The following is a 57,671-nucleotide window of genomic DNA, read 5'->3' as shown; positions in this document are numbered from 1 at the left end:
ATCTAATAGTTTTAAAATATCTTTTTGCATATGTATCATCTTCACCCCGATATAAACAAAAATATTTTTTTAATTTCACTAGAGTATAACATAACCATACTTACCTGTGACATTCTAATAAAACTACTAAAAAATAGAAGAATGGCTTGTTTGCATACTCTAGTTCTTTTTATGTACAATGAAGGAAAGAAGTACCTTCATATAAGGGAGAGGACAAACTTTGTTCAACCAACAATTAGTTAATTTACGCATTGATTTTGCATTTAAACAATTGTTTGGTACGAATGGTAGCGAAGATATTCTAATTGCATTTTTAAATGCTATGTTACAAGAGTCTTTAGAGTCGCCCATTGCTTCTCTACAACTAGAAGATCCACATTTACACAGGGAATATGAAGAGGATAAGTTATCTATTTTAGACATTTCAGCAACATTAGACACAGGAACAAAAGTCAATGTAGAAATACAACTCAATAATAATCACGATATGGTTAAACGCAGTTTATATTATTGGGGAAGACTATACACATCTCAACTACAAAAAGGGATGCCCTACAGTGCACTTCACAAAACCATCACCATAAACTTACTAAACTTCGTAATGTTTTCGGAACACCCAGCCTTCTATACAACAAGCATATTATGGAATACACAACAACAAAAACTCCTGAGTGACGACATTGAAATCCACATTATAGAAATTCCAAAGTTAACTGAACAATGGCATGAAGAAAAAGTAAATCCGTGGAAAGATCCATTTGTTCGTTGGCTTTTATTGCTTTCGGCAAATGAGGATGAGCACTTAACTAAACTATTGGAGGATATTGCTATGAACGAAGATCCTATTTTACAAAAAGCGATAAATAAATGGGAACGTATGAGTCAAGATTCTTCTTTCCGGCAAGCCTATGACGCAAGGGAGAAAGTTTTAATGGATGAAGCAGCAAAATTCGCCCATGCAGAGACAGAAGGAATAAAAAGAGGAATGGAACAAGGAATTAAAAAAGGGCTTGAAAAAGGCATTGAAAAAGGCATTGAACAAGGTCGAAAAGAAGGAGTTCAACAGGGGAAAATTCAAATGATTAAAAATATGTATGATCTTGGTATACCACTTGAAACGATTGCTAAGGCAAGTAAATTAAGTTTGCATGAGATTGAGCATATTTTAGGACATAAATAGTCATAAAAAAAGAGCTTGAATAGTTTCAAGCTCTTTTTTTATCAACTCTCCTCAATATCATCCAATTGAGTCTTATAACACTCATCACACTCTGGCCTCGTAGGAAGAATCCCTCTTTCATCAGGTAATAAAACCCTCAAAACTTCTCGATCCATCTCTGCGAAAGACTTCATAATAATGGGATATCTTTCTCTAAAAAGGTTAACATCCATACAGTTTTTCCTTTATCGTTCATCAGCAGCACTTTATGGTTTAACTTCCAAGCCACTTCACTAACATGATCAAACATCTTTATTAATACGCCTTAATCAATTTCAAGCCAACCCATTCCCATAGAAAGAAATAACAACAGTCCGATTACAAAAAAGAGACCCCCAGTTAAAAAATAGAACGGCACTCCATGCAATGGATCACTAAATAACTCTATCAAATTTCCAGCTACTACTTTCCATTTCTCTTTCTTTGAATTTTTTTCTTTTAATTCTTTTATAAATCGATAATTACTTATACTAATCAAAATAATTCCTATTAATAGGCATCCTACTATGATTAAAATCTCCAAATATAACACTCCATGTGTACATTTATATTTATTTTCGTTTACATACTATTGTTATTCATAATCCATTTTAGCTAATAAACAAACGAAAGAGAACTAGGTGGATTAATGTTTACTTAAAAATAAAAAGGAGCTGAATTTCCTCTTCTAATTTTCGTATCACATTTTGGACAATATACATATCGTTCCTCTACCTTTTGTCGTTCTATCATGTGTAAGGATACTATTTTCATACTGCACATAATTCCAATTAAGATAAGGCTAAAAATGAGTAGCACAACGCTCTTCCTTCCTTAACTACTTACCTATATTTTACCATTAAATAAAGATAATTTTATACTTATAATCCTATCTTGTCCTTCATACTGGAAGAAACTTTCTTTACTTCTATTTACTCATCAGTGTGATTCTTTTTTGTCTATATAAATAAAGAATACCTGTAACTATAAAAACAATCACGCCAAAATACACGCCATATTCTATCGCGATCGCTACAATACTTTCAATATGTTGTCCAAATAAAGCACCGAGCACAAAATAAACGAGTGTCCAAACAAATCCTGTCGTATAAGAATACAATGCATACGTCTTAAATGACATGTTATTCATTCCAACTAAATACGGCACGATATGTCTTACAACTGGTATGAAATAGCTTGTCACTAACGCGTACTGTCCGTATTTATCAACCATTTCTTGTGATTTTATCAAATACTTCGCTTTTTTCTTTTTCATTAATTTATGGAGTATCTTCGTGCCAAATACCTTCCCTAATATATATCCTAAAGAAAGCCCTGATACAACACCTAAATATGTTAATACAAATGAAGGAACAACACTTAATATACCTACTGAAGATACGAAACCACCACTCATAACAATCATTTCATCTGGAATTGGCATACCGATAATACCTAACCATAAACAGAAAAATAATGCCCAATAACCGTATTGCTCGATATAGGATAATAATTCATGTAATTCCATTATGCATACGCTCTCCTTAGTTCTTTTTTGCAACTAAAGACGTAGGCTGGCGGGAAATTGAGCCATACTTTTTCTAGTGTAATTTCAGGGAAGAAGTGCTGTATAAATCCTTTTTTCACAAGTGAATATTGAAATGTAATGAACTCACCATTCTCATGTATCGCTTCCATCGCATTATTTAAAATGCGCTTTGAAACTTCTTCTGGTAAAGAGGTAAAAGGTAATCCCGATAAAACGTAATCCACGCATTCTATATTGAGCTCCTCCATATACTTCTTTATATTTTCAGCTGAACCGTGTACAACAATGACATTCTGCTCATCTTTAAACTTTTTTTTTAATTCTTTGAAAAATACTTCATTAATTTCAATAAGAAGAAATATTGTTTCCTTCTTTTTTCTCTTCATAATCTCTTTCGTAAAAACCCCTGTGCCAGGCCCTAACTCTACAATACATTTCGCTTTATTAAAATCAATTACATCGACCATTTTCTTTGCTAATATTTTTGAACTTGGCGCAATTGCACCAGTATGTTTTGGATGCTTTATAAATTCATGTAAAAATGTAATGAGCTGCATGTAAACCTCTCCTCATTCGTTCGATAGTTTTTAACTTGTGTCTAAGTATAACTATCGTTTCTTAATAAAAATTGAGGAAGTTTCTTAAGATTTTATGAAGAATAAAAAAACAGCTATCGCGTGTAGCGATAGCTGCCCCTTATTACTTCGCACTCACGATCTTATAATAAGAACGAACTGTTAAGAAGTAATATCCAATATAGATGACACCGTATACTCCAATACTAATGAGAAGCGGAATCATAATTTCAAATGGTAATATATTTGATAAACCTTTTAGTGCAAATAAACTGTGTAAAATACCGATTACTAACGGAATAGCGAAGATAAAGCTTACTTGTTTTGCGATAGCTTTCTTCATTTCTTGCTTCGTTACACCAACTTTATGAAGGACAATGTAACGATCACGGTCAGCACTTGCTTCTGTTAATTGTTTAAAGTAAATGATTGAGCCTGTTGCTAATAGGAATACTAATCCTAAGAATAACCCAATAAACATCATTAAGCCTGTCGTTTCAAGCCCCATTTGGAACCCTGTATAGAAATCGTTAAATGGTTTTAAAACTTCTGATTCTCCAGCTGGCATAATGCTTGCTAATTTTGCTGTTAACTCTTTACTATTTCGCTCACCTTTTACATCAATATTTTTTACAGTACGCGTTTCGTTTACTTGTTTCACTTGCTCATATGTTTTATCAGGAACGATTACAAATAGTTCATTTAAATTTGTAAGGCTTCTATTATTTACACCTTTAATTTTTAATTCTTTTGACTCATTTCCAACAGGGAATACAGCTGTATTTCCTGTATAAAGAGGACCAAAATCAAGTTTCTCAATATATAAGCTATCATATACGAAAGCTTCATTCGCACTTAAATTTACAGGTTCTACATCTAAATGTTTCACATGTTTATTAAAGCTTGATTGAGAAATAAGCTGGTACTGATTCGTAACATTATAGTGTGTGTTCAGAACTTGATCAGCTCTTTCACCTTTAAATGTTCCTTTCACAGGAATCATTTCAACTTCTGATTCATATGTGACTGGGTGATTATTCTTCTCTCCAGCAAGTATTTCATTTACTTTTTTATCTAATGCTGCATCTTTTTTCTCATAGGAATAACTATACGGCGCAGCAACTTTTGATTGCGTAAATGTGTTGTAATACATCGTAACTGACGTACCAACCGCTGTTAATGTAACTGCACTTAAAATAGCGATTGTCGCCAATGATTTCGCATTTCCTTTAATACGATATAGTAACTGCGATGTCGTTACCATATTCATACCATTATAAAATGCTGACTTATTATTTCTTGCACGTTTCAATACAAATACTGTGAAGAACATGAACAGTAAATAAGTCCCTGCTACTGTCGCTAATAAAATATATAATGCAACGACCATAAAGTCTGCATACATAACTGCTTTCATGTACATTAGCGCTAAAAAATAACCTGAACCGATTAAGAAAACTGAAATTAATGCCATGATGACAGATCCTTTTGGCATTGCTTCTCCTTCACGTTCTGCACGGAAAAGTTCAATTAACTTAAAGCGATAAATTAAACGATATCCTTGAAGTGATGTATATAAAATAATCACAAAGAAAATAATTGCTGTATCAATAATGGCAGCCATCGGTACTTCGAAATGAACGTTTAAATTTAATCCCATCATATTTACTAATAACTCAAGGAATAATTTCGAAAGGACACTACCGATCGCAATCCCGATTACTAATGACATTAATCCCATTAACATATTTTCATAAAAGAGCATTTTACCAATTTGTCTTTTACGAATACCTAATAACGAATATAAGCCAACTTCTTTTTTACGTTTACGTGTAAAGAATCCGTTCGAATATATAATGAACACTGCTACGAAAATGATAAGCATCACACTTGAAACTTGGAATGCTCCGCTAATTTTTTTTGAAGCTTCTGCTGCTTTTTCCATTTGTGAATTATATTGCAGTGCTTTAAATGTAAAATAAATAACGATACTAAAAATCATAGATGCGAAATATACAAAGTAGTCTTTAAAGTTCCGCTGTATGTTGCGGAGGGCAATGCTAGATAAGGTCATCAGCCATACCTCCAGAAATAGAAGACATTACGTCAACGACTTTTTGGAAGAACTGTTTACGCGTTGATTCACCACGGTGCAATTCTTTATATAGTTCACCATCTTTAATGAAAATAACTCGTTTACAATAACTTGCTGCAAATGCATCATGCGTTACCATTAAAATTGTTGAGTTATCATATTCATTTAATGACTTCATACTTTCAAGTAAATCTGTTGCAGATTTAGAATCAAGCGCTCCAGTTGGCTCGTCTCCGAAAATCATACTTGGATTCGTAACGATTGCACGTGATGCTGCGCAGCGCTGCTTCTGTCCACCTGACACTTGATATGGGAACTGACTTAAAATATGATCAATACCAAATTTCTTTGAGATTTCAAGAACGCGGCGATCAATCTCACTCGCTTTCACCTTTGATAGCGCAAGTGGTAAAGCAATATTCTCTTTCACTGTTAACGTATCTAATAAGTTATAATCTTGGAAAATGAAACCTAAATGATCGCGGCGGAATAATGCTAACTTATCATCATTCATTTTCACAATATCTTTTCCATCAATTAAAATTTCACCGTTCGTCGCATTATCAATTGTAGAAAGAACATTTAGTAAAGTCGTCTTACCAGAACCAGAAGGTCCCATAATTCCAACGAACTCACCTTCTTTTACTTGTAAGTTAATACCTTTTAACGCTGCAAATTTATTACCACCCGTGTCATATACTTTTTCAATATTTTTTGCTTCTAATACTGTTTTCATCTCGACATCCCTCATTTCTTCTATTCTCTATTTTCAACTATATACACTCTCTACTCTTGCCACTATCGATGTTTCTTACACAAACATGACAGTTATGTAAGGCACATAAGTAAAGAAATCAAAAAGTTATCATAATGAATTAAAGTACTTTGTTACTATAACATTGGGATATCATACCATCCATTCATTCTCCTTACAGGAACATTACAATTTTGTAAGGTGAAAAAGTTACCTACAAAGTTGTGCACGAAATGTCGGATGGGGCCATTTCGTTCCTGCTATTCTATGTACAGAGGAGGTCATAATATGGATTCACTTAAAAATATGAATGCTGCAATGCGCTATATTGAAGATAAACTTACGAATGAAATTGATTTTAAAGAAGTTGCAAAAATATCTTACTGCTCCGAATATCATTTCAAGAGAATGTTTTCTTTTTTAGCTGGCATATCACTATCAGAATATATTCGCTGTAGACGTCTTACTCTCGCTGCCTTTGAACTAAAAAACAACAATGTAAAAGTCATTGATATCGCTATAAAATATGGATATAACTCACCAGATTCATTCGCTCGTGCATTTCAAAACTTGCACGGTATAACACCTTCAGAGGCCCGAAATAGTAGCCATTCTTTGAAGGCTTATTCACCAATGACCTTCCAATTATCCATTCAAGGAGGAAATGAAATGAACTATCGAATTGAAGAAAAAGAGCCCTTTCGAATTATAGGTATTACAAAACGAGTACCAATCGTTTTTAACGGTGTAAATGAAGAAATTGCTTTTATGTGGAAAAGTTTAAACCCAGAGTCTATTCAAACATTAAAGTCCCTTTCAAACATTGAACCTACTGGAATTATTAGTGCTTCTACTAATTTTTCTGAAGGAAGAATGGAGGAAAAAGGAGAACTCGATCATTATATTGGAGTAGCCACAACAAAGGATTGTCCAGAGCAGTTTAAACAACTCGCAGTCGCAGCTTCAACATGGGCTATATTCGAAGCTGTCGGCCCATTTCCTGATGCACTACAAAATGTATGGGGACGTATTTATTCTGAATGGTTCCCTTCTTCGAACTATGAACTAGCGGAAGGACCGGAGATATTGTGGAATGAACAGAAAGATATATCTTCTCCAAACTTTAAAAGTGAAATTTGGATACCGGTTTTGAAGAAGTGATAAAAAAACAAAGCTGCTCTTCCCTAAAAGGAAAAGCAGCTTTATTTACATTTTCAACTCTTCTTTATAAATACTATATGACTTTATTGTTGATACGATAATACATATTAATATGATTCCAATTCCCATAAAAATATTAAATGGATCTGGAAGCAAAGCCCCAGCATATATACAAAGTGAACCTATTACAAATACCCTCGAAGCAAATCGGTGTGTTTTTCTCCAAACTACAGGATTTTCTAATGTCCAGTCCATTCGAATGCCAACTAACCCGTTCGGCTTCGTTTGTTGCATGTAATTACCTAGTACAAGAAACAATGTTCCAAGTCCAAAATTAAATGCAATTGAGCCCGATGCAATATAATTAGACGCTGCTAATAGTGCAAATATGTTACATCCAAATCCGATAAAGAGAATGGCATAATTAATCGCTGAAAGAACTTTGGATTGCTGTGTAGACTTATCTTTTATGAATCCAAAAACTAGCCATATCATATAGAGCACTACCATACTACCTATCGAGAATGAACTTGCTTCTATTTTAGAAAAATATCCATCTACTACTCCCGCTGCATTATAATGACGTGGAATTTGTTCTGGTAAATGTGGCCATACAATATACCATCCAATTGCAATGCCAATAATTAAACTCCATGGTAATACGTGTCTTTTCATCCTCTCTCCCCCATAATTTTTTATTAGGCCCCTATTTCTTTTTTATAAGCAACATAAGAATATACCATCGTACCAACAACCAGTGCGACTACAACACTTAATAAGCAAATCATTTTCCACATTCCCGGAAGAAACGCGGAAAATATGATTACAATACCGCCAATCATCATAATCTTTGCCCCTAACCTATGTGTTTTTCTCCATACTTCTTCACTGCTTAACGTCCACGGTGTTTTTATACCTATAAAGAAATTTGGTTTACATTGCTGCATATAATTGCCGAGTATTACAAAAAGGACACCGACCATTATGTTCACAACAATTCCAATTGGAATGTTATATCCTAAAGCATTTGCTAGTGTCATCATATTAATAGTAAATAAGAAAAATAAAATTGCTCCATTAATCCTTCCAAGTGCTTTAGGAAATTTTTTATAGTTCTCGTACCTTGGATCTATCTTAGGCAATACAGTTACTAATACATATATAAAAACCATAATTGCTACATCAAAAATCAACATTCCCATTTTTGACATATGCCCATTTACTTCACCATCAATGTTCCAATGACTCGGAACCTCTCCCGGTAAATAAGGCCATGCAGCACACCATGCAATAATCGTTAAAGCAATTAATAATAACGGAAATATATGCTTCCTCATTTCCCCTCTTCCCCCTTATTCGTAAATGTAAACACCCAAGTTAATAAATCTTGAAAGACAGTTGTGTTTAAAGAGTACACAACAAATTGCCCTTTCTTTTCATCTTGAATAAGTTCAGCATTTTTAAGTGCGCTTAAGTGGTGTGAAATACTTGGTTTTGTCATATTGAAATGTTCAGCGATTTCACCAGCGGTTAAATCACCTTCTTTTAATAAGTCTAAAATTTTTCGCCTTGTTGGATCTGCTAATGCTTTGAATGCTTGATTCAATGTCTTTCTTCCTTTCGATAATTAGACATTTAGATATTTATCTAAATGTTAAACCGATTACCGTTATTTGTCAATTTCATCCAGCGCCCTTTTTACTTTTCTCACTTTTAACCTATACTGTTTACTAGCTTATCTTTCAACATAATGAAAAGACTTGAAACACATGATACACTATAGCTACAATTGTTTTTTTGAGGAGGAATATACATATGTATAAAATTTTAATCGTTGAAGACGATCCAAATATTTCATCATTACTGCAATCTCACATTCAAAAGTACGGTTATGAGGCTGTGGTAGCGGAGAATTTCGATGATATTATGGAATCGTTTAACGCTGTGAAACCACATCTTGTTTTACTTGATGTAAACTTACCGAAATTCGATGGTTTCTACTGGTGCCGTCAAATTCGTCATGAATCTACTTGTCCAATTATTTTCATTTCAGCTCGTGCTGGTGAGATGGAACAAATTATGGCAATTGAAAGCGGTGCGGATGATTACATTACAAAACCGTTCCACTACGATGTTGTAATGGCGAAAATTAAAGGACAATTACGTCGTATTTACGGTGATTATGCACCAAATATTTCTGAACGTATCGTTGAAGTAGAAGGTTTAAAACTATTCCCAGAACGTCCTGAAATTCACTTCGGATCTGAACAAGTTCTTTTAACGAAGAAAGAAGCTATTTTAGCTGAAATGTTATTATCTAAATTCCCTCGTACAGCGAGCCGTGAAGATTTATTAGCTGCGCTTTGGGATGACGAGAGCTTCGTTGAAGAAAATACATTAAACGTAAACATTACGCGTCTTCGTAAAAAGTTTAATGAGCTTGGCATTGAGAACTCTATTGAAACAGTACGTGGACTTGGATATCGCTTTAACGCAACTTGGAGTGAATAAGCATGAAGCTATTTTTACGTGATCATTTTGCATTTTTCCTACTGTACGTTTTAAACTTCGGTATCATTTTCGTTCTTTATGATGCAGTAGATGGATTTCAAAACAATAAATTTTACTTCGTCGTTTTAAGTTTATATTTATTTATTTGTTTCCTCGCTTACCGTTACGTTCGCAATCGTAGAATGTACCATAGATTAAGTGAGCAACCAGAAAAAATGGAAGATGCGTTTATTGAAAGAGCGACTGCTCCGATGCCTCACGGTGTCAATGAACTCGTGCGTACGCAGTACCGCCTCTTCCAAAAAGAACTACAATCGTATGAAGTAAAACAACAAGAACATCAACTATTCATTAACCATTGGGTACATCAAATGAAGACACCTGTTTCTGTTATGCAGCTTATGGTGCTAGAAATGGAAGACGAGCATTTAATTCCAAAGTTTAAAAAAGAATTAGAGCGTCTAAACCAAGGGCTTGATATGGCTTTATACATGGCTAGGTTAAATAACTTCCATGAAGATTTCCATGTCGAGACGATTTCATTAAAAGATACGGTAACAAAAAATATTAATGGATTAAAAGAACTATTCATTCGTAATGGTGTCTTCCCTGTTTTAGAAGTCCATTCTGATTTAAAAGTTGCTTCTGATGCGAAATGGCTAAAATTTATCATCTATCAATTAATGACAAACGCTGTTCGTTACTCCGGTGAGCGCGGAAAGAAAGTTTTCTTATCTGCTTACCGAAACGGAAAAGATATTATTTTAGAAGTTCGTGATGAAGGTGTTGGTATTCCACAAGAAGATATTCGAAGAGTATTTGAACCGTTTTACACTGGGAAAAACGGTCGCGCCTTCGGAGAATCTACTGGTATGGGACTTTATATTGTAAGTAAAATTTGTGATTATTTAGGTCACTCTGTCAAACTAGATTCTGAAGTTGGTAAAGGAACGACCATTAAAATCATCTTCCACAATGCTGCAAATAATCAAGCAGAACATACGGAGAAGGTGACCGAAGTATGATCGTAACATATGCAAGCAAAATGTATGAGAACTCACTCTCATACATTTTTTGCAATACAACTACTTCTATATCTTCTAGCCGGAGGTATAATCTATGACATTTTGGCAATTTGCATTTAAAAACGTCACGCGCAACTCGAGAGCTTATTTTGCTTACTTTGTAAGTAGTTCCTTTTCCATTGCTGTGTTCTTTTCGTTTGCTGTTTACTTATTCCATCCGAAATTACAAAACTTTGACATGACCTCTGAAATTTCAGCATTAATGATATTTTCAGAAGTAGTAATTGTATTTTTCTCTTTCTTCTTTTTACTATATTCCATTGGTACTTTTTTAAAAGTTAGAAAAAAACAATTTGGTATTTTGACCATTTTAGGAATATCGAGAAAACAATTACATCGTCTTATTTTTATGGAGAATATGTTAATCGGGATTTTATCTATCTTTTTCGGCATGCAGTTTGGAGTTGTTTTTTCTCAATTTTTCTTATTAGTAACAGCCAAACTTACGCATGTTCCAGGAATATATTTATACGGGCCTACTAACGCGTTTATTTTAACAACCATTGTTTTCCTTAGTCTTTTTATCATTGTATCTGCATTCACACCAATGCTTATTCGTACAAAAAAAGCAGTACACCTTTTAAAAACAAATGGTGGAAAACAAAAAGAAAGAAAACCATCCATACTTGTTTCATTATTTGGTGCGATTTGTTTATTTGGTGGTTATGCGTTAGCTGGAAATCCTAAATATTTCGTATCAGTAAGCCCACAAATCGGTGTTATATATATGGTTTCAAGTATTTTCGTTATCCCAACGCTTGTTACAATTGGAACATATTTCTTCTTTTCACAAATTAGTTTCTTACTTATTTATATTTTAAAGAAAAGAAGGAAGTTTTATATGAAACGGATTAATATGCTTTGGATTTCGGATTTAGCGAGCCGTATTCGAACGAATATTAATATGCTGTTTATTGTAGCGATGCTATCTACAATTGCTTTCACAATGATTACGTTCCTATATGGATTTGGGAAATTTATTAAGCTAGAGGTGAATAGAACTTCTCCTTTTCCAATTTCTTATTTTTCTTATGATGCGAACCCTTTTGTTACAGAGCATTTAAATTGGCTTGAGCAACAATTACAAAAAGAGCATTTCCCCTATCAAAAAATAAAAGCTGATATATATGAAACACCACTAAAAGAAGATAAAGATATAGCTATTTATAATGACGTATACGCAATTAAGCAAAGTGACTATAACAAACTTGCAGATTCTTTACGAATGAAACAACTATTTATGGATGATAACGAAGCATATGTGCTAACAGGGACATCTTATATCACCATATTCAACGAATTTGAGCAAAGCTACAAAAGAGATTACATTACACTCTCTAGTACAAATACGAAATTACGAGTGAAAGGCTATGAGCATGTGAATGCAATTCCATCTGGCTTTTCATATCAAACGATAGTTTTGCCTGATGTTATCGTAAATAACTTACCTAGCACCGTAAAGCATATATCAGCATACAATTACAAAATTCAAAACTGGGAACAGACATATGAAATTGCTGATAATTTTATAGAAAAAGTGCAAAAAGATCGAAATAAATCCCAGTATGAAGGACCTCTTATTCGTTCCTTTGAATCAGCAGGATCGTTATACAAAATAACATCAGGCAGTGCTGCATTTTTCCTAATTGGGACATTTTTAGGAGTTATTTTCTTCATTGGAGCTGGTAGCGTTCTTTACTTTAGAATGTATACGGATTTGACGAACGAACAAGAGAAATATATAACGATTTCTAAAATCGGTGTAACAGATACAGAGATGAAACGATCTGCAACCATTCAACTTAGTATTTTATTTTTCATTCCGTACATTATGGCATCCATTCATACAATGTTCGCAACAAAAATGCTACAAGATGTAATTGGTTTATCTCTGTTCAAAGAGGTTTCAGCCGTTCTTATTATTTTTGGATTCGTTGAAATCGTATTTTTCATATTCATTCGTTCACTTTATATGCAAAAATTATCACAATACACGAGTGGACAAAATATTTAAAACAAACTTGATGAAAAGAGTATTTCTTATGCTCTTCTCATCTTCACCCTATCAGGAGGTTCAGGTGAATGACATTTTGGCAGTTTGCATTTAAAAACGTGACGCGGAACGCCAGAGCTTATTTCGCCTATTTTGTAAGCAGTGCGTTCTCCATCGCAATCTTTTTCTCATTTGCAGTTTATTTATTTCATCCTAAATTGCATATGACAGACGTGAATTATTCTCTGAACATATTAATGACAATTTCAGAAGTTGTCATTGTGTTCTTTTCATTTTTCTTTTTACTGTATTCAATCGGGACCTTTTTAAAAGTACGAAAAAAACAGTTCGGGATTTTAACAGTACTTGGCATATCTCAAAAACAATTAAAGCGACTCATATTTATAGAAAATATGTTAATTGGTGCTCTTTCTATATTTTTTGGCATTCAACTTGGAGTTGTCTTTTCACAGTTCTTTTTATTAGTTACCGCCAAAATTACACACGTACCTGGTTTATATTTATATCCGCCTACAAGTGCTATCGTTTTAACTATCATCATCTTTCTTGGGCTCTTCATTCTCGTATCATCTTTTACACCGATGCTCATTCGTACGAGAAAAGCCGTACGTCTTTTAAAAGAAGGTACACAACAAAAAGAAAGAAAAGCATCCGTGCTCATCTCTCTATTTGGTGCGACGTGTTTAATATGTGGATATGCGTTAGCCGCAAATCCGTTGTATTTTATGTCGCTAGGTGACATCATTGGGCTTTTATATGCCGTCTCTAGTATATTTGTCATCCCATCGCTTATTGCAGCTGGAACATACTTTTTCTTTTCACAAATTAGTTTTTTACTTATTCGTATTTTAAAAACGCGAAGAACGTTTTATATGAAACGAATTAATATGCTTTGGATTTCGGATTTAGCAGCGCGCATTCGGACAAACATTAACATGCTCTTTATTGTAGCGATGCTATCAACACTCGCTTTTACAATGATTACATTCTTATACGGTTTTGGGAAATTTACAAAGTTTGATGCAATTAGACAGAACCCTTTCCCGTTTACGTATTTATCGCATACTGAAAATACATTAGCTGATGAACATTTAAACTGGTTAGAGCAGAAATTTAATGAAGAGCACTTTACTTATACAAAATTTAAAACAGATATATATGAGGTATCTTCAGCTGAAGATAACACGCAGCTCTATTACGCAATTAAACAAAGTGACTATAATGTACTTGCTAAAGCATTAAATTGGGAAAAACTCACGGTAAATAAGAATGAATCTTATATTCTTATGAAAGACTTAGATGATCAAGTTATTGGAACACTTCACAATGAAGAAAAGAAAAATACTCTTACACTTACTCAAAACAATTTACAACTACAAGTGAAAGAATATAAAAGTTATAGCCCATTCCCAAACAGCTTAATATACCAATTACTCATACTATCTGATGAAAATGTAGAATCCTTATCCACAGTTTCCAAACAAATGAGTGTATATAACTTCAAAGTTACAGATTGGGAAAAAGCACATAATATCGGTTCATCGTTTATAACAAAAATTGATAACGATAATGCAGCAATTCAAGCAGAGCATCCACCTTTCCATGCAAGTGAAGCGAGCGATTCCCTATATAAGACAAAACTAAATGTCGCTTCGTTCTTCTTAATTGGTACTTTCTTAGGTGTTATCTTCTTTATCGGTGCTGGTAGTGTTCTTTACTTCCGAATGTATACAGATTTAACAAATGAGCAAGAAAAATATATAACGATTACGAAAATTGGCTTAACTGAAACTGAAATGAAACGTTCAGCGACAATTCAGCTTGCGATTCTTTTCTTCGTGCCTTACATCATGGCGTCAATCCATACGATGTTTGCGACAAAGATGCTACAAGAAGTTTTACATCTCTCGTTCTTCGCTGAGATTACAGTCGTACTGTTGATTTTTGGAACAGTTGAAATTTTATTTTTCCTTTTAATTCGTTCCTTTTATATGCAAAAATTATCACAACATATTAAGTTTTAAAAGTAGAAAGGTGATTACTATGGAAGAAGTATTACACATAAAAAACGTCTCAAAAGTATATGAGGGAAAAGTCCCTCATACTGCTTTAAAAAATATAAATTTACACGTAGATAAAGGGGAATTCGTTGCCATTATGGGTCCATCTGGTAGCGGGAAATCTACATTTTTAAACGTTATTTCTACAATTGATTCTCCTACTTCTGGTGACGTCGTTATTAACGGAAAAAAACCACACACATTTCGTAGAGAGAAGTTAGCTATTTTCCGCCGCCAAGAGTTAGGATTTGTTTTCCAAAACTTTAACCTACTAGATACACTAACAATCGGTGAAAATATCGTACTACCTTTAACATTAGATAATGTTCCATTAAAAGAAATGGATGAAAAGCTTGATAACATTTCAAAAAAGCTTGGAATTGATCATATTTTGGACAAACGTATTTTTGAAGTTTCTGGAGGACAAGCACAGCGTACTGCAGTAGCACGTGCTGTTATTCATCACCCTTCTCTCTTACTAGCCGATGAACCGACAGGGAACCTGGATTCAAAAGCCGCTATTGATGTAATGGAGTTATTTACGAAATTAAACAAAGAAGAAGATGCAACGATTTTAATGGTTACGCACGATCCGTTTGCAGCAAGTTATTGTAACCGTGTTATTTTCATTAAAGATGGAGAGCTTTACAATGAACTGCACCGCGGATTATATCACGAGAAGTTTTATCAAGAAATATTAGATGTTCTAGCCTTATTAGGAGGAAGACGTGGATGACGTTTTGGCAATTCGCATTTAAAAATGTCTCACGTAATTCAAAAGCATATTTCGCCTACTTTGTAAGTAGTGCGTTTTCTATCATGGTTTTCTTTTCATTTACTGTATACGCGTATCATCCACGCTTACAGAGTGTACAAAGCTTTCAAGAACGTGATCCTCTAATGAATTTAGCTAGTACAGCACAGCTTGTGATTGTTATGTTCTCGTTCTTCTTTCTCTTATATTCAATTGGAACATTTTTAAATGTACGGAAGCAGCAATTCGGGATACTCACTATTCTTGGTATCTCACAGAGACAATTAAAAAGATTGTTATTTACCGAAAACATGATAATTGGGATATTATCCATCTTTATCGGCATTCAAGGTGGACTTGTATTTTCTAACTTTTTCTTATTAGTCACTTCGAAATTAACAAACGCGAAAGGTCTCTATTTATATTGGCCAACAGAAGCGATTATCGTTACAACCGTAACGTTTATCATTTTATTTTTAATCGTTTCTACATTTACACCAATGTTTATTCGTACTCGAAAAACAACGAAGCTTATTAAGGGTGTTAACAAAGAGAAGAGCGAAAAAAAACCATCTATACTCATTTCACTATTTGCTTTAACTTGTTTAGGACTATGTTATTATATTGCCGGTTATCCGCAAGGCTACATAACGGAAAAAAATGCACAAAATGGATCTGTATTCTTAATTATGCTATCTATTTTACCGCTTGTAGTGATTGGGACGTATTTATTTTTTTCACAAACATTTCTTCTCTTTATCTATATTTTAAAGAAACGAAGAAAGTTTTACTTAAAACAAATAAATATGTTATGGATTTCAGATTTAGTTTCTCGTACACGCAGTAATATTAATGTACTCTTTATTGTTTCTATGCTATCTGCACTTGCATTTACAATTATTATCGGGTTATTTGCTGCAAACAATAATACGAAAGCACCCATACTAGAACGATATCCAATACCATTCACCTATACATCAGAAGGTGTTAATGCATTTGAACAAAAGCATATTACTACGATTGAAACTGAACTTACAAATGCTAATTTTCAATATGACAAATATAAGTTTACCGTTTTAAAAGATACAGCTTCAAAAGAGTCAATTGCCATTATGAAAATGAGTGATTATAACGCAATAGCACAGCAATTAAACAGACCAGAAATCACTCTCGATTCTTCACAAGTTTATAATATTTCTCGCTATTCACCAGCGTTATTAAATCTCGTGTCTAACCCATTTGCGAAGCAGAACACAATTACACTTGGCTCTAATAAAAAGGAATTTCAAATTAAAGGTTTTATTAATAGAGGAATTGAGCCTCCCTTTGCATTACCTCACTTAATTGTGATGCAAGATGAAGTAATTGAAAATATGATTCCTCATATTGAAACAATTACAGTCTATAACTACTTCGTGGAAAATTGGGAAAATGCAATTGTCCCAACAAAAAATATATTAAAAAGCTTAGATCATGATGCAGAAATTTTGTATGAAGCACATAAAAATGAAGAAAATTTCATTAAACCATTTTATATTTATACAGCTACGGATGAACTCGTTCATAGTAAAGGAAATGCAGTCGCTCAATTCTTTATTTGGGCATTTCTCGGCTTTATTTTCTTTATCGGAGCAGCTAGTGTTTTATATTTCCGTATGTATAATGACTTAACAACTGAAAGACAAAAGTATATTACGATTACAAAGCTTGGCCTAACTGAATCAGAAATGTTTCGCTCTGCAACGATTCAATTAGGAATTTTATTTTTCGTTCCTTACATCGTTGCTGGTGTTCACACATTATTTGCGGTTAAGTTTTTACAAAGCATGTTTTCTTTCTCCTTACTAAAAGAGACATGTATCGTACTCACCTTTTTCGGGGTTATCGAGATCATTTTCTTCTTCTTAATCCGTTCTCTGTACATTAATAAATTATCACAGCATATAAAAATATGAATAAAATAGCCTTGTGCAATATGCACAAGGCTATTTTCAATAGTTTTTAATAATTAGCAGCAATATCCACCGTAGCCGCCTGCGTAACCGCCGTAACCACCATAGCCACAACCGCCGCCTCCGCCGAAGCAGCTAGCACCGATGATAATTAATAAAATAAACAATACGATTAGAAGCGCAAAACCGCCTCCGCAACCATGTCTGCGGTTACAATCATCATGTCTGTGTTCACACTTTTCGCTCATTACCCTATTCCTCCTTTAGTATCATTCATAACAAGTTCACCTTGCTCTAAATGAGGGGATTCCATTTATATTATGTTTTCAGGGCGAATAGGAAGCTTGGCTTACCTAAAAACGGGCTTGTTTTAGGAATTGGGCTTAATCAAAAAAAAAGATACCTATTCAGGTATCCTTTAAAGAAACATATTCAACAAAAGAGCAAAACCAAATGCAATAAATGATAACAATGTTTCCAGCACCGTCCACGTTTTAAATGTTTCCTTCACCGTCAAACCTAAATACTCTTTTACAAGCCAGAACCCTGCATCATTTACGTGAGAAAACATTAATGAACCTGCACCGGTTGCAATAACGAGAAGCTCTAAATTCACACCAGACATGTGCTGAATAACTGGTGAAACAATCCCTGCTGCTGTCGTTAATGCTACTGTAGCTGAACCTGTTGCAATTCGAATTAAACCAGCTACCATGAAAGCTAATACGATTGGTGATAACGAAATATGTTCTGCCATTTGTGCAATAGCTGTTCCAACGCCGCTTTCAATTAATATTTGTTTAAATCCACCGCCTGCACCAATTATTAAAATAATAGAACCGACAGGCAATAAACTTTCATCTGTTAATTTTTTAATCATCTTTTTATTAATACCTTGTTTGATACCAAGTAAATAAAATGCTGCGAAACATGAAATAAGTAAGGCGATTACTGGACTTCCTATAAATACGGAAAATTCAGTCATTTTTTTCGGTAATGAAATATATGGTGCAACTACTGATAAAATCATCAATACAACTGGTAATAAAATAATAAAGAATGAAACTTTACGACTTGGCAAATCAGTTGATACTGTCGTAACTCGAACAAGCTCCGGTTCATTTTCAGGTATAACCCTCTTATGTACCCACTTTGCAAATATTGGGCCTGCTATAATAGCCGTCGGTAACGCGATAATTAATGAATATAAAAGTACCTTTCCTAAGTTCGCGTTATAAATACCGATTGCAGTCATGGCACCTGGATGCGGAGGTACTAGCCCATGTACGATAGATAATCCCGCAATAACAGGTAAAGCAATTAATAATATGTTTTGCTTCGTTGTTTTTCGAATTGAAATTACAAGTGGTAATAAAATAACAATCCCTACTTCAAAAAAGACGGGAATCCCTATAACAAAACCTGCAAATAACATAGCCCAAGGTAATTTTTTTACGCCGAAAAATCGAATAAAGAAATCTGCAACTTGCATGCCTGCTCCTGAATCAGACATCATTTTCCCGAGTATAGTTCCAAGTGCCAAAATACCAACTAAATGACCTAGTACACTACCAACACCAGTTTCATAGGCAGCCACTATTTTCGTTAAGTTCAGTCCAGACATAATAGCTAAAAACAAACTCGCAACTGTTAAACTAATAAATGCATGCCATTTCCACCATGATACCCCTAAAATAACAATTGTGATCGCAAGTAACGTGACGATTAATAAGTATATATCCATCTCTCATTCTCCTTACTTTTATCCCGATTGGTGTGGGCTAATAATTAGTGGGTGATGCCCTCCTCCACTAATTAAAGTTTTACTTTATAAAAAAAGAGGGAACATCCCCTCTTTTTTATACGTCATAATTCACTACATAATGCTGTATTTCTGTATTGTAGTAGCCTTCGCTATATTCAATTACTTCGCCAACTTCATCATAAGAATAGCGCATACGTTTTAATAACGCTGTTCCCTCTTTTTCACCTAGCGCTTCTGCAACGAAATTAGGTGCAAGCCCAACCGCGAATTCATCTCTGAAGTTTTCTAAATGTATACCTCGGTCCTCAACTAAATCGTAAAGCGATTGTAAATCAAAGTCCGATAAATCTGTACTCGCCATTCGAGCTGAGAAATAGTGCGTATAATGAATATACGGCGTATCATTTAACATATATAGGCGCTCGATACGAAAACTCTCTTTACCGAATAATCGAAACGGCACTGTTCCTTCCTCATTATGAACGATTTCTGCTTTTAATAATTTCTTTTGTACTTTATATCCTTCTTCCACTAACACTTCTGTAAATTTCTTACCCTTTGACAGTTTTGTCGCAGAAGTATTACGAATCACTTTCGTTCCTTTGCCGCTCTTCTTTTCCAAATATCCTTCTTGAGCGAGTTCTTTAATCGCATTACGCACTGTAATCTTACTAACTTTGAACTCTTCTTCTAATTGCGGTTCTGAAGGAATATTCGTATGAATCGCATATACGCCATGCAATATTCGATCACGAATAATATTTTTTATTTGTAAATATAATGGTCCTTTTTTCCTCGTTACGTTCACTGTTACACCCACTACCTTTCTACATCACCTACTGATGCCGTCATCGCCCGAAGTATATCTTTCTCTGATGACATTGGCGTATCACCGACGATTGTATGTGCTAGCATTCCAGCTGCTGACGCAAATGAAACAGCTTTCTCTGGTGCAAACTCTTTTATCTCGCCATGAATAATTCCGCTCGTATAAGCATCTCCAGCACCTATTCTATCATATACAGAAAACGTAAGTGTTTTTGCAAAAGTTAACGAACCATCTTTACATATAAACCCGCGAAGCGAATGTGTATTATCACTGTTAATAGAGCGATGAGTACCAGCGATTGTAGCGATATGATACGTTTCAGCTACCTTTGGAATAAGATCCAGCAGCTGCGCTTCTCGCTCCGTCTCTTCTGTTTTCATTCCAAGAACGAACATCGCATCTTTTTCGTTCATCATAACGATATCAGCAAGCCCCAGCATTTCTTCATAATGCGGTTTTGCCTGTTCATATCCGTCTTCTCCCCAAAGTGAGGGACGATAATTACAATCAAAAACGACGGTTCCTCCGTTTTCTTTAACTGCTCTCGCTAAAGATTTCATATGATGACGCACCGTATCATTCATCGCAAGTGTAATACCGCAAAAATGAACGATATCAATTTCCTTTGCGATTTCTTCAAATTGATACATTTCTTCACATGCCGTATTGAAGCTACTTTCTAATCGATTCGAATATGTAACGCGGCTTGCACGTGCACCGAATCCATTTTCTAAAAAATACATACCTACATATTTACCGCCTCTTGAAACAAGAGAAGTTTGAATCCCTAACTTTTGAATGTAAGATACAGCTGCATCTCCAACCGAATTTTCCGGTAAAGTTGAAATAAGAAGCCCTTCATGCCCTAAGTGAGAAAGTGCCGCTACAACGTTCACACCTGTACCTGAAAATGAGTAATTTAACGTGTTAGCTTGCGACAACAATTCATATCCAGGTACTTGCAGGCGCATCATTACTTCGCCGAACGCTGCAATTTTCTTACGCATATTGATCAACTAGCTTTTTCACGACTGCTAATAATTCACGAACATCTTCTACTTTCGTATTACCAGTTTCTTTATCAATAATAGAAGAGTATACGTGCGGGATAACTTGCTCTACATTTGCCTCAAGCGCAATACGTACAATTGTTTCAAAGTTTTCTTTATCAATTCCACCTGTTGGCTCTAATGCGAATCCTTCTTCTGCACAAGCTTTCGCAACTGCGCGATATTCTTCTTCGTGAGCTAGCCCTTTCATCGGGAAGTATTTCAATGAATTTCCGCCCATATCACGTACAAGTGCGATCGCTGTTTTAATTGGAACGATTGCTTTTTCTTCTCCAGCCGCACTAATTGGGCCAGTAGAAATATTTACGTAACCTACTTTTCCTGTTGGTGATACTAAACTATTAATCCAGCTATCTTTTTCGCCGAGATTTGCACGCGTTGCTCCAACTGAAGGGAACACTTGGTTAATATGGCTACCAGGATAATGCTTCGCAATTTCAGCTACAACTGCTGCTTGGCGATTATCTCCTGCGCCTAGTCCGATTGATACAGCGTCATCAATTTCTTTTCCGTATGCTTTCATAGCTGTAACAGCTTCTTCTACTGTTGGATAGTCTTTTGATAACACTCCCACTACTACATAACCTTCTGCTGCTTCAAAAATATCTTTTGCATTTTCTATATTGTTTGCTAATACATTTAATGCTACGCGGCCTTTATAAAAACGTTTTTGAATGTTTGTCATTTTAGTTTCCCCCTACGATTTCTCTCAATTTTTCTTCAATCACATGTATGTCATCACCTTGAAGTGGACGTGGATCAATATCAAAGAATCTTTGTCTTACTCCGTAATCACGTGTATAAATGGCGATTTCCCCTTCGCGTAATGCAGTCACAACATCTCTTGCTGATTTGTTTAACTCTTTCTCGTTAATATGAATACGAGCTCTAAAGATTGCTCTTCCAGCTTCATCTTGAACGATCGTTACATTTACACCATTTAATTCTTTTAGCGGCATAAGTACTTGTAGCAATTCTTTTTCTTGCTCGCTCTTATCTTCTTTTACTCCGTACTCATCAAGCGCTTGAAGTAAGCCAAAAGTTGTCTCTTTCCCGACTTTCATACTTCTTCCGATGCAATGTAATTGCACTTTCAGCCATTCGATATATTTTCGTTTACCGCCAACAATACCAGAAGTAGGTCCTTCAATTGCCTTTGAACCACTATAAATGGCAAGGTCTGAATACTTCACATATTTTTGAATGTCTTCTTCAGCTGCCGCATCAACGATAAGTGGTACGTTATTTCGCTGCGCTACTTCCCATGCTTCTTCAACAGAAATCATATTTTTTTGCACTGCATGATGTGATTTCACATAAAGAATTGCTGCTGTATTTTCGCCAATCGCATCTTCAATATGTTCTGCTTTCCCTTCATTTGCGTAGCCAACTTCAACGAGTTTTCCTCCACCTAAGTAAATCATCGTTTCAACAGGAGCACCGTATTGAACGTTATGACCTTTTAACATAATCACTTCGTTTTTCGCGATTACTTCTTGATGAAGTCTTTCACTTTTACGGCGATGTCCTTCTGTAACGATACCAGCGATAGAAAGCGCAATTCCGCTCGATGCTGAATTCACAACGACCGCTGCCTCTGAATCTAGAATTCTCGCAATATGGTCTCCTGCTTTATCTACTAAATCAGCAATTTCCACATAATTTTGTCCACCATGTTTCATCGCATCCATTACTGTATCTGTAGGAGCAGATACACCTAAAATACTCATTCTACCGCTCGCATTAATCACTCTTTTTAATCCGTACTTAGCATTCAATGAATGACCCATTAATTACAACCCCTTTCGTATCAATTCTTTTTTCAGCAATGCGCTGATCCCCTTCTGAATCAATTAACGTAACCTTCTCATCTTTAACCGTAAATAAAGTTAAGTTTGCAATATCCCCTTCTTGAATACGGCCAAGCTCTGGTTTCTTAAGCCACTCTGCCGCATTTTTCGTAACCGCATCAATCACTTCTTCTAGTGGATAACCTAAGTAAAGGAATTTCGAAAGAACGTGAGCCATACTATACACTGGACCATGTATACGATTCCTCCGGTAAATATCCGTACTAATTGTATTAAAGGCAATATCGTGACGCTTCGCCGCTTCTGCTACTTTAAAAGAAAAGCTAGCATTACCGTGACCAACATCTAAATGCACGCCGCGATTCACCGCATCTAACAACACAGGTAGCGGTTTCCCTTCTTCATCAAATAAATTATTTTCTTTCCCGTTTAAATAATGTGTAATCACATCATCTTTTTCTAAAAGAGGTACAACTTCCTCTATACGGGGAGGCGCTGAACCGATATGTACCATAATCGGTAATAATGTTTCTTGAGATAAAGCGCGCGCTACATGCAGCGGTTCAATTCCACTATCACAAACGACACTTTTACTCATTCTCGCCTTTAACCCAACGATTACATCTTTATACTTTTCTACTGCTTCTATCGCTTTCTCTTTATCTATCCATTCCATATTGGATAATTCATCAATTCGTTTCAAACCGATGCGAGAAATATTTAAAAAGGCAAATAAATTTGTCTTTGCCTGCTCTCTACTTTTTACTAAATCTGCAATGCGATCAGCACCGCAACTACCCGCATCAACAATTGTCGTTACCCCTTGCTTAACGCCAATTTCATCTACCTCATCGCCATACGGATCAAACTCTGGAAAAGCGTGAACGTGCAAATCAATCCAGCCACTCGATACGTAAGTACCAGAGTAATCAAGAACCTTTCCACCCTCGCCAGCACCAGCTTTCGTCACCTGTGCGATTTTGTTATTTTCAATTACAATGTCAATCTCTTCCCCGTTCACACGTTTCACATTACGTAGTACGAATCGTTCTGTCATTGTATTTCCACCCTTTTCTATAAGAAGCCATAAGAATACGCTTACATTTAAGTTTCATTTTTTATATCTCTTTCACACGTTTAGCGTAACATAAAAAAACGGAGAAGTAAATATAACGTTATAATGTTTAAAAGTAAATAAAAAGATGCTCCTCCAAAATGCTAATAGTATAGGAAATTATATCAACGATTTTTTGAATATATCTATCATAACTTACAATATATCAACGATTTTTCAATTATATCTATCATAACTTATAATATATTAACGATTCGACAAAGAATATCGATTTACCGACAAAAAACGTCACTTCCTTTCTTATATAAGAAAAGGCTGTCCCAAATGGCACAGCCTTTTTCTCTATTCCTGAACCGTCACAATAACCCCATCCATATTGTTCCCGGAAATTTCATACTGCTTGTTTGCTGGAACGTTCACTTTCGTATTCTCAGAAACTTTATAATAAGAAACAGTATATTTCTTACCTTCTACTTCAGTTGAAACCTCTTTTTCCTCTTTTAAAAACTCTAAATATTCCTCTAGTGTAAAATTCTTTTTTTGCATAATTGCGCTATGAGGTAGGCCGACATAACGGATATGCCATGGCTCATATTGAATTCCAGTAATGTTACTTTTATTTTTCGGATAACGTAATACAAAGCCATGCTTCCATACGTTCTCTTCAATCCATTTTCCTTCAGGCGCTTTCTCCATTTTCTTTTGAGTAGACCCAATGTCCAGTGATAATCCTAAATTATGTTCACTGTATCCTGCTGGAAGTGCATAATCAGATCCCATTTTTTCATATAGCTGTTTTTGCTCTTGGAAATCTCTATAACCACTACTAATCAAAAAATGGTTAACACTTTCTTTTCCAGCCGCATCGACAACGTTCAAAAACTTTTTCACAACATCCTTTGATAAACGAAGATTTCTATCAAATATTACATAACCTCTTACTAATTCACTATTATGATTTACATTTATAATATCAGACCTAATACTATCTTTTTTTACTGGATAATCCCTGTTAACTAATAATAAATCGCCCTTATAAATTTGTTCCTTCGTAATCTCTTTCCCCTCGGTGTTTGCCGCCTTTACTAGCTCATCTTTCCCGACAATTTTAACATCGATTTCCTTTTGAAATAACGGTGATATATAAACGCCTACACATACTGTGAATGCTATAAAAAAAGAAATAAATACCCACTTTTTCATTTCTAGTTCCTCCTTAACGTAACTTACGTATAGAATAGAAAAAACTATTAAAATAAAAAGTGGGGTAAAGTTTAAATTTTTATTAAATTGTTACATTCTCGTCTTTTGGCAATCGTACTTCAAATAGCGTTCTAACTACATTGCTCTCAGCAGAAATCGTACCATTATGCTGCTCGACAATATTTTTCGCAATGAATAGTCCTAGGCCAGTCCCGCCACGGTTCTCAGTTCTCGCTTTATCACCTGTATAAAACATATCAAAAAGATACGGTAAATCTTCTTCTGGAATGCTATCTCCATAATTCATAATTTGTACGACAACTTTTCCATTATCAACATATCCATTCATATCAACAAATTGCCCATCATACCCGTAACGAACGGCATTTGTTAACAAGTTTTCAAATACTCTAGCTAACAATTTTCCATCACCGTGCATCGGTAAATGAGGAGCCACGTTCAATCTAGCTTCTAAATGATGTTTTTCTAATAACGGATACAATTCCTCCTCTAACTGTATAAGCAACTCACTTATATCGATCGGCTTTTTATCCAGCTTTAGCATGCCATAATTCATACGTGTAATTTCAAATAGCTCATCAATTAAACTTTCCAGTCTTTGCGATTTTGTATATGCAATTGTGGAGAAATGTTTAATTTGTTCTTTTGTTAAATTTTCATCTTTAAGAATTAAATCTAAATATCCTAACACGGATGTTAACGGTGTTCTTAAATCATGAGCTAAATTCACAACGAGCTGATCTTTACTACTTTCAGCAAAATCTCCTCTTTCAACAGCTTCTTTTAACTTTTCACTTGCAACATTTATTTCACGCGCGATATTTCCAAACTCATCATTTGATGAAACTTGAACTTTATTCGTAAAGTTACCGTTCGCAAGATGATGAATCCCATTAGAAATTTCATCAAAGTATTTTAAATACGGTTTTGTCAAAAAGAAGAAAAAGATAATAGATAACGGAATAAAGAAAATTAAAAAGAAGTTAATGTCTCCAAATTCCCTTACCATTGACCTAAATTGTGCTAAAGGCTCTTCGTAGCGAACCATCGTTTTATAATACAACTGCAATCCTTTATAAATTATATAAGTTACAGTTGCTGCAAGCACCATACTTAACGCAAATAAGGCAATCATTTTAAATCGAAAGCTTTTCATCATATTAGCCATTGAAAGTATAACCTACTCCCCACACTGTTTTTATTAATTTATCCTTTCTTTTATCTTCTCCAAGTTTCTTCCGCAAAGTACGAATATGTACCATTACTGTATTTCCACCTTCATAATAATCATCTGCCCATACGTGCTGAAAAATATTTTCGACATTGTATACTTTCTTCGGATGACTCGCTAATAAATATAAAATATCGAACTCTTTCGGCGTTAATTCAATTTGTTCACCATACACATCAACCGTCCTGCGCTCAGGATTAATTACGACTCCGCCTATTTCTAAAGCAGATTTACTCTCCACTACTTTCGGGTGATTTAACGTAAAAAACCTACGCAGTTGTGCATTTACACGTGCAACTAATTCTATTGGTGTGAAAGGCTTCGTCATATAATCATCCGCACCTAGTACAAGACCTGTCACCTTATCAAAGTCCGAAGTTTTCGCGCTTAAAAAAATAATCGGCATATGATGTTTCGCGCGAATTTGACGCGTCACCTCATAACCATCCATTTTCGGCATCATAATATCTAAAACTACCAAGTCGATTGGCTTCGTTTCAATAATATGAACTGCCTCTTCCCCATCCGCTGCTTTCACAACATGGTACCCTTCTTTTTCTAAATGTATCTCAATTAAATCAGCAATTTCCGCCTCATCATCAGCGATTAAAATTGAAATGCGTTTCATTTTACTCCCCCTTTTTCATTCCATTTTTATACGCTCGATTGTAAACTAGTCTATCCAATTTGTACAATACGAAAAGGCTACTCGTTAAAGTAACCTTGGTAAATAAAATTATATCAGCGATTTTCCAATTATATTGACTTACCGACAATGAACGACAAAATCCTCTCGCTATTTGCGGGCATCCTAATGAAACTTCCATTTACCGCTCAAAAACAATCCGCTGCTTCGTAATTTCTTCCAATCTTTCGCGGTCAACTTTATACTCAGCTTCAACACTTTGCGGTACAATCACTTTCCCGCCCTCAAGCGTCACTTCCGGTGAAATAATATCCCTCTGCCAATGTCTACTAGAAGCGGATATATCACCAGGAATCGTAAAGTTCGGCAATGAAGCAAGAGCAACATTTTGCGCTCGTGAAATCCCCATTTCTACCATACCGCCGCACCAAACGGGTATGTTATGCTCCATGCAATAATTATGAATTTGAACCGACTCTGTTAATCCGCCCACTCGCCCTGGCTTAATGTTAACGATGCGGCAACTACCAAGCGTAATCGCAACGCGTGCGTCTTCTAAACCATGAATACTTTCATCTAAACAAATCGGCGTTTCAATTTTCTTTTGCAACTCCGCGTGATCAAGAAAATCGTAATCCGCTAACGGTTGTTCAATCATCATTAATTGGAATTCATCTAGTCGTTTCAGCCTCTCTGCATCCGCTAATGTATATGCTGAATTTGCATCAGCCATTAGCGGGATATGCGGAAACTCTTTTCGAATTTCTTTTAATAACTCATAATCATGCTCTGGCTTTATTTTCACTTTAAAACGCTCGTATCCTTCTTCCGCGTACTTCTCGATTTGTTTTAACATAACTGGAATCGTATTAAGGCCAATTACAACGCCGACTTCAATTTCATGACTAGTTCCGCCAAGTACTGTCGCTAGCGATTTCTTTTGACGCTTCGCATATAAATCCCAAACAGCCCCCTCTATTCCGGCTTTTGCCATTCGGTTTCTTTTTATATGTTGAAATAGACCCGGTACCTCATTCGGATGAGAAATTTCAGCCTTTAATAAATCAGGTATTAAAAAGTCTTGCAGTACATGCAGCGCTGTCTTCACCGTTTCTTCCGTATACCACGGTTCAGAGAATGCAACGACTTCCCCAAATCCGATGTACCCGTCCGTATCCTCTAATTCAATAACGATACTCTCACGCTTTTCGTAAGTCCCGTAGCTTGCAGCAAACGGGATTACGAGTGGCATTTCCGTTATATACAGTGTCGCTTTTTTTATTTCCACCTACATCTCCTCCACTAATTGTCTTAACTCTCGTCTTAACAATTTTTTCGAAGCGTTACGTGGTAATTCCTCTAAGAAACATGCTTTCTTCGGCACTTTATATTTCGCTAACTTCTCCTCGCAAAAATGAAGAATTTCTTCTTCTGTTACCGCCCCGCTTTTCACAACAAAAGCAGCTGGTACTTGTCCCCATTTATCGTCAGCCATGCCGACAACACCAGCTTCCGCTACTGCCGGATGAGAAAGCAACACTTCTTCAATTTGAGCTGGATATATATTCTCTCCGCCAGAAATAATTAAATCACTGCGACGATCTAATACGTATAAAAACCCTTCTTCGTCTAAATAACCGAGGTCGCCAGTATGAAGCCACCCGTTTTGAATAGTCTCTCGCGTCGCATCTTCACGGTTAAAGTAACCGCCTGTTACGTTCGGTCCTTTTACTACAATCTCACCTTCCGCAAATGGTGGCACTACTACGCCATCTTTTTCAATACGAAGTTGGCACTGAAATAGTGGTTTTCCAGCTGATCCTACTTTCGTTAACATGTAATCTGCGGATAACGTACAAATTTGCGAAGATGTTTCTGTCATACCGTACGTTTGATATACAGGAATTCCTTTTTCTACACATGCTTCTAATAGTGGTTTTGGCGCTGGTCCTCCGCCAAGTAACATGCATCGCAAAGAAGATGGATATGTCTCTGCCCCAAGTCGCTCTAATAAATCAGTTAACATTTTAGAAACGACAGAAATAATTGTTACTCCTCTTTTTTGAAGTGCTTTATGAATAAAATCAGCATCATATTTCGGAACAAGTAAAATACGCATGCCGTACATAATGTTTTTCATTAAAAGAGATAGCCCGCCAACATGGAACATCGGCATGCAGGCTAACCAACAATCATCATCACGAAGTCCTAAATTAAGCGACGAACCGACTGCGCTTGCCCAATGATTGCCGTACGTTAAAATAACGCCTTTCGGTTTGCCTGTCGTCCCAGACGTATAAATAATTGTCATCGCTTCTTCTAAAGAAAACTCTTCTTGTATAGAGGCTTCCTCTTTTGGTCCATTCATCACTTCGGCGAATGAATAAACAGGAACATCTTTAGCATCAAAATCTTGATCCGTTACTAAACAAACAACTTCAGCATCATCCATTTGCCAAAGTAGCTCTTCTCTTGAAAGACGCGTATTTAAAAGCACAGCTACTGCACCTACATAAGATAGGGCGTGAATAACTGTAATCATCTCCATACCATTTTTCATCAGAACAGCCACCTTTTGCCCTCGCTCCACTCCAACATACGTGAGGTGTTCACAAACAGATACTACTTTTTCATGTAGCTCCATAAAAGTAACTTTCTCTTCCTCTATTTCAATTGCAGTGCGATCTGGTGTTAAAAATGCACGTTGCATTAACCAATTTGGCATCGTCTCCATCATTCATTCTCCTTTCATGAAAGAAAGAGACTTGATATCATATCAAGTCTCTTAGTTGTTTTGTTTCCGGTTTGACCTTTTGGTCTTATCCAGCTGCGCCTCCTAGCCCCTTCCGTCTAAGAACCTTCCGCACGAGAAAGTAAAAAACACTTTCTGTGCGAAAGAACCTTAGCCAACGGGGCTAAACAGTCGGCTCCGCTTTTAAAACATCCAGCTACAGCAGCTAGAATGTTCGGTGGCTTCACTTCTTCCTACGAGGCAAAAAACGCCTCTACGTCAGAAGCTCCATCCCCCTCACATTCTAAGCGAGCCGCTTTCGCTTTTGATCACGGGAAACGAGGGAATTGACCGAAGTCCGGACTGCGTTTTTCTTTGAATGCGTCGCGACCTTCTTTTGCTTCGTCAGTTGTGTAGTACAATAACGTTGCATCTCCAGCTAGTTGTTGAATACCAGCTAGACCGTCTGTGTCTGCGTTGAATGCAGCTTTTAGGAAACGAAGTGCCATTGGGCTGTTTGCTAAAATTTCTTGTGCCCATTGTACTGTTTCTGCTTCAAGCTCTTCTAATGGTACTACAGTGTTTACTAAGCCCATATCAAGTGCTTCCCCAGCACTATATTGACGGCATAGGTACCAAATTTCGCGAGCTTTCTTGTGGCCTACCATACGAGCTAAGTAACCAGCTCCGTATCCACCGTCAAAGCTTCCTACTTTAGGACCTGTTTGTCCGAATACAGCGTTGTCTGCAGCGATTGTTAAGTCACATACGATATGAAGTACGTGTCCACCGCCGATTGCATAACCTGCTACCATTGCGATAACTGGTTTAGGAATTGCGCGAATTAGACGTTGTAAGTCTAATACGTTTAAACGAGGGATTTGGTCGTCACCTACATATCCACCATGACCGCGAACTTTTTGGTCGCCGCCAGAACAGAATGCACGTCCACCTTCACCTGTTAAAATGATAACGCCAACATTTGCATCATCACGAGCTTGTGCAAAAGCATCGATTAACTCCATTACCGTTTTTGGACGGAATGCGTTATGTACTTCAGGACGGTTAATCGAAATCTTTGCGATACCATTGTATGTTGAATAAATAATATCTTCGTAATTGCCTTCTTTTACCCATTCAATAGCCATTACAACTACCTCCTTGTATATTTCTGATTTCACCTATAAGTGTGGCTTCCTTCTTGCTGAAAAAAGTATCACTGCATAGTTTTTAGAAATCCCTTTACTATTGTATCAAACTTTTCCGGTTGTTCCACATGAATTGCATGGCCAGCACCATGAATTTTGACAAATTTCGCATCAGACACGTATTTTTCGATGTTTTTTAATATGCGGAAGAACTTTTCATCATATTCTCCGTTCATTAAAAGAACAGGTATTTTTAAGTTTTTCAGCTCATCCCACCATGAAGGCTGAGCCCCAGTTCCCATGCCGCGCAAGCTATTTGCGAGCCCTTTTGGGTTGTTAGCAAGCCTCTCTTTTTGTACCGCTTCTTGTACGTTTTTTGCTAAACGTTTTTGCGTTTTAAAAAGTGGAATATCTTCCCATATAGATACAAAACTTTCTATGCCTTCTCGCTCAATTTTATCGGCAAGTCGATCATCTTTTTCACGACGTTCTTTTCTATCTGCTTCGTTTTCGAGCCCAGCTGTACAGTTTTCTAATAAAAGAGAGTGTACATAATCTGGATATAGACATGCCATCGTAATCGCCAATCTACCGCCCATTGAATAGCCAAGTATATGTACTTTTTCAATATGAAGGTAATCTAATAGTTCTTTCATTTGCAATGCCACATTTCGGATGTCATAATGCGTCACATCTTCAGGGCTTTCCGTTTTTCCGTGCCCAACAATATCTACTAAAATGACTTGAAACTGCTCGCTCCAAGAAGGAACGAAGGAACGCCACGTTTCCATGCTTCCCGTAAAACCATGAAGAAGTAGAAGTGGTTCCCCGCTTCCAACTACTTCATATTCATACGATACACCTTGCAGTGTTACGTTCATTTTGATTCACCTTGCAACGATGTAGTAATTACGTCCTGTGTTTTTGCCCATAACGTACGGTGCAATGTTAAGTTTTCATCACGGTTCGTACAAATTTCCACAACGTGTAAACCTTTTGTCGTTGCTCCCTTTTGTACTTCTTCACGGAATTGCTCCCAACCATTTACACGGCTAAATGAACCACCGTACATTTTGACAACGTGCTCATAATCAAGTCCAATTGGTGTTCCAAATAATGATTCAAAATGTTCCTTTTTCTCATATTGTGGTAAGAATGAGAAAATACCCCCGCCATCATTATTTACAACGACAATTGTTATGTTTAATTCATGTAATTTCGCTGCTAATAGCCCATTTAAATCGTGATAAAATGATAAATCACCAATCACTAATACAAGTGGATCGCAAATAATGCTCGCTCCTAAAGCTGTCGAAATGATTCCATCAATACCATTTACGCCACGGTTTGCCATCACATGGATGTTTTTATCCGATGTGAAGAAGAATGAGTCTGTATCACGAATTGGCATACTATTGCTCGCAAATAACGTTGCGTCTTCTGGTAATACGCGCACAATATCTGTAATAACCTTTCCTTCAAATGCAGTTTCATATGTTTCCATTTCACGAAGCGTTTCCTTCGTTTTTTCGTTTATATGTTGCCACATTACGAACCAATCATTCTTCTTCATAACTGGCATTTTTTCTATTACTGCCTTGCAGAATTCAATGTCACTTGCTTGCACAACTTCTGTCGCAACAAGAGCTGGATCTCTCCATTGTCCTGATTCATCAACAACGATATGAACTGCTTTCATTTGTTTTTTTATGAACTGCGTTAATGATTTAGAAATAGGCATACCACCAAAGCGAATTAACACGTCCGGTTTCCATTTTTCTTTTAACTGCTCATTTCGTAAAAATGTATCATAACAGTCAATTACCATCGTTTTATCGTGGTGTCCGCTACGAATATTAGAAAGTGGGTCTGCTAATATAGGATAGCCAGTTTTTTCAGCTAGTTGCGTTGCAAACATTGCAATTTCTGAATGACTATCATCTCCACAAATAATAAGCCCCTTTTCCATATGTGAAAGGCGCCCAACAAGAGAATCTACATATTCACTCGGCATCGTCACGTTTCCTTGCTGAACTACTCCTGTATATTCACTACGTCCTTTATCCCATAAGCTTTCTAGTGAGAAATCAGGGATAAGTGGCTCGCGAACTGGAAAATTAAGATGAACAGGACCCTGCGGCGCTAAACAAGCATTTGCTACTATGCGCTGCGTCGTCATACGAGCGTAATGATACATCGCTTCACTCGCTTCTGGCAGTGCCATCTCTGTAAATTGTTTCACAAAAGTACCGTATAAATTAAATTGATTCATTGCTTGTGGTGCACCCACATCTCTTAATTCATGCGGTCTATCCGCTGTTAAGACGATAAGCGGGACCCTTGAATGAAACGCTTCACATACAGCTGGATAGTAATTAGCTGCTGCTGTTCCTGACGTACATAATAATGCTACTGGGCGTTTTTTCGCTTTCGCAATACCGAGCGCGAAAAATCCAGCTGATCTTTCATCTACATGTAAATATGTGTTCATTCCTTCGTGTTGTTCCATTAGTAAAGCAATCGGCGTTGACCGTGAGCCTGGACTAATGACAACATCACATACATCTAGACGCGTCAGTTCATCCACGAACGCGCCTAAATAATATGATAATGCTTCTATATGATTGTTCATTTCATTAATTCCTCCAAAGCACCAAGCATCGGTCTAAACTTCAAACTTGTTTCTTCATATTCAAGCTGCGGGATTGAATCAATTACAATACCACAACCGGCAAATAAGGATGCTTTCTCGCCGTTTAATAATCCGCAGCGCAGCGCAACCGCAAATTCACCATTTCCTTCATCATCTATCCAGCCAATCGGTGCACCATACAACCCTCTGTCTAACAATTCAACATCACGGATCAGTTTCATCGCTTCCAAACGAGGTGTCCCGCCAAGAGCTGGTGTTGGATGTAATTCTTCTACCATTGTTAAAAGACTCGCATCGCCTTTTGCTTCTACAGGCGTATATAAGTGAATTAAGTTTTTCGTTGTTAATAAACCTGGACTTTCCGGAATATTAACGTATTCGCAATGTTCATTTAGTACCGAGCGGATCATGTTAACAACATAACCATGTTCAGCTAAATTCTTTTCATCATGAAGAAGCGCATTACTATTTCGTTCACTTTCTTCTATAGAATGACCATGACCGATTGAACCAGCAAGACACATCGATGTAAATTTCTCATCTTCTTTGCGAATTAATCTCTCAGGCGTCGCTCCTAAGAAGCATGCTCCTTTATAATCAAAAGAAAATACGTAACAATCTGGTTGACCAATGCGAAGTGCTTCTAAAACAAGAGCAGAATCAATCGAATGGTTCATCTCTACTTTTAGTTCCCTCGCCAATACAACCTTCTGCACGTTACCCTGCTTCATCTCATCTTGTACTTTTTCAATTGCTTTCATCCAGCCTTTCGGATTCACTTCTACTTTAGAAATAACAGTTAATTTCGATCCGTTTAGCGCACATTTACTCTCCTCAAAAATTTTCTCTTCTAAAGAAATCATTTCATTATAAAGAGTTTCTGCACAATCTGTTGCTGCAACAAATGTATTCATCGTTAACCATGCTTTTTCATTTTTTACAGTTAATAAAAATGCTGGTAGTGAAAATGTCGTATCTTTAAATTCTTTCCATAGGTCCGTTTTCTCTTTTTCTGGATCAAATGAAAAACCACCAAATAAAAGCGGACCCGTTCCAAATTCATATTCATCTCTTTGGACAAATGCATTCTCTTTTACTTTCTCCCACTCGTCACGAGCGGTTTGAAAGCGCTTATGAGAAGAATTTGCTATAGTGAAAACAGAGCCAATTCCTGCAAATATTACATGCTGAGCCGGGTCTGCAAAATAACATCTATTTTCGAATGAAATCCTTTTTCCTGCTGCATAGAACAGAAGCGGATCCACCCAGTCTATTTGTTTTACAAAACTAACCAATGTTTTTTCGTTAGTTGCACGCTTGATAGCTGCAATAAGAACTTCTTGCAAGCCTTTTTGTTTCGTTTGAATCACAATTGTCTCCCCCCTATGGGCGAAAAATAGTCATAATTACGCTTGATTTTAAGATACACCTCAAACGAAAGGCCTGTCAACGTTTAGCATTTCTGAGAAATTCACCTTCTCTTCCTAGAAAATAAACGTTGACACTAAATGATGCTTTTTCTACACTTAGTTGTGTACAATATGTGACCAAAGGAGGATTCAACATGGAAATGAACGTCAAAACGAATTCCTCTCCTACGGCGCCAAAGCCAAGTAAGCAAACTGGCTGGCGCATCTGGTGGAGTTTACTGCGTCCCCATACATTAACAGCAGCTTTCGTACCTGTTTTCATCGGAACAGCATATTCGATGCAGGTCGGAGGTATAAATCAAATACATCTTCCTCTTTTCCTTATGATGCTTCTTGCTTGTCTTCTCATTCAAGCAGCAACAAACATGTTTAATGAATACTTTGATTATAAAAGAGGACTCGATCACGAAGGTTCAGTTGGTATCGGCGGCGCTATCGTTCGCGATGGCATTCAGCCAAAAACAGTGCTTAACTTAGCATTTGGATTTTTCGGCATCGCAATACTATTAGGTGTTTATATTTGTATGAATTCTAGCTGGTGGCTTGCTGCAATCGGTCTTGTTTGTATGGCCGTTGCTTACCTTTATACAGGTGGCCCACTTCCAATTGCATATACACCATTTGGAGAATTGACAGCCGGATTATTTATGGGTGTCATTATTATTGGGATTTCATTCTTTATTCAAACTGGAACTGTAACATCAGAAGTCATTTTACTATCTATTCCAAGCTCCATTTTAATTGGCGCCATTTTACTAGCTAATAATATTCGTGACTTGGATGGCGATAAAGAAAACGGTCGTAAAACGTTAGCAATTCTCGTTGGACGTGAAAGAGCTGTTGGTGTACTTGCTTCGATGTTCATCGTTTCCTACATTTGGACAATTGCTTTAATTATCGTGGGCATCGTATCACCATGGATGCTTATCGTATTTTTAAGTGCACCGAAAGCATTTAAAGCGACGAAAGGCTTTATCGGCAAAAGCATTCCAATGGAAATGGTACCTGCGATGATTGCAACAGCAAAAACAAATACAATCTTCGGTTTCCTAATGGGAATCGGATTATTACTTGGATACTTTCTATAAAAGGAGCTGCTTATGCGGCTCCTTTTTCATATCTGAAATTCATCTCATAATTCCTACTCTCAACGCTCATACTATGTAAAGAAACTGAATTGTAGGAAGGTGGACGACTATGTTAACTCCACAACAAGTAGGTCAATTTAAATCCATTTTAGAAAAACAAAAACAAGAACTGGAACAAACGATACAAACTCATGAAAATACAGATCGTGCTTCTGAACGCGATTCAGTAGGAGAACTGTCTAGCTATGACAACCATCCAGGTGATATGGCTACAGAGCTATATGAACGTGAAAAAGACTTCGGGCTTATTGAACTTTGGCATAAACAGCTTGAGGAGACGAAACATGCCCTACAAAAAATAGAAGCGGGTACGTACGGCATTTGTGAAGTGTCTGGCGAAGAAATTCCATTTGAAAGATTGGAAGCAATGCCGTCTGCTACAACATGCATACAGCACGCGACAAATAAGTTAAATATGAATACACGGCCAGTTGAAGAAGAAGTGTTGTCTCCTTCTTTCCACAAGCATGATGAGGACCATTCTGTTGAGTACGATGCGGAAGATGCGTGGCAAGATGTCGCAAATTACGGAACATCTGAAACGCCGTCTGATTTAGAAAGACAAGATTCAAAAAACTATAATGGCATGTATGTAAATAGTGAAGAAAACGTAGGCTACGTGGAGGATTTTGAAAACTTTATCGGTACGGATATGTACGGGAAAAACCCACAAGTTTTCGCTACAGAAGAGCATGAAGAATATGAACAAATGCTTGATGATTTTGAAGAACGTACCTTCAAAGGTGAATTATCTTCAAATGAATCTAGTTCCAAAGAATAAAAAAAAGCATTCCGAAAATCGGAATGCTTTTTATCGCTAGCTAATTAGTTCTTTGTAACGTTAGCTGCTTGTGGTCCGCGGTTTCCTTCAACGATTTCGAAAGAAACTTCTTGACCTTCTTCTAAAGTTTTGAAGCCGTCGCCTTGGATAGCTGAGAAATGTACGAATACGTCTTCTCCGCCTTCAACTTCGATGAAGCCAAAACCTTTTTCGCCGTTAAACCATTTAACTTTACCTGTTTGCATGTCATGTACCTCCTAAATAAAAATGAAACTATGAATCCACATGAAAAGGTGGATATAAAGGACATGAATGTATAACAAGCTTACAGCCTTTAATACAACGTGCTTTATTTCCGTACCACATTATGTAGCTCAATAGTGCTTTCACTATATCATGCTATATCGAAAACGTCAAATGAGAACACTTTCATTCCATCATTTTTTATAATCTTAGTATAACCTTAAATTTTCATTCTATTTTTATTCAAAAATTAACAAAAATACAGTACTCTAACTCTTTTAACTTCTGTACAATATAATTACTACATATTTATGAGGTGAAAAAATGCAAGCACATGAAATCGAGTATAAGTTATATGGCGATGATATGCAGTTTGTTGAAATTGAATTAGATCCAAAAGAAAGCGTTATCGCAGAAGCTGGCGCAATGATGATGATGGAAGATTACATTGAAATGGAAACAATCTTTGGTGACGGTTCTGGCCCATCTAACGGTTTATTCGGCAAATTAATGGGCGCTGGTAAACGTCTCGTTACAGGCGAAAGTATGTTTATGACTGTATTTACAAATACAGGTCACGGCAAACGCCACGTCTCATTTGCTGCTCCTTATCCTGGTAAAATTATTCCTGTAGATTTAACAGAATATCAAGGAAAAGTAGTTTGTCAAAAAGATGCCTTTCTTTGTGCCGCAAAAGGGGTTTCTATCGGGATTGAATTTACGAAAAAAATAGGAACTGGTTTCTTCGGCGGTGAAGGGTTTATCATGCAGAAACTTGAAGGTGACGGCCTTGCTTTCATGCACGCAGGCGGAACTGTATATAAACGTGAATTAAAACCTGGAGAGAAACTTCGCATTGATACAGGTTGTCTCGTTGCCATGACAAAAGATATTAACTATGATATCGAGTTCGTTGGAAAAGTAAAAACAGCTCTATTTGGCGGTGAGGGTTTATTCTTCGCAACATTAGAAGGTCCTGGAACAGTTTGGATTCAGTCCTTAACACTTAGCCGATTAGCAGCACGCCTTACAAGCCCAGCAGCGCAAAGTACTGGTGAAGGTAGTGTATTAGGTGGCCTTGGTCGTTTATTGGATGGGAAAGAGTAAAAAGGGCCCTTATGCAGGCTTGTCCATCGACTAATATAATACTAAAATTAAACACCCTTGCTTGCAGTAATGCAGTGGAAGGGTGTTTTAATTTACGTCTACAAACGAGAAAAAGCAGATGAAATAAAGTAATAAGGTTTACTTCAGTAAAATAAGGTATATTATATTTGTTGAATAGATTCTCTTTCAAGACAAGAAAAGTAGGTGAACAAAGTGGGAAAATATCAATTGGATTCCAAAAGTCAGGTAGCTGTGGCAAAGTTTCATGAAAAACAGAAGCCTGCCAAATTTGATAAAAAGCAAAAACTTGAACAATTACGTGCGGAGTATTTGAAAAAAAGGCAAAAACAAACAGATAAATAATATGTTTTGTTTCCCGAAATTTTCGGTATATAGTGCGAACAAACACAAGTAAATAGGTAATCATCGTTCAAATATATACAGGCTATTTTTTCAAACCTCTTACAAGACCAGCATTATAAAGTACTGGTGAAAGTAGTATATTAGGTGGCCTTGTTCACCTTTTAGATGGAAAAGAGTAAAAAATGCCTCCAATGTAAAAAAACATCGGAGGCATTTCTCTAAAGTTTATGACTATGGCACTTTATTTTTACTGCGGAGGGCTATACATACCATTTCGAATCATATAATACTCCATCGCTTCATTAAGCCATGCCTCTTCTTCTTCTTTGTAAGGAGATGGCATCATATTATTATATTGTTCTTCTACATTCTCTAATTTACCTAAAGAATACATTGTCTCTTCACCAACATACTTAAGAGTCGCCTTCATATGTTCATCAACCAATTTTTGCACTTCTGAATCCTCAATTTGTCTTCCAAATAACCTTTTCACTTCTTTTGCTAAACGCACAAACTCTTTATCAAGTGCTATGCCCTCTTCTTCCGACTTATTATATAATCCATCAGCCAAGTCTTTTGATACATATCCTTCAAGCCATAAACGTTGTTCGTTTTCTTTTTGAATGCTGTTAATTAGACTCATTAATATGTCACTATCCAACTCTTCATCTTCCTCAAGACATACCATTGTTCGTTCAAGCGCCTTTATCGAAACTTCAATGTGTCTTCTCTTTTCTTCAAAGGCTTTTCTTTGTTGTTCCAACGTTTCTTTTAAATTTACATTCAAACTTGGCATTTTCAGCATAACGCGTATTTCTTCTAAACTATATCCTAATACTTTAAGACTCACTATTTTCTGTAGTTCTAATATATCTTTTCCTTTGTACACACGGTGACCAGAGCTAACATTCTTTTCAGGCTTAAGTAGTCCAATTTCATCGTAATATTGTAGTGTCCGTATTGATGTGCCTGTCCTCTTTGCAAACTCACCAATTGAACAGCCTTCCCTTTTGCTCATCTTACACTCCTCCTAACAATATGTTTACAAAAATCATACTCCCTCACGTAACTGTAGGTTCAAGTCTTTTTTCCAAAAGCATGAATCAAGTTCCTCACCGCATATATTAAACTATACCTTTTCTTAAGGAGGGCTTCCTTAATGCGTACTCCTTTATCCTTTGATAAAGACACTGCCATACTGTTAGCTTCTTGTTGTGAGTTAACGTATGAACAATATAAACAAAATGGTATTTTCGAAATACCAGATGGTTTTCAATATGTACAAGGGTTTCAAGGAAAAGCCATTCAAACAACAGAATGGTTCGGGTTTATATTAGAATCTGAGGATACAATTATCGTTGCCTTCAGGGGCACTCAAACAGACCCAGATTGGATTATTGACTCTCTCGTCAATCAAAAACCTTATCCTTATGCTTTAAATAGCGGAAATGTCCATAACGGCTTTCTCTCTATTTATGAGTCTTGTCGTGATTCTATTATGGATATGCTCGTATCATTGCCAGCACATAAAAAACTACTAGCTACTGGGCATAGTCTAGGTGGTGCGCTTGCCACATTACACATATTAGATGCACGTATAAATACCGCCTTCGCACAGTATGGACTTTATACATTCGCTTCTCCAAAAGTAGGAGATATCGCTTTTCGAAATTATTATAAACTACAAGTAGCTAGTAGCTTTCGTTTCGTCAACTTGTTCGATGTCGTTCCACTTCTCCCTCCCCGAAACATAAATTTTAATGATCATGATTGGGAGTATGCACACGTCCATCACAATATGACATTTACAAAAAATACAAAATCCATTACAAATAATCATTCCATTACAACATACAAAACATGTCTGACTTCTCATTTTTAACCAGTAAACAATTGGAAATAAAATATTCGTATACTATAATACTCTATGAAGTTATTTTTGGATGAGGGGACCTTACATGTTAAAATTTATCTTCACACTTTTTCTTATTGTAATTTTTACGGTCACAGGTTTCTTTACATTTTCATACTTTGCGACAGGAGAGTATGATGGGGCAGGTATCATATATACCACTGTTCCATTTCTTTCTTAAGCAAAATAAATAAAACGAGCTTAATTTTATTAAGCCCGTTTTATTTATTAATATCCATTTTTATTGGTAAATCGATAATATATCTCCCAATATAGCAACTTCTTTAAAACTGTTTAACTGCATTACCAATACCCCAAATTTCATTGCTGTACTGCAAAATCGTTCGATCACTCGCAAAATGACCAGACTGTGCAATATTTAAAATCGACATTTCTAGCCACTTTGTTCGGTTCTCATAAGCTCTACCGACAGCTTCTTGTTTTTCAGCATATGGGCCAAAATCTCGCAGAACGAAATATTCATCATTTTGAATAACGAGAGAATCATAAATCGCTTCAAATTCTGCTCCCGATTGTGCAAAGAAACCATTTGTTAATTGATCAACTACTTTCTTAATGTGCCTATTGTGGTGATAATAATCACTTGCACGATATCCACCATTTTGATAGTAATGAAGAACCTCTTCCGCTGTTAAGCCGAAAATGAAACAGTTATCATCACCGACCCGGTCTTTTATTTCAATGTTAGCTCCGTCTAGCGTTCCGAGTGTAATCGCACCGTTCATCATAAATTTCATATTACCTGTTCCCGATGCTTCTTTACTCGCCGTTGAAATTTGTTCACTTACATCCGCTGCCGGGAATATATCTTCCGCTAAAGAAACTCGATAGTTTTCTAGAAAGATAACTTTCATATATTGACTGACATACGGGTCATTATTTACTTTTCTTGCGAGTTCATTTATTAATTTAATAATTTTTTTCGCGTAATAATATCCAGGTGATGCTTTCGCTCCAAAAATAAAAGTACGCGGATAAAATGTAAAACTAGCATCCTCTTTCAAACGGTTATACAAATATAAAATATGAAGAACATTTAATAATTGTCGTTTGTAAGCATGTAATCTTTTCACTTGCACATCAAAAATAGAATTTGGATCAATCGTAATCCCCATTGTATTATGAATGCGCTCCGCTAAAATCTCTTTACGTTCTTGTTTTACTTCTGCAAATTTCTCTTGGAAACTCGCATCATATTGAACTGTTTGCAACGATTGAAGCTTAATCGGTTCTTTCTTCCACTCTGTTCCAATCGCCTCTGAAATGAGATTTGTTAACTGTGGATTTGCTTTCATAAGCCAGCGCCTATGAGCAATTCCATTCGTCTTATTATTAAACTTATCTGGATAAAATTCATAAAACAATCGCATTTCCCGCTGCTTTAATATTTCCGTATGAATTTTTGCTACACCGTTTACGCTATGGCTACCGACAATTGCTAAATGAGCCATTTTCACAAGATCATGCGCAATAATTGCCATGTCTTCGATGCGATGCCATTCATAAGGATAACGTTCCCAAAGTTCATGACAGAAACGTTCATTAATCTCTTCAATAATCATATAAATTCTCGGTAATAATGGTTTAAAAATGTGAATTGGCCACTTTTCGAGCGCTTCTGATAACGTCGTATGATTCGTATAAGAAATCGTCTGCGTCGTTATGTGCCAAGCTTCTTCCCATGTTAACTTTTCTTCGTCTAGTAAAATACGCATCAGTTCTGGAATTGCTAAAACCGGATGTGTATCGTTAATATGAATCGCAATTTTTTCATGTAGTTGACGAAGGTCACCATATCTTTCTCTATGCATTCGAACAATATTTTGTAAACTTGCTGATACGAGGAAATACTGTTGTTTTAAACGAAGTATTTTCCCCTCATCATGCGTATCATCTGGATATAAAAACTCCGATACAGCCTCTGTTTCGCGCTTATATTTCAAAATATCTTTGCAGTTTTGCGGGAAAGGAACTGGTTCAGCATTCCAAAGTCTAAGTGTGTTTACAGCACTCGCCTCATAGCCTACTACCGGCACATCATATGGCACTGCCATAATGACTTCTGCATTTGTATGCCTAAACTCTAAACGCCCGTCAATTTCTAGCGGTTCAACACTGCCGAAATAACTTACTTCCACAGCTTGATCATGCCTTCTTACTTCCCATACATTTTCATGAAGAAGCCACTGTTCTGGAAATTCAACTTGATAACCATCAACAATTTTCTGATCAAACAAACCATGTTTATAACGAATTCCACAGCCGTGTCCTGGCAAGTTTAAAGATGCAAGTGAATCGAGAAAACAGGCTGCTAAGCGTCCAAGCCCACCATTACCAAGGCCTGCATCTGCTTCCACTTCTTCTAACTCTTGCAACGAAATCCCTAGTTCAGATAACCCCTGCTCGCATACATCTCTAATACCTAAATTCAAGATGTTACTTCCAAGCAAACGTCCAAGCAAAAACTCAATAGACAAGTAATACATTTGCTTTTGCTCTCCGGATCGATAACTCTCATTCGTTGCAATCCATTGACTATTCATATACTCACGTACCATATGGCCGAGCGTATTATATTGATCACGAGTTGTAGAATCTTTGAAACTTTTCCCATACATCGTCTCTAACTTTTCTAGAAAAGTTGATTTAAAACTTTCAACATGAGTAAACATTTTTTCACCACCTACATGTTATTCCATGAGACTTTTATACAATTCCTTATAAGCAAGAGCCGATTGCTCCCAGCTATAATCTTCAGTCATCGCTTGTTTTACAAGCTGCTCCCACACTGGTTTATCATGATAAAATTCAATTGCACGGTGAACCGTATGCAGCATGTCATGTGCATTAAAGTTCGTGAAACTGAAACCATTTCCTTCGCCTGTTTCTTCATCATAAGAATGTACTGTATCGTTTAATCCACCTGTTTCTCTTACAATTGGAATCGTACCGTACGCTAATGCGATAAGTTGTCCAAGTCCACACGGTTCAAACAGCGATGGCATTAAAAACAAATCGCTTCCCGCATATACTTGGTGAGCTAATTCTTCATTAAATCCGATATAAACTTTTACCTTCTCCGGATACTCATATGCCATCCACTCAAAGAATTGCTCATATTCCGAATCACCTGAACCTAAAATAATACATTGTACATCTTCTTCCATTATTTCGCGGAATACAGTGCGTACTAAATCAAGACCTTTTTGCTTCGTTAATCTCGTTACCATTGAAATAATTGGTGTATCCTCTTTTTCTGGCAAACCAAAATAACGCTGCAAAGCGCGTTTATTTTCACTCTTTTCATATAATGACTCTGCATCATACTGAGCCTTAATATACGAATCCGTTTCTGGATTATATACGCTCGTATCAATACCATTTACAATGCCGCTAAGCTTATCATTATATTTTCGCAGTAATCCATCTAACTTCTCACCGAAAAATTCATATTGAATTTCTTCTTTATACGTCGGGCTTACCGCTGTAATTTGATCCGAAGCGATAATACCGCCTTTCATAAAGTTTATGTTTCCATAAAACTCTAGCTGCTCACTATGAAAATATTCATCACCAAGCTCTAACAAGTCGTACATCACTTCAGGAGGAAATACTCCTTGGAACTGCAAGTTATGAATCGTATATACCGTTTTAATACGCTCATATAACGGGTTATCTTGATACTTTTCACGAAGTAAGAAATTAATCATAGCCGTATGCCAATCGTGGCTATGAAGAACATCCACTTCAAAATCAAGGTGTGGAATACACTCTAACACTGCTTTTGAGAAATAAGAAAAACGCTCCCCGTCATCATAATGACCATACAGAGAATCTCTCTTAAAATAATATTCATTATCTATTAAGTAATACGTAATTCCGTCTTGCTCACCTTTTAAAATTCCACAATATTGATTCCTCCACCCGAGCGGGACGTTAATTACTTTATGTAACGTACATCCATCTCTTAACTTTTGTGGAATGAGACTATAATTCGGAAGTATAATACGAACGTCCACTCCTAATTTTTTCAACTCTTTTGGGAGCGCACCCGCTACATCAGCTAATCCTCCCGATTTCACAAACGGTACACATTCTGATACTGCAAATAAAATATTCACTTGTTGTCCCACTGCGCGAAAAGTTTTTATTACTCCTCTTGCAGCTTCCTCCCTTCGAGTTTTCATTTAAATTAAAACTTTAATCAGTGGAGGAAAAAGCCCCCACTGATTCTTTAGGAATAACTATTAATCGTACTGTTTTGTACGCTTCCTTTTTCTACAACATACGGCTCATCGATATTTCCTTTTAATACGACACCGTCGCCAATTTTCACGTCTTTATCAATAATAACACCGTCTATTATACAGTTATCTCCAATTTGGCTCTTTTGCATAATAATACTGTTACGAATAATTGATCCTTTTCCAATTTTAACTGAACGGGAAATAACACTGTTTTCTACCTCCCCCTCAATAATACTGCCATTTGCAATCATTGTATTTTTCACGACTGCACCCTTTAGATAACGAGTTGGTGGCTCATCTTTTACTTTCGTAAAGATCGGCGCTTCTTTCTTAAATAATTGCTTCCAAATAGCAGGTTGCAAAATTTCTAGGCTATGCTTATAGTAACTTTCGATCGAGTCAATAATTGCTACATATCCAGTATGCTCATATGTAGCAATATGTAATGATTTCCCGCGTTTTTCTCTCACTACATCAAATAAACTGTATTGCTCCACATCTTTATATGACTCAAATAAGTCTAACAATAATTGTTTCTTTAACACGTATGTTTGAAGCGAAACCCCTTCATGGCAAACTTCTGTAATATCAGCTGCCGTATGTATATGTCGCTCTAACACCGCTTGAAAATTTAATGCTGTTACGAGATGGCTATTCGTAATAACAACGTACTCTTCTCTGCTTCTTAGAAAATAATCAATATGTCTTCTAAAGTGTGCAAAAGACCCAAATTCATCTTGGTCACATTGGCAGTTTGGCGGGAATAAAAATAGTCCGTCTCGTTTTCTATCTAAATCCCACTGTTTTCCTGAACCAACATGGTCCATTAACGAACGATTTTTATGGCTTGTAAAAACTGCTACACTATGAATACTAGAATTCACCATATTTGAAAGCATGAAATCAATGAGTCGATAACGGCCCCCAAACGGTAACGCCGCTAGTGAACGATGCCCTGTTACTTTCTTTAAGGAAGGAAAACTTCCCGTTGCATTAATAATTCCTAACATTTTTTCTCCCATTCATTTCATCCCCCTTTTCTATTTCCCTTCAGCAATTAATACTACATCGTCAACATTCTTTTCTGGACGAATGATTGTTCCATCTTCAATAACCATTTCTGATCCAACAATCGCTCTTTCAATCACAACATTTTTACCAATCTTAGCCCCTGGCATAACGACAGAATCAATCACCATACTTCCTTCTTCCACCGTCACTCCTTGGAATAACACAGAATGCTTCACGTCCCCTTCAATGACGCACCCTTCGTTAATAAGCGATTCTTCTACTTTCGCCTTTTCAGCAATATATTGAGGCGGTTCGTTTGGATTGACAGAGTAAATACGCCAATTACGATCGTTTAAATTCAGTGATGTTTCATCGCGAAGCAAATCCATATTCGCTTCCCATAAGCTCTTCACCGTTCCAACATCTTTCCAATATCCTTCAAACGGATACGCCATTAACTTCTTCCCTTCATCCAATAAAAGCGGAAGTACATCTTTTCCAAAATCGTTACTAGATTCAGGGTTTCTCGCATCCATCTCTAAATACTCTTTCAAAATTGACCAATTAAAAATATAGATTCCCATTGATGCAAGATTACTTCTTGGAAATTGTGGTTTCTCTTCAAACTCAACAATCTCCATTTCTTCATTTGTATTCATAATGCCAAAGCGACTCGCTTCATCCCAAGGTACTTCAATAACAGAAATGGATACGTCCGATTCTTTCTCAATATGGTAATCTAGCATCTTACTGTAATCCATTTTATAAATATGGTCACCTGATAAAATAAGAACATACTCCGGTTCATACTGACTTAAATAGTTTAAATTTTGATAAATGGCACTTGCCGTACCTGTATACCACTTAACCCCTGAAGACTCCGCATAAGGAGGTAATACTGTGACCCCACCGTTTACTCGGTCTAAATCCCACGCATTTCCGATTCCGATATAATTATGAAGTTCAAGTGGTTGATATTGTGTTAAAATCCCAACCGTTTCAATACCAGAATTCGCACAGTTACTTAGCGTAAAATCAATAATGCGATATTTACCACCAAATGGAACAGCTGGCTTGGCTAAATTTTTTGTTAATGCACTTAAACGACTACCTTTTCCCCCTGCTAGTAACATTGCTACGCACTTTTGTTTTTGAGCCATCTTGTTTTTTGCTCCCCTTTCTCGTCTTCACTGGTCGTAATATGGATACGCCGAATGGTGGAATTGTAATCTCTACATGTGCCGCTTGATTATGGTACGGTTCTAGAATTGTCTTAAGACGTTTCTTATTCACTTGCCCCGAACCGCCATATTGCTGTGCATCACTGTTTAAAATCTCGTTATAATACTCGAAATCTGGTACACCTACTTTATAGTTTTCATATGTAGCTTTCGTAAAATTACATACGACAACTAACGCATCTTCTTGTTTATCCCCTTGGCGGATAAAAGAGAAAATACTTTGCTCATTATTATTAGCATCAATCCACTGAAAACCTTCAGGTGAATGGTCAAGCTGCCAAAGTGGTTTTGAGCGCTTATACAATGCTATGAGCTCATTAAAGTAATCATGCATATAACGATGCATTTCAAAATCATGTAAATTCCAATCTAAATCTTCAAGGTCTTTCCACTCATCAAACTGTCCGAATTCTCCTCCCATGAAAAGTAACTTCTTTCCTGGGTGAGTAAAGAAATATCCATATAATAAACGAAGTTGAGCAAACTTATCCCAGTAATCACCTGGCATTTTATTTAATAACGACTTTTTCCCATGAACGACTTCATCATGAGAAAGCGGTAATATGAAGTTTTCAGAGTACGCATATAGTAAAGAAAACGTCATTTTCTCATGAATGTGTTTCCTATATTCAGGCGCACACTCCATATATTTCAGCACGTCATTCATCCAGCCCATGTTCCATTTGTAATTGAATCCAAGCCCACCTTCATACGTTGGAGTTGTTACAAATGGCCAAGCTGTTGAATCTTCTGCCGTCATAAGAAAATCTTCATCCTCTGCAAACACTGCTTCATTTAACTCTCTTAAAAATGAAACAGCAAGCTCATTACTTTGCTCTTGTCCTTCTTTATTCCAGTACAACATATTCGCAACTGCATCTACTCTGAAACCATCAATATGGAAATATCTCATCCAAAATAACGCATTTGAAATTAAGAAATTACGTACCTCTCTCTTCCCTAAATCAAAATTGACAGTTCCCCATACTGGATTTTCTTGTACATCTTTATCTTTATATTCATAGGTCGGTGTGCCATCAAACAAATATAAACCGTGAGCATCTTTACAAAAATGCCCCGGCACCCAATCTAAAATGACACCGATTCCATATTTATGACATTCGTCGACAAAATGCATTAAATCATGCGGCGTACCAAATCTACTCGTCGCTGCATAATATCCCGTTCCTTGGTATCCCCAAGAACGATCATATGGATGCTCAACAAGCGGCATAATTTCAATATGTGTAAATTGATGTTCCACCACATACGGGATGAGCTCTTCAACCATTTCCCTGTAAGAGTACAGCGTTCCATCTTCTTTCTTTTTCCAAGAACCAAAATGTAATTCATAAACTGTCATCGCTTCTTTATAAATCGATTTTTTCTTTTTCTTACGATTCCAGTTTTTATCATTCCATTCATATCCTTTTATATCAAAAACTACAGATGCCGTATTCGGTCTTACTTCTGCATATACAGCATACGGATCTGCCTTTAAAATGACGTCACCAGCCAACGTTTCAATCGCATATTTATATATTTCTCCTTCTTCAATATGCGGTATAAATAAGGACCAAATGCCTTCTTCTGTCACTTGTAGCATCTTATGTTGCTCATAATCCCACTCATTAAAATCTCCAACAACACTCATTGCTTTCGCATGAGGAGCCCACACTGTGAACCGTACCCCTTGAATCTCACCTTCCGTCACAACATGTGCACCAAAGATGTTATAACTTTCATAGTACTTTTCTGTATGAAACTCATCTCGTTTCACTTCTTCACAATTTATTACACTCAATATGCTCACCTCACTTAGATGACAGAATTTTTTATACTTTAACTATTTCTGTGAAAAACTGCAATATCCTTGTTAATTTATAAAAAATATTCGTTTTTTTCTTAAAAATGTTAGTTTTTCTTCACATTTCCGTGTAAAATATCGAATTTTGACGAATATTCATTGAAAACGCTTTATTATTCTTCTATATTTCTGTCTATTATTTTTTCTCAACCTTTATTTTATTAGGTTTATTCTATCTTTCACGCTATTTTCCACTTAAAATAACCATAAAATAATCTGTCATAAAAAAATGTTTCTCAACATTTTTTGTCACAATTTTATTGAAATGCGAAATTCATAAGCATATACTTGTTCTCAATAAAGAACTACGATCTTTCGTAACTATAATTCATAGCGGACTACTATGTTTACTTATTTATCCTTGTTGCGAACGATTGCTATAAAAATTTAACTAGGGGGCTTTCTTATGTCATTAAAACAAAAAGTAGGAATGGGAGTTGTCACCGCTTCACTTGGTTTATCCCTTACATTCGGAGGTGTATTCGCCTATTTCAGTGATTCAGAAACATCGAGTAACTCATTTCAAGCTGGAACACTAGATCTTTCTCTTAATCCAAGTGTAATCGTTAATGTGAAAGATTTAAAACCAGGTGATTTTATTGAAAGGAACTTCAAGCTTAAAAATAAAGGTACATTGGATATCGCAAAAGTAGCACTTGAAACATCATATGAAGTTACAGATGCAAAGCAAAATAATGACGGTGAAGATTTAGGTGATCACATTATCGTCAAGTTTCTAGTGAATGATGGACAGCCATCTAATCCAAACGATGATCATGAGATTTTGTGGGAAACAAAACTATCAAAATTAAAAACTATGAAACCTGAAGATGTCGCTACGTCTCTAGAACGTCATAACTTAATAGATGGTATTAAATCTGGTGAAACAGATTACTTACACGTTCTCTTCTCATTTGAAGATAACGACCAAGATCAAAATAAATTTCAAGGTGATTCCCTGCAGCTAAACTGGACTTTCCATGCTGAGCAAACAGCAGGTGTGGAGAAATAATTTTTAAAAATATAAATTACCGGAGGCCTATAAATGAAAAAGAAAAATCGTTTTGTTACTGGAATTGTAACGGCTGGCGTTCTGTTTTCAACTGCCATTCCGTTCAATGTACTTGCTGAAAGTCCTATTAACCAAATTGAATCTTCAAATGCTCATTCTATATTATCGAAGCTTTCTAAAGAACAACGCCTGGCATTACAAACGGTAGATGCCAACCCTGGTTTTACAATTTCACCAGATATTAATACGAGTAGTTCTGAGCCTGTAAATATCATTGTAGAATTTCAAACTGCTCCAGTAAAGATTAATGAATTAAAACAAAAAGAAAAAGGATTACAATCTGCTCCTGAAAATATAAAAGCACGTATTGATCAAGAACATGAAGAATTCGAAAAAGGACTAAAACGTCTTTATCAATTCAGCCCATCAGTAAAATCAGGAAACTTCCAGTCTGTACAAATTAAACGTTCTTATAAGCATGCGCTAAATGGTGTTGCAATGACATTACCAGCAAATACAGTTGAAGAGTTGTTACGAATTGGTGTTGTAAAACGCATTTGGAAAGATTACGAAGTGAAATTAAATTTACCAAAACAAGCTGAGCAAAAAGCACCCCAAAAACTAACAGACAGCATCCCTCAAATCGGGGTAGATAAGTTACATAGTGAGGGTATTACCGGAAAAGGAATTAAAGTTGGTGTATTAGATACAGGTATTGATTACAATCACCCTGACTTAAAAGACGTATATAAAGGCTATCGCGCAAAACCTGGTGAGGACTCTAGCAAAGTAGATCCAAATTCAGTAAAGGGTTGGGACTTTATTAATAATGATGCAGATCCAATGGAAACTACTTATTCAGAATGGCAACAATCTGGTGCTCCTGAATTTGATAACCGTGGTTCTTCCTTCTACACAGCCCACGGCACTCACGTAGCAGGTATCGTTTCTGCTCAAAAGAAGAACCAATCTGATTCAGCAGTAAAAGGTGTTGCACCTGACATTGAACTGTATAACTATCGTGTACTCGGTCCATACGGAAGTGGAGATAGTTCAGGTATTATCGCTGCAATTGATAAATCTATTTCTGACGGTATGAACGTTATTAACTTATCGTTAGGTGATGATAGCAACAATCCTCTTGATCCAACATCTATCGCTGTTAATAACGCGATGCTTTCAGGCGTTGTTACAGTCGTTGCTGCTGATAACTCTGGACCGAATCCATCAACACTCGGATCACCAGGTGCTTCGCCATTTGCTATTACGGTTGGAGCCAGTGATAGCTCTATTTCCTTACCGAAACTATCAGGTCATGCTGGACAATTACAATTCCCTAACCTAATTTTGTTCGGCAAAAACTTCACTGATAAAATAGAAGATTTCAAGGGACAAACTTTACCTATTGAATCTGTAGGAATCGGTACGCCTGACGAGTTTAGTAAAAAAGATGTAAAAGGAAAAATCGCTCTCGTTGCACGTGGTACAACCTCATTTGATGAAAAAATTGCTAACGCAAAACAAGCAGGTGCAAAAGCCGTTATTATTTATAACAACGTGGATGGAGAAATTCCTTTCTACGTTGGTGAAAGCACAAAATACATTCCAGCATTCCGCCTAACGAAAGAAGACGGTGAAAAACTAAAAGCTCAAATTGAACAAGGTAGCACATCCTTAACTTTCGATGAAATTAATTACATTCAAACAGAAGGCGATCATCTTGCAGACTTTAGCTCACGCGGTCCTGTTACAGCAAATGATGATATTAAGCCTGATATTACAGCGCCTGGTGTCGCTGTCCTTTCAACAGTTCCTGAATATATTAACGACCCGCAAGAGGGTGAAAACTACGCTGTTTCCTATGAGCGTATGCAAGGAACATCTATGGCTTCCCCTCATATTGCTGGCGTTGCTGCTCTAATTTTACAAGAACACCCAGACTACTCTCCGTTCGATGTAAAAGCGTCTCTTATGAACACAGCTGATGATTTAAAAGAAAAATATTCGGTGTATGAAGTTGGAGCTGGGCGAGTAGATGCTTACAACGCCGTTCGTACAGAAACAAGCTTTAAAGTATTAGATACGACACAAACTGTTGTAAATGATGAAGTAATTGAAGTGCCCGAAGAAACTGGATCTATTGCATTCGGTAAGTTTTATCAAAAAGACGGTGAAGCTCTTGAACAAAAACGAAATATAAAAGTAACTAATCATAATAAACAAGAGAAAAAAGAATTTAAAACAGAAATTTCTTATACACCGGCTTCTTCTACTATTAACGATGCTGTCGCAAACGGTGTAAAAATCTCAGCTCCAGAAACAATTACTCTTGATGCTGGCAAAGCAGATGAAATTGAAGCAAAAATTAATGTTCCAGCCGGTGTAAAACAAGGCCGATATGAAGGATATATTCATATTACGAACACGAAAAATAAAGAAGAAACATATCAAATCCCATTCTCTATTCGTGTATCAGAGCCTGGTATTGAAAATGCAATACTATCAAGAAAAGCAATTTCAACTGATACATCTAAATTTAATCCATACGGTGAATCGTATGTTCACGGGGCATTCCAATTAAACAGCGAACTTGAAACGTTAGATCTTATCGTAAAAGATTCCAAAACAGATAAAGCTCTGGGCTTCATTGGGACATTAAACACAAGTGGACTAAAAACTGATGTGTATTACTACTTAGACTCATTCTTTAATGGAAAAGTGTATCCTTTTACAAATGATCCTGCAAAACCAATTGGTGATGAGAAAATCAACTTACCAGAAGGAGACTACACAATTGAGTTTGTCGGTTATGATAAGGCTGGGAAAGCACGTGTAAAAGGTGATTATGTTGTAATTGATAATACCCCACCAGAAGTGAAACTAACTGGATTAAAACCTGGTATTTACGAGTTAAATGAAGAAAATTATACAGTAGAAGATGGCAAAAAAGCACTATGGATTAAAGGAAATGTATACGATTCAAACGTTGACTACTTAAAAGGAAAAGGATTAAACATTACGCAAGAAGCGAATGGCGTTATGTACTATGACTATTCTCCATACTTGCATAAGTTTTTACCGATTAATGCAAATGGCGACTTTAAAGTTGGCATTACACCTGACTCCTTCAAAACGGAAGGTCCAATGAACACAGGCGTATATATTTTCGATTATGCAACTGCAGGAGCTGACTATCCAAGCGGTGTAAATAACTACTGGTTTATCCCACAAGGTGCTCAATATGCGAAAGCTAGTTACGATAAAAAAGAATTATATAAAAATGACGAGTTCACAGTAACACTAAACGCAAAACACGTAAAACAATTTGTTGCTGGGCAATTTAATGTAAACTTCCTAGAGAAGAACTTCAAATTTGCAAATGCGAAGTTTAATCCTGCTTTTGAAAAGCTACTTTCCGAAAAAGGAGTAACCGCAAAAGTAAATGAACCGAAACTAGAGGCAAGTTCGGTTACAGTTGGTGGCGCTATCGATGACAAAAACTTTGCTGGATTAGATGGTGATTTCCCGTTCATTGATGTAACTTTCAAAGTAGAAAATGATGAATTTTATGAAGCAAACGCTCAATTAGAGTCACCAATTTTTGTTTACTGGAAACAAGGTGAATCAGAACCAAATAGAATGCGTGTACTTCAAGATCAAACATTCTCAGTTATGTCCTTAAATTCACTAGTAGAAGGAAATATTAAACCTGGTGCATTCTTAAATGAACGTGGATATTTAGATGAAAAGTTTGATTATGCAAAGCTTGGCGTAAAAGTATATGCAACTGATTCTTACCGTCATAAGTTTGAAGGCTCACTAGATAAATATGGGTACTTCAAACTAAATGGACTTCCAGTTAATAAACGCGACTATAACCTATATGTAGAAGTGCCAGGACATTTAACAAGCCGCCTAACAACGAAACTTGGTACTGAAAAAGACGGTAAGCTGCTTGGCCAATATTATTATGCAAGACCTGACGAAAACCTTGCCGGCGATGTAAATGCTGATAAAGTAATCGATATTAAAGATGCTGAAATTATCGCTAGCAACTATGGTAAAAAAGGACTAACTGTAAAAGACGGAGACCTTAATAAAGATGGGATTGTCGACGAAAAAGATATTCGCTTCGTTGAAAAGAACTTCTTGAAAAAAGGGCCAGATGCATCTAAATCACAAACACCTGTAGAAAAATCAAAAAGCGGTACACTGACAGATATTTTAAAGAAATTGGGATTAACGCCTAAAAAATGATAAAGTGAAACTTTAATCAGTGGGGGGTGTTCACCCCCCACTGATTATTAGTTGAACCAATCGGGCTTTTACGGGCAGTTGATCACCAAACTAACTTCTTTGCTTTCGCTGCATTTTGAGGTGGGGATCTTACTGCCCGTTAATGCGGGATAATAAAGAGCACTCTACGTAAAGTAGAGTGCTCTTTTCTATAAACGACCCTTATCCAGCAAAAGGGGTATATTGGGGATATACAAGGGAAACCGGAAAAGGAATTTATATTAAATTATATAAGTTCAGAGGTAAGAAGCAGTTTCCCACCTCTGAATTATTTAGCAATTATTATAGTACTGGTGCCATTGTTTCTTTTAATACTTTTACAGAATGAGCGAATTTCGCTTTTTCATCTTCATTTAGCTCAAGTTCTACGATTTCACGTACACCTTCGCGGTTAATTACAGCTGGAACACCTACGTAAGCATCTTTCTCTCCGTATTGACCTTCAAGGTATGCAGATACAGTTAATACGCTGTTCTCGTTGTTTAAGATTGCTTTAGTTACACGAAGTAGTGACATACCGATTCCGTAGTAAGTTGCACCTTTACGCTCGATAATATGGTAAGCTGCATCACGTACGTTTTCGAAGATTTTATCTAAGTCTTCTTGATTGTACTGTTCGTTGTTAGCTAAGATTGTTTCTAGTTTTTGTACACCGATAGTAGCGTGGCTCCATACTGGAAGTTCAGTGTCACCGTGTTCACCAACGATATAAGCATGAACGTTACGTGGATCTACATCTAAGTAGTCACCTAACATGTAACGGAAACGAGCAGAGTCTAAAGTAGTACCAGAACCGATTACGCGCTCTTTTGGTAAACCAGATTCTTTCCAAGTTACGTAAGTTAAAATGTCAACTGGGTTAGTTGCGATTAAGAAGATTCCATCGAATCCACTATCCATAATACCGCGAACGATTTGTTTAAAGATCTTTGTATTTTTCTCAACTAAGTCTAAACGAGTTTCACCTGGCTTTTGTGGTAATCCAGCAGTGATAACTACTAAATCTGCATCTTTACAATCTGCATAGCTACCGCTCCAAACTTTTGTTGGTGATGGAGAGAATGGTACCGCATGGCTTAAGTCCATTGCTTCCCCTTCTGCTTTTGCTTCATTAACATCTACTAATACGAACTCTTCAGCTACACCTTGGTTGATCATTGAGTAAGCGTAACTACAACCTACAGCTCCTGTTCCTACTAATACTACACGATTGATACCTTTTTTCATGGTAATTTCCCCTCTCTATTGTTCACATCTATTTTTTATGATTGTTTAAGTAATTAATTAAAATACTAATTTAATGTTGTTTAACTTCTTTACACTCATATTGTAGCACGTATCATTGTGAATTACTTCACAAATTATGACCTATTTGTGAACTTTTTCACATAAAGTGTAAAGTTATTAGATCAGGTGTGGAATCCATTTCAATGGAGGCGTTTTCTTTAGATTGTGAAAGGGATTTTCTTATGTTTTTGTCGGTAAGTGAAATTATATCGACGATTTTTAGAATATATCGACCGTAACTCAAATTATATCAGCGATTTTTGCAATATATCGACTTACCGACAAAACTCGACAATAATGACAACCTAAAAAAGCTGTCTTCTATATATTATTTATTTTCCACAGTAGCTCCCGGATGTATTTTCATCGGTTTCTCCAAGTGTAGGAGGCTACAGTCATACTTCCTTCATATCCATACAGGTCCAAATAAATAACATGATTGTATTTACGGCTCTCTATGTACCTAACTGCAACAGCGAATACTTCATATTTCTTCTATTGCATAAAAAAAGCAGACTATCCAAAGTCTACTTTTATACAACAAAAAAGAGATAGCAGTTTATGCTATCTCTTTTAGTATGACCCGTACGGGATTCGAACCCGTGTTACCGCCGTGAAAGGGCGGTGTCTTAACCACTTGACCAACGGGCCAATTACTGGCAGAGAAGAAGGGATTCGAACCCTCGCACCGCGTTCGCGATCTACTCCCTTAGCAGGGGAGCCCCTTGAGCCACTTGGGTACTTCTCTATAATATGGCTCCGCAGGTAGGACTCGAACCTACGACCGATCGGTTAACAGCCGATAGCTCTACCACTGAGCTACTGCGGAACAATTATGGTGGGCCTAAATGGACTCGAACCATCGACCTCACGCTTATCAGGCGTGCGCTCTAACCAGCTGAGCTATAGGCCCATAATTGAAAAGCGGGTGAAGAGAATCGAACTCTCGACCAGAGCTTGGAAGGCTCTTGTTTTACCACTAAACTACACCCGCATTAAATTGAAAATGGTGAGCCATGAAGGATTCGAACCTTCGACCCTCTGATTAAAAGTCAGATGCTCTACCAACTGAGCTAATGGCTCATTTTGAAAGTGGTGCCGGCTAGAGGACTTGAACCCCCAACCTACTGATTACAAGTCAGTTGCTCTACCAATTGAGCTAAGCCGGCTTGCGACTTCAAAATGGTGGCTCGGGACGGAATCGAACCGCCGACACGAGGATTTTCAGTCCTCTGCTCTACCGACTGAGCTACCGAGCCTTATTAAAATGGCGGTCCCGACCGGGGTCGAACCGGCGATCTCCTGCGTGACAGGCAGGCATGTTAACCACTACACCACGGGACCATTTGGTTGCGGGGACAGGATTTGAACCTGCGACCTTCGGGTTATGAGCCCGACGAGCTACCGTACTGCTCCACCCCGCGATGATATAATATGTAATTTAAGAAAAAATGGAGGAGGTAGAGGGATTCGAACCCCCGCGCGACTCTCGCCGCCTGTCGGTTTTCAAGACCGATCCCTTCAGCCGAACTTGGGTATACCTCCGAGATATAAACCTTTAGTGGTGGACCTTGTAGGACTCGAACCTACGACCGGACGGTTATGAGCCGTCTGCTCTAACCAGCTGAGCTAAAGGTCCTTTATGGTAGCGGCGGAGGGGATCGAACCCCCGACCTCACGGGTATGAACCGTACGCTCTAGCCAGCTGAGCTACACCGCCATAAATGATATTAAAATAAGTGGAGCCTAGCGGGATCGAACCGCTGACCTCCTGCGTGCAAGGCAGGCGCTCTCCCAGCTGAGCTAAGGCCCCA

Annotated in this window: 49 protein-coding genes and 14 tRNA genes (1 of these 63 running past the window's edge); 16 read left to right on the top strand and 47 right to left on the bottom strand. The window is 36.8% G+C overall.

Translation table 11 applies throughout. The features are described from left to right. Window positions 1-30, bottom strand: the 5' portion of a protein-coding gene (locus BUA87_RS25265; RefSeq protein WP_072941178.1) for a DUF7003 family protein. 642 nt of this gene lie to the left of the window's left edge; 30 of the gene's 672 nt are visible here — the first part of the coding sequence; it begins with the start codon at window positions 28-30; its stop codon lies off the left edge, out of view. A 190-nt stretch (window positions 31-220) separates the two neighbouring features. On the opposite strand from BUA87_RS25265, the gene BUA87_RS25260 reads away from it, so the two are divergent. Then, window positions 221-1,180: an Rpn family recombination-promoting nuclease/putative transposase gene (locus BUA87_RS25260; RefSeq protein WP_072941175.1), complete on the top strand. Its 960-nt coding sequence runs from the start codon at window positions 221-223 to the stop codon at window positions 1,178-1,180. A 304-nt stretch (window positions 1,181-1,484) separates the two neighbouring features. On the opposite strand, the gene BUA87_RS25255 is transcribed toward BUA87_RS25260, so the two are convergent. The 5 genes from BUA87_RS25255 to BUA87_RS25235 all read right to left on the bottom strand — a co-directional run bounded on the left by BUA87_RS25255 (window position 1,485) and on the right by BUA87_RS25235 (window position 6,153). Further along, the gene (locus tag BUA87_RS25255) at window positions 1,485-1,742 is read right to left on the bottom strand and encodes a hypothetical protein (protein ID WP_000404320.1); all 258 of its coding nucleotides are present in this window, start codon (window positions 1,740-1,742) and stop codon (window positions 1,485-1,487) included. A 384-nt stretch (window positions 1,743-2,126) separates the two neighbouring features. Next, on the bottom strand, window positions 2,127-2,726 hold the full coding sequence (locus tag BUA87_RS25250) for a DedA family protein (RefSeq protein ID WP_071713477.1): 600 nt from the start codon (window positions 2,724-2,726) through the stop codon (window positions 2,127-2,129). Then, complete coding sequence (locus BUA87_RS25245) at window positions 2,726-3,304, bottom strand: class I SAM-dependent methyltransferase (RefSeq protein ID WP_071713478.1); 579 nt, start codon at window positions 3,302-3,304, stop codon at window positions 2,726-2,728. Before BUA87_RS25245 ends, BUA87_RS25250 begins: the two co-directional genes overlap by 1 nt. 142 nt (window positions 3,305-3,446) lie before the next feature. Next, window positions 3,447-5,396 carry an ABC transporter permease gene (locus BUA87_RS25240; protein WP_000176150.1) on the bottom strand — a complete coding sequence of 650 codons (1,950 nt, stop codon included), beginning with the start codon at window positions 5,394-5,396 and terminating at the stop codon, window positions 3,447-3,449. After that, on the bottom strand, window positions 5,383-6,153 hold the full coding sequence (locus BUA87_RS25235; protein WP_000859656.1) for an ABC transporter ATP-binding protein: 771 nt from the start codon (window positions 6,151-6,153) through the stop codon (window positions 5,383-5,385). Before BUA87_RS25235 ends, BUA87_RS25240 begins: the two co-directional genes overlap by 14 nt. Before the next feature lie 306 nt (window positions 6,154-6,459). Between BUA87_RS25235 and BUA87_RS25230 the strand changes: the two genes are divergently transcribed. Beyond that, a complete protein-coding gene (locus tag BUA87_RS25230; protein WP_072941169.1) occupies window positions 6,460-7,332 on the top strand; it encodes an AraC family transcriptional regulator in 873 nt (290 codons plus the stop codon). A gap of 45 nt (window positions 7,333-7,377) precedes the next feature. On the opposite strand, the gene BUA87_RS25225 is transcribed toward BUA87_RS25230, so the two are convergent. Genes BUA87_RS25225 through BUA87_RS25215 form a run of 3 tightly spaced genes read right to left on the bottom strand, consistent with a single transcriptional unit; the run spans window position 7,378 to window position 8,938 of the window. Further along, complete coding sequence (locus BUA87_RS25225) at window positions 7,378-8,007, bottom strand: SdpI family protein (RefSeq protein WP_065229480.1); 630 nt, start codon at window positions 8,005-8,007, stop codon at window positions 7,378-7,380. 23 nt (window positions 8,008-8,030) lie between these two features. Beyond that, a complete protein-coding gene (locus BUA87_RS25220; protein WP_016512195.1) occupies window positions 8,031-8,669 on the bottom strand; it encodes an SdpI family protein in 639 nt (212 codons plus the stop codon). Beyond that, on the bottom strand, window positions 8,666-8,938 hold the full coding sequence (locus BUA87_RS25215) for an autorepressor SdpR family transcription factor (protein WP_001070531.1): 273 nt from the start codon (window positions 8,936-8,938) through the stop codon (window positions 8,666-8,668). The genes BUA87_RS25220 and BUA87_RS25215 overlap by 4 nt, the downstream gene beginning before the upstream one ends. 209 nt (window positions 8,939-9,147) lie before the next feature. Here BUA87_RS25215 and BUA87_RS25210 point away from each other — a divergent pair, with 209 nt between their 5' ends. The 6 genes from BUA87_RS25210 to BUA87_RS25185 all read left to right on the top strand — a co-directional run bounded on the left by BUA87_RS25210 (window position 9,148) and on the right by BUA87_RS25185 (window position 17,711). After that, window positions 9,148-9,843, top strand: a complete 696-nt coding sequence (locus tag BUA87_RS25210; RefSeq protein ID WP_000276738.1) for a response regulator transcription factor — start codon at window positions 9,148-9,150, stop codon at window positions 9,841-9,843. A gap of 2 nt (window positions 9,844-9,845) precedes the next feature. Then, window positions 9,846-10,868 carry a sensor histidine kinase gene (locus tag BUA87_RS25205; RefSeq protein ID WP_000765342.1) on the top strand — a complete coding sequence of 341 codons (1,023 nt, stop codon included), beginning with the start codon at window positions 9,846-9,848 and terminating at the stop codon, window positions 10,866-10,868. 94 nt (window positions 10,869-10,962) lie between these two features. After that, window positions 10,963-12,942 carry an ABC transporter permease gene (locus BUA87_RS25200; protein WP_063548887.1) on the top strand — a complete coding sequence of 660 codons (1,980 nt, stop codon included), beginning with the start codon at window positions 10,963-10,965 and terminating at the stop codon, window positions 12,940-12,942. Between the two features lie 68 nt (window positions 12,943-13,010). Further along, window positions 13,011-14,966: an ABC transporter permease gene (locus tag BUA87_RS25195; protein WP_000145007.1), complete on the top strand. Its 1,956-nt coding sequence runs from the start codon at window positions 13,011-13,013 to the stop codon at window positions 14,964-14,966. 19 nt (window positions 14,967-14,985) lie between these two features. After that, a complete protein-coding gene (locus BUA87_RS25190; RefSeq protein ID WP_072941165.1) occupies window positions 14,986-15,738 on the top strand; it encodes an ABC transporter ATP-binding protein in 753 nt (250 codons plus the stop codon). Beyond that, window positions 15,735-17,711, top strand: a complete 1,977-nt coding sequence (locus BUA87_RS25185; RefSeq protein WP_000144949.1) for an FtsX-like permease family protein — start codon at window positions 15,735-15,737, stop codon at window positions 17,709-17,711. The genes BUA87_RS25190 and BUA87_RS25185 overlap by 4 nt, the downstream gene beginning before the upstream one ends. A 53-nt stretch (window positions 17,712-17,764) precedes the next feature. On the opposite strand, the gene BUA87_RS25180 is transcribed toward BUA87_RS25185, so the two are convergent. From BUA87_RS25180 to BUA87_RS25100, 16 genes are all read right to left on the bottom strand, one after another. Then, window positions 17,765-17,956 (bottom strand): YjcZ family sporulation protein, encoded by a 192-nt coding sequence (locus tag BUA87_RS25180; RefSeq protein ID WP_001290392.1) that lies wholly within the window; start codon window positions 17,954-17,956, stop codon window positions 17,765-17,767. Window positions 17,957-18,126: 170 nt separating this feature from the next. Next, a complete protein-coding gene (gntP, locus tag BUA87_RS25175; protein ID WP_072941162.1) occupies window positions 18,127-19,452 on the bottom strand; it encodes a gluconate permease GntP in 1,326 nt (441 codons plus the stop codon). Between the two features lie 115 nt (window positions 19,453-19,567). Continuing rightward, window positions 19,568-20,293 (bottom strand): GntR family transcriptional regulator, encoded by a 726-nt coding sequence (locus tag BUA87_RS25170; RefSeq protein ID WP_072941159.1) that lies wholly within the window; start codon window positions 20,291-20,293, stop codon window positions 19,568-19,570. Then, on the bottom strand, window positions 20,293-21,309 hold the full coding sequence (locus BUA87_RS25165) for a sugar kinase (RefSeq protein ID WP_001227512.1): 1,017 nt from the start codon (window positions 21,307-21,309) through the stop codon (window positions 20,293-20,295). The genes BUA87_RS25170 and BUA87_RS25165 overlap by 1 nt, the downstream gene beginning before the upstream one ends. Continuing rightward, the gene (locus BUA87_RS25160; protein ID WP_000181907.1) at window positions 21,302-22,057 is read right to left on the bottom strand and encodes a 2-dehydro-3-deoxy-phosphogluconate aldolase; all 756 of its coding nucleotides are present in this window, start codon (window positions 22,055-22,057) and stop codon (window positions 21,302-21,304) included. The genes BUA87_RS25165 and BUA87_RS25160 overlap by 8 nt, the downstream gene beginning before the upstream one ends. 1 nt (window position 22,058) lies before the next feature. After that, window positions 22,059-23,162: a DgaE family pyridoxal phosphate-dependent ammonia lyase gene (locus BUA87_RS25155; RefSeq protein ID WP_072941154.1), complete on the bottom strand. Its 1,104-nt coding sequence runs from the start codon at window positions 23,160-23,162 to the stop codon at window positions 22,059-22,061. Further along, window positions 23,140-24,240 (bottom strand): amidohydrolase/deacetylase family metallohydrolase, encoded by a 1,101-nt coding sequence (locus BUA87_RS25150; protein ID WP_000139934.1) that lies wholly within the window; start codon window positions 24,238-24,240, stop codon window positions 23,140-23,142. Before BUA87_RS25150 ends, BUA87_RS25155 begins: the two co-directional genes overlap by 23 nt. Before the next feature lie 360 nt (window positions 24,241-24,600). Further along, window positions 24,601-25,461, bottom strand: a complete 861-nt coding sequence (locus BUA87_RS25145; RefSeq protein ID WP_000759402.1) for a D-Ala-D-Ala carboxypeptidase VanY — start codon at window positions 25,459-25,461, stop codon at window positions 24,601-24,603. 82 nt (window positions 25,462-25,543) lie between these two features. Then, on the bottom strand, window positions 25,544-26,650 hold the full coding sequence (locus BUA87_RS25140) for a sensor histidine kinase (RefSeq protein ID WP_072941151.1): 1,107 nt from the start codon (window positions 26,648-26,650) through the stop codon (window positions 25,544-25,546). Beyond that, window positions 26,643-27,341 (bottom strand): response regulator transcription factor, encoded by a 699-nt coding sequence (locus BUA87_RS25135; RefSeq protein WP_000822508.1) that lies wholly within the window; start codon window positions 27,339-27,341, stop codon window positions 26,643-26,645. The genes BUA87_RS25140 and BUA87_RS25135 overlap by 8 nt, the downstream gene beginning before the upstream one ends. Window positions 27,342-27,540: 199 nt before the next feature. Next, complete coding sequence (gene menC / locus BUA87_RS25125; RefSeq protein WP_065229487.1) at window positions 27,541-28,647, bottom strand: o-succinylbenzoate synthase; 1,107 nt, start codon at window positions 28,645-28,647, stop codon at window positions 27,541-27,543. Further along, complete coding sequence (locus BUA87_RS25120; protein WP_043924717.1) at window positions 28,648-30,093, bottom strand: o-succinylbenzoate--CoA ligase; 1,446 nt, start codon at window positions 30,091-30,093, stop codon at window positions 28,648-28,650. Window positions 30,094-30,419: 326 nt separating this feature from the next. After that, window positions 30,420-31,238 carry a 1,4-dihydroxy-2-naphthoyl-CoA synthase gene (menB, locus tag BUA87_RS25115; RefSeq protein ID WP_000963882.1) on the bottom strand — a complete coding sequence of 273 codons (819 nt, stop codon included), beginning with the start codon at window positions 31,236-31,238 and terminating at the stop codon, window positions 30,420-30,422. A 68-nt stretch (window positions 31,239-31,306) separates the two neighbouring features. Further along, window positions 31,307-32,119: a 2-succinyl-6-hydroxy-2,4-cyclohexadiene-1-carboxylate synthase gene (menH, locus tag BUA87_RS25110; RefSeq protein WP_072941148.1), complete on the bottom strand. Its 813-nt coding sequence runs from the start codon at window positions 32,117-32,119 to the stop codon at window positions 31,307-31,309. After that, the gene (menD, locus tag BUA87_RS25105) at window positions 32,116-33,870 is read right to left on the bottom strand and encodes a 2-succinyl-5-enolpyruvyl-6-hydroxy-3-cyclohexene-1-carboxylic-acid synthase (protein WP_001059198.1); all 1,755 of its coding nucleotides are present in this window, start codon (window positions 33,868-33,870) and stop codon (window positions 32,116-32,118) included. Before menD ends, menH begins: the two co-directional genes overlap by 4 nt. Continuing rightward, the gene (locus BUA87_RS25100) at window positions 33,867-35,261 is read right to left on the bottom strand and encodes an isochorismate synthase (RefSeq protein ID WP_072941146.1); all 1,395 of its coding nucleotides are present in this window, start codon (window positions 35,259-35,261) and stop codon (window positions 33,867-33,869) included. The genes menD and BUA87_RS25100 overlap by 4 nt, the downstream gene beginning before the upstream one ends. Before the next feature lie 194 nt (window positions 35,262-35,455). Between BUA87_RS25100 and BUA87_RS25095 the strand changes: the two genes are divergently transcribed. Continuing rightward, a complete protein-coding gene (locus tag BUA87_RS25095; RefSeq protein ID WP_000425770.1) occupies window positions 35,456-36,409 on the top strand; it encodes a 1,4-dihydroxy-2-naphthoate polyprenyltransferase in 954 nt (317 codons plus the stop codon). A 109-nt stretch (window positions 36,410-36,518) separates the two neighbouring features. After that, complete coding sequence (locus BUA87_RS25090; RefSeq protein WP_072941143.1) at window positions 36,519-37,250, top strand: yteA family sporulation protein; 732 nt, start codon at window positions 36,519-36,521, stop codon at window positions 37,248-37,250. Between the two features lie 44 nt (window positions 37,251-37,294). Here BUA87_RS25090 and cspD read toward each other — a convergent pair whose 3' ends face one another. Then, on the bottom strand, window positions 37,295-37,495 hold the full coding sequence (cspD, locus tag BUA87_RS25085; RefSeq protein ID WP_001193052.1) for a cold-shock protein CspD: 201 nt from the start codon (window positions 37,493-37,495) through the stop codon (window positions 37,295-37,297). Window positions 37,496-37,817: 322 nt separating this feature from the next. Here cspD and BUA87_RS25080 point away from each other — a divergent pair, with 322 nt between their 5' ends. Continuing rightward, complete coding sequence (locus tag BUA87_RS25080) at window positions 37,818-38,600, top strand: TIGR00266 family protein (protein WP_001147841.1); 783 nt, start codon at window positions 37,818-37,820, stop codon at window positions 38,598-38,600. Between the two features lie 213 nt (window positions 38,601-38,813). Further along, a complete protein-coding gene (locus BUA87_RS31450; protein WP_065229491.1) occupies window positions 38,814-38,963 on the top strand; it encodes a hypothetical protein in 150 nt (49 codons plus the stop codon). 247 nt (window positions 38,964-39,210) lie between these two features. On the opposite strand, the gene BUA87_RS25075 is transcribed toward BUA87_RS31450, so the two are convergent. Further along, window positions 39,211-39,981 (bottom strand): MerR family transcriptional regulator, encoded by a 771-nt coding sequence (locus BUA87_RS25075; RefSeq protein ID WP_065229492.1) that lies wholly within the window; start codon window positions 39,979-39,981, stop codon window positions 39,211-39,213. 141 nt (window positions 39,982-40,122) lie between these two features. Between BUA87_RS25075 and BUA87_RS25070 the strand changes: the two genes are divergently transcribed. Both BUA87_RS25070 and BUA87_RS31980 read left to right on the top strand, forming a co-directional pair. Continuing rightward, complete coding sequence (locus BUA87_RS25070; RefSeq protein ID WP_001260112.1) at window positions 40,123-40,845, top strand: lipase family protein; 723 nt, start codon at window positions 40,123-40,125, stop codon at window positions 40,843-40,845. Window positions 40,846-40,921: 76 nt separating this feature from the next. After that, window positions 40,922-41,056 (top strand): hypothetical protein, encoded by a 135-nt coding sequence (locus BUA87_RS31980; protein ID WP_016079902.1) that lies wholly within the window; start codon window positions 40,922-40,924, stop codon window positions 41,054-41,056. A 103-nt stretch (window positions 41,057-41,159) separates the two neighbouring features. Here the strand turns inward: BUA87_RS31980 and glgP are convergent, their stop codons facing one another. The 5 genes from glgP to glgB all read right to left on the bottom strand — a co-directional run bounded on the left by glgP (window position 41,160) and on the right by glgB (window position 49,199). Further along, window positions 41,160-43,568, bottom strand: a complete 2,409-nt coding sequence (glgP, locus tag BUA87_RS25065; protein ID WP_072941140.1) for a glycogen phosphorylase — start codon at window positions 43,566-43,568, stop codon at window positions 41,160-41,162. A gap of 18 nt (window positions 43,569-43,586) precedes the next feature. Then, window positions 43,587-45,017, bottom strand: coding sequence for a glycogen synthase GlgA (gene glgA, locus BUA87_RS25060; protein WP_072941245.1), 1,431 nt, complete (start codon window positions 45,015-45,017; stop codon window positions 43,587-43,589). A 113-nt stretch (window positions 45,018-45,130) separates the two neighbouring features. Then, entirely contained in the window at window positions 45,131-46,165 is a 1,035-nt protein-coding gene (gene glgD, locus BUA87_RS25055; RefSeq protein WP_000504162.1) for a glucose-1-phosphate adenylyltransferase subunit GlgD, read from the bottom strand. 18 nt (window positions 46,166-46,183) lie between these two features. Beyond that, the gene (gene glgC / locus BUA87_RS25050; protein WP_000057604.1) at window positions 46,184-47,314 is read right to left on the bottom strand and encodes a glucose-1-phosphate adenylyltransferase; all 1,131 of its coding nucleotides are present in this window, start codon (window positions 47,312-47,314) and stop codon (window positions 46,184-46,186) included. Beyond that, window positions 47,262-49,199: a 1,4-alpha-glucan branching protein GlgB gene (gene glgB / locus BUA87_RS25045; protein ID WP_000111412.1), complete on the bottom strand. Its 1,938-nt coding sequence runs from the start codon at window positions 49,197-49,199 to the stop codon at window positions 47,262-47,264. Before glgB ends, glgC begins: the two co-directional genes overlap by 53 nt. A 469-nt stretch (window positions 49,200-49,668) precedes the next feature. Between glgB and BUA87_RS25040 the strand changes: the two genes are divergently transcribed. Both BUA87_RS25040 and BUA87_RS25035 read left to right on the top strand, forming a co-directional pair. Beyond that, window positions 49,669-50,274 carry a CalY family protein gene (locus BUA87_RS25040; RefSeq protein WP_072941135.1) on the top strand — a complete coding sequence of 202 codons (606 nt, stop codon included), beginning with the start codon at window positions 49,669-49,671 and terminating at the stop codon, window positions 50,272-50,274. 33 nt (window positions 50,275-50,307) lie between these two features. Then, window positions 50,308-54,531, top strand: coding sequence for a S8 family serine peptidase (locus BUA87_RS25035; RefSeq protein ID WP_072941131.1), 4,224 nt, complete (start codon window positions 50,308-50,310; stop codon window positions 54,529-54,531). A gap of 321 nt (window positions 54,532-54,852) precedes the next feature. Here BUA87_RS25035 and BUA87_RS25025 read toward each other — a convergent pair whose 3' ends face one another. The 15 genes from BUA87_RS25025 to BUA87_RS24955 all read right to left on the bottom strand — a co-directional run bounded on the left by BUA87_RS25025 (window position 54,853) and on the right by BUA87_RS24955 (window position 57,670). Beyond that, a complete protein-coding gene (locus BUA87_RS25025; protein WP_000715346.1) occupies window positions 54,853-55,797 on the bottom strand; it encodes an L-lactate dehydrogenase in 945 nt (314 codons plus the stop codon). Window positions 55,798-56,436: 639 nt separating this feature from the next. Continuing rightward, window positions 56,437-56,508, bottom strand: a tRNA-Glu gene (locus BUA87_RS25020). Window positions 56,509-56,514: 6 nt separating this feature from the next. Then, window positions 56,515-56,605 (bottom strand) — tRNA-Ser (locus BUA87_RS25015). Between the two features lie 6 nt (window positions 56,606-56,611). Beyond that, a tRNA-Asn gene (locus tag BUA87_RS25010) sits at window positions 56,612-56,686 on the bottom strand. 7 nt (window positions 56,687-56,693) lie between these two features. Further along, window positions 56,694-56,770: transfer RNA gene (locus BUA87_RS25005), tRNA-Ile, on the bottom strand. 10 nt (window positions 56,771-56,780) lie between these two features. Further along, window positions 56,781-56,851, bottom strand: a tRNA-Gly gene (locus tag BUA87_RS25000). Window positions 56,852-56,864: 13 nt separating this feature from the next. Further along, window positions 56,865-56,940, bottom strand: a tRNA-Lys gene (locus tag BUA87_RS24995). Between the two features lie 10 nt (window positions 56,941-56,950). Beyond that, window positions 56,951-57,026 (bottom strand) — tRNA-Thr (locus BUA87_RS24990). Window positions 57,027-57,040: 14 nt separating this feature from the next. Beyond that, window positions 57,041-57,116 (bottom strand) — tRNA-Phe (locus BUA87_RS24985). 9 nt (window positions 57,117-57,125) lie between these two features. Next, window positions 57,126-57,201: transfer RNA gene (locus tag BUA87_RS24980), tRNA-Asp, on the bottom strand. 3 nt (window positions 57,202-57,204) lie between these two features. Next, window positions 57,205-57,281 (bottom strand) — tRNA-Met (locus BUA87_RS24975). Between the two features lie 28 nt (window positions 57,282-57,309). After that, window positions 57,310-57,402 (bottom strand) — tRNA-Ser (locus BUA87_RS24970). A 17-nt stretch (window positions 57,403-57,419) separates the two neighbouring features. After that, window positions 57,420-57,496: transfer RNA gene (locus tag BUA87_RS24965), tRNA-Ile, on the bottom strand. A 4-nt stretch (window positions 57,497-57,500) separates the two neighbouring features. After that, a tRNA-Met gene (locus BUA87_RS24960) sits at window positions 57,501-57,577 on the bottom strand. A gap of 20 nt (window positions 57,578-57,597) precedes the next feature. Beyond that, window positions 57,598-57,670 (bottom strand) — tRNA-Ala (locus tag BUA87_RS24955). Window position 57,671: the final 1 nt, after the last annotated feature.

It is taken from the genome of Bacillus sp. bc15, assembly GCF_900142585.1.
In the GTDB taxonomy this organism is placed as follows: Bacteria; Bacillota; Bacilli; order Bacillales; family Bacillaceae_G; genus Bacillus_A; species Bacillus_A cereus.
Note: the sequence above shows the minus strand (reverse complement) of the source record. Positions and strands in the feature narration are given on the sequence as shown.

Bases quoted from the DNA above. Each gene is read 5' to 3' on its own strand.
- BUA87_RS25090 (WP_072941143.1), top strand. From the start codon at position 36,519: ATGTTAACTCCACAACAAGTAGGTCAATTTAAATCCATTTTAGAAAAA.
- gntP (WP_072941162.1), bottom strand. From the start codon at position 19,452: ATGGATATATACTTATTAATCGTCACGTTACTTGCGATCACAATTGTT.
- BUA87_RS25245 (WP_071713478.1), bottom strand. From the start codon at position 3,304: ATGCAGCTCATTACATTTTTACATGAATTTATAAAGCATCCAAAACAT.
- BUA87_RS25070 (WP_001260112.1), top strand. From the start codon at position 40,123: ATGCGTACTCCTTTATCCTTTGATAAAGACACTGCCATACTGTTAGCT.
- BUA87_RS25165 (WP_001227512.1), bottom strand. From the start codon at position 21,309: ATGCGTAAGAAAATTGCAGCGTTCGGCGAAGTAATGATGCGCCTGCAA.
- BUA87_RS25230 (WP_072941169.1), top strand. From the start codon at position 6,460: ATGGATTCACTTAAAAATATGAATGCTGCAATGCGCTATATTGAAGAT.
- BUA87_RS25095 (WP_000425770.1), top strand. From the start codon at position 35,456: ATGGAAATGAACGTCAAAACGAATTCCTCTCCTACGGCGCCAAAGCCA.
- BUA87_RS25025 (WP_000715346.1), bottom strand. From the start codon at position 55,797: ATGAAAAAAGGTATCAATCGTGTAGTATTAGTAGGAACAGGAGCTGTA.
- BUA87_RS25190 (WP_072941165.1), top strand. From the start codon at position 14,986: ATGGAAGAAGTATTACACATAAAAAACGTCTCAAAAGTATATGAGGGA.
- menD (WP_001059198.1), bottom strand. From the start codon at position 33,870: ATGAACAATCATATAGAAGCATTATCATATTATTTAGGCGCGTTCGTG.
- BUA87_RS25220 (WP_016512195.1), bottom strand. From the start codon at position 8,669: ATGAGGAAGCATATATTTCCGTTATTATTAATTGCTTTAACGATTATT.
- BUA87_RS25145 (WP_000759402.1), bottom strand. From the start codon at position 25,461: ATGAAAAAGTGGGTATTTATTTCTTTTTTTATAGCATTCACAGTATGT.
- glgC (WP_000057604.1), bottom strand. From the start codon at position 47,314: ATGGCTCAAAAACAAAAGTGCGTAGCAATGTTACTAGCAGGGGGAAAA.
- BUA87_RS25240 (WP_000176150.1), bottom strand. From the start codon at position 5,396: ATGACCTTATCTAGCATTGCCCTCCGCAACATACAGCGGAACTTTAAA.
- BUA87_RS25225 (WP_065229480.1), bottom strand. From the start codon at position 8,007: ATGAAAAGACACGTATTACCATGGAGTTTAATTATTGGCATTGCAATT.
- BUA87_RS25205 (WP_000765342.1), top strand. From the start codon at position 9,846: ATGAAGCTATTTTTACGTGATCATTTTGCATTTTTCCTACTGTACGTT.
- BUA87_RS25120 (WP_043924717.1), bottom strand. From the start codon at position 30,093: ATGGAGACGATGCCAAATTGGTTAATGCAACGTGCATTTTTAACACCA.
- cspD (WP_001193052.1), bottom strand. From the start codon at position 37,495: ATGCAAACAGGTAAAGTTAAATGGTTTAACGGCGAAAAAGGTTTTGGC.
- BUA87_RS25250 (WP_071713477.1), bottom strand. From the start codon at position 2,726: ATGGAATTACATGAATTATTATCCTATATCGAGCAATACGGTTATTGG.
- BUA87_RS25080 (WP_001147841.1), top strand. From the start codon at position 37,818: ATGCAAGCACATGAAATCGAGTATAAGTTATATGGCGATGATATGCAG.
- BUA87_RS25035 (WP_072941131.1), top strand. From the start codon at position 50,308: ATGAAAAAGAAAAATCGTTTTGTTACTGGAATTGTAACGGCTGGCGTT.
- BUA87_RS25235 (WP_000859656.1), bottom strand. From the start codon at position 6,153: ATGAAAACAGTATTAGAAGCAAAAAATATTGAAAAAGTATATGACACG.
- BUA87_RS25180 (WP_001290392.1), bottom strand. From the start codon at position 17,956: ATGAGCGAAAAGTGTGAACACAGACATGATGATTGTAACCGCAGACAT.
- BUA87_RS25075 (WP_065229492.1), bottom strand. From the start codon at position 39,981: ATGAGCAAAAGGGAAGGCTGTTCAATTGGTGAGTTTGCAAAGAGGACA.
- menB (WP_000963882.1), bottom strand. From the start codon at position 31,238: ATGGCTATTGAATGGGTAAAAGAAGGCAATTACGAAGATATTATTTAT.
- glgD (WP_000504162.1), bottom strand. From the start codon at position 46,165: ATGGGAGAAAAAATGTTAGGAATTATTAATGCAACGGGAAGTTTTCCT.
- BUA87_RS25195 (WP_000145007.1), top strand. From the start codon at position 13,011: ATGACATTTTGGCAGTTTGCATTTAAAAACGTGACGCGGAACGCCAGA.
- BUA87_RS25160 (WP_000181907.1), bottom strand. From the start codon at position 22,057: ATGACAAACATTCAAAAACGTTTTTATAAAGGCCGCGTAGCATTAAAT.
- BUA87_RS25135 (WP_000822508.1), bottom strand. From the start codon at position 27,341: ATGAAACGCATTTCAATTTTAATCGCTGATGATGAGGCGGAAATTGCT.
- glgP (WP_072941140.1), bottom strand. From the start codon at position 43,568: ATGTTTACTCATGTTGAAAGTTTTAAATCAACTTTTCTAGAAAAGTTA.
- BUA87_RS25155 (WP_072941154.1), bottom strand. From the start codon at position 23,162: ATGGGTCATTCATTGAATGCTAAGTACGGATTAAAAAGAGTGATTAAT.
- BUA87_RS25150 (WP_000139934.1), bottom strand. From the start codon at position 24,240: ATGACAGAACGATTCGTACTACGTAATGTGAAACGTGTGAACGGGGAA.
- BUA87_RS25185 (WP_000144949.1), top strand. From the start codon at position 15,735: ATGACGTTTTGGCAATTCGCATTTAAAAATGTCTCACGTAATTCAAAA.
- BUA87_RS25200 (WP_063548887.1), top strand. From the start codon at position 10,963: ATGACATTTTGGCAATTTGCATTTAAAAACGTCACGCGCAACTCGAGA.
- menH (WP_072941148.1), bottom strand. From the start codon at position 32,119: ATGAACGTAACACTGCAAGGTGTATCGTATGAATATGAAGTAGTTGGA.
- BUA87_RS31980 (WP_016079902.1), top strand. From the start codon at position 40,922: ATGTTAAAATTTATCTTCACACTTTTTCTTATTGTAATTTTTACGGTC.
- BUA87_RS25210 (WP_000276738.1), top strand. From the start codon at position 9,148: ATGTATAAAATTTTAATCGTTGAAGACGATCCAAATATTTCATCATTA.
- BUA87_RS25040 (WP_072941135.1), top strand. From the start codon at position 49,669: ATGTCATTAAAACAAAAAGTAGGAATGGGAGTTGTCACCGCTTCACTT.
- BUA87_RS25140 (WP_072941151.1), bottom strand. From the start codon at position 26,650: ATGGCTAATATGATGAAAAGCTTTCGATTTAAAATGATTGCCTTATTT.